The sequence below is a fragment of the Bacteroides sp. An19 genome (genome assembly GCF_002160215.1).
In the GTDB taxonomy this organism is placed as follows: Bacteria; Bacteroidota; Bacteroidia; order Bacteroidales; family Bacteroidaceae; genus Phocaeicola; species Phocaeicola intestinalis.
The window spans coordinates 1-47,272 of record NZ_NFKD01000033.1 but is presented as its reverse complement, the minus strand read 5'-3'; the positions used below and the strand labels follow the sequence as shown (position 1 = coordinate 47,272).

Annotated in this window: 42 protein-coding genes and 1 pseudogene; 12 read left to right on the top strand and 31 right to left on the bottom strand. The window is 45.1% G+C overall.

Annotated elements, in window-relative coordinates; genetic code table 11:
• Positions 1–132: 132 nt before the first annotated feature.
• Positions 133–1,350: a sugar MFS transporter gene (locus tag B5F25_RS12720; RefSeq protein WP_087249948.1), complete on the top strand. Its 1,218-nt coding sequence runs from the start codon at positions 133–135 to the stop codon at positions 1,348–1,350.
• Positions 1,351–1,558: 208 nt separating this feature from the next.
• On the opposite strand, the gene B5F25_RS12715 is transcribed toward B5F25_RS12720, so the two are convergent.
• Together B5F25_RS12715 and B5F25_RS12710 are read right to left on the bottom strand one after the other, a co-directional pair.
• Positions 1,559–1,852, bottom strand: coding sequence for a hypothetical protein (locus tag B5F25_RS12715; RefSeq protein ID WP_087249946.1), 294 nt, complete (start codon positions 1,850–1,852; stop codon positions 1,559–1,561).
• 444 nt (positions 1,853–2,296) lie between these two features.
• Positions 2,297–3,112, bottom strand: a pseudogene (locus tag B5F25_RS12710) (sialate O-acetylesterase); the annotation flags it as partial.
• A 147-nt stretch (positions 3,113–3,259) separates the two neighbouring features.
• Between B5F25_RS12710 and B5F25_RS12705 the strand changes: the two are divergent.
• From B5F25_RS12705 to B5F25_RS12685, 5 genes are all read left to right on the top strand, one after another.
• Positions 3,260–4,414, top strand: coding sequence for a serine hydrolase (locus B5F25_RS12705; protein WP_087207845.1), 1,155 nt, complete (start codon positions 3,260–3,262; stop codon positions 4,412–4,414).
• Positions 4,415–4,534: 120 nt separating this feature from the next.
• Positions 4,535–5,305 carry a DUF1295 domain-containing protein gene (locus tag B5F25_RS12700; protein ID WP_022039444.1) on the top strand — a complete coding sequence of 257 codons (771 nt, stop codon included), beginning with the start codon at positions 4,535–4,537 and terminating at the stop codon, positions 5,303–5,305.
• Positions 5,306–5,401: 96 nt separating this feature from the next.
• Entirely contained in the window at positions 5,402–6,637 is a 1,236-nt protein-coding gene (locus B5F25_RS12695; RefSeq protein ID WP_022039445.1) for an NADH:flavin oxidoreductase, read from the top strand.
• A complete protein-coding gene (locus tag B5F25_RS12690) occupies positions 6,634–7,485 on the top strand; it encodes an SDR family oxidoreductase (RefSeq protein ID WP_022039446.1) in 852 nt (283 codons plus the stop codon). Before B5F25_RS12695 ends, B5F25_RS12690 begins: the two co-directional genes overlap by 4 nt.
• A 66-nt stretch (positions 7,486–7,551) precedes the next feature.
• Positions 7,552–8,178, top strand: coding sequence for an HD domain-containing protein (locus B5F25_RS12685; protein WP_225226367.1), 627 nt, complete (start codon positions 7,552–7,554; stop codon positions 8,176–8,178).
• Between the two features lie 101 nt (positions 8,179–8,279).
• Here B5F25_RS12685 and ndk read toward each other — a convergent pair whose 3' ends face one another.
• Positions 8,280–8,747: a nucleoside-diphosphate kinase gene (gene ndk, locus B5F25_RS12680; RefSeq protein ID WP_022039448.1), complete on the bottom strand. Its 468-nt coding sequence runs from the start codon at positions 8,745–8,747 to the stop codon at positions 8,280–8,282.
• A gap of 177 nt (positions 8,748–8,924) precedes the next feature.
• On the bottom strand, positions 8,925–9,827 hold the full coding sequence (locus B5F25_RS12675; protein ID WP_022039449.1) for a PfkB family carbohydrate kinase: 903 nt from the start codon (positions 9,825–9,827) through the stop codon (positions 8,925–8,927).
• Between the two features lie 274 nt (positions 9,828–10,101).
• On the opposite strand from B5F25_RS12675, the gene B5F25_RS12670 reads away from it, so the two are divergent.
• A complete protein-coding gene (locus B5F25_RS12670) occupies positions 10,102–11,409 on the top strand; it encodes an inositol-3-phosphate synthase (protein WP_087249944.1) in 1,308 nt (435 codons plus the stop codon).
• A gap of 571 nt (positions 11,410–11,980) precedes the next feature.
• Here the strand turns inward: B5F25_RS12670 and B5F25_RS12665 are convergent.
• From B5F25_RS12665 to B5F25_RS12635, 7 genes are all read right to left on the bottom strand, one after another.
• Entirely contained in the window at positions 11,981–12,553 is a 573-nt protein-coding gene (locus B5F25_RS12665; RefSeq protein WP_022039451.1) for an AraC family transcriptional regulator, read from the bottom strand.
• 6 nt (positions 12,554–12,559) lie between these two features.
• Positions 12,560–13,702: an AMP-binding protein gene (locus tag B5F25_RS12660; RefSeq protein ID WP_087207818.1), complete on the bottom strand. Its 1,143-nt coding sequence runs from the start codon at positions 13,700–13,702 to the stop codon at positions 12,560–12,562.
• Positions 13,699–14,781 carry an o-succinylbenzoate synthase gene (locus B5F25_RS12655; RefSeq protein ID WP_087249942.1) on the bottom strand — a complete coding sequence of 361 codons (1,083 nt, stop codon included), beginning with the start codon at positions 14,779–14,781 and terminating at the stop codon, positions 13,699–13,701. The genes B5F25_RS12660 and B5F25_RS12655 overlap by 4 nt, the downstream gene beginning before the upstream one ends.
• A 19-nt stretch (positions 14,782–14,800) precedes the next feature.
• The gene (menB, locus tag B5F25_RS12650; RefSeq protein ID WP_022039454.1) at positions 14,801–15,622 is read right to left on the bottom strand and encodes a 1,4-dihydroxy-2-naphthoyl-CoA synthase; all 822 of its coding nucleotides are present in this window, start codon (positions 15,620–15,622) and stop codon (positions 14,801–14,803) included.
• Positions 15,623–15,634: 12 nt separating this feature from the next.
• The gene (gene menD, locus B5F25_RS12645; protein WP_087249940.1) at positions 15,635–17,281 is read right to left on the bottom strand and encodes a 2-succinyl-5-enolpyruvyl-6-hydroxy-3-cyclohexene-1-carboxylic-acid synthase; all 1,647 of its coding nucleotides are present in this window, start codon (positions 17,279–17,281) and stop codon (positions 15,635–15,637) included.
• 327 nt (positions 17,282–17,608) lie between these two features.
• The gene (locus B5F25_RS12640) at positions 17,609–18,748 is read right to left on the bottom strand and encodes an isochorismate synthase (RefSeq protein ID WP_087249937.1); all 1,140 of its coding nucleotides are present in this window, start codon (positions 18,746–18,748) and stop codon (positions 17,609–17,611) included.
• On the bottom strand, positions 18,745–19,170 hold the full coding sequence (locus B5F25_RS12635; protein WP_087207811.1) for a PaaI family thioesterase: 426 nt from the start codon (positions 19,168–19,170) through the stop codon (positions 18,745–18,747). The genes B5F25_RS12640 and B5F25_RS12635 overlap by 4 nt, the downstream gene beginning before the upstream one ends.
• 122 nt (positions 19,171–19,292) lie before the next feature.
• Between B5F25_RS12635 and B5F25_RS12630 the strand changes: the two genes are divergently transcribed.
• Entirely contained in the window at positions 19,293–20,243 is a 951-nt protein-coding gene (locus B5F25_RS12630) for a DMT family transporter (RefSeq protein ID WP_087249950.1), read from the top strand.
• Here the strand turns inward: B5F25_RS12630 and bla are convergent.
• The 5 genes from bla to B5F25_RS12605 all read right to left on the bottom strand — a co-directional run bounded on the left by bla (position 20,214) and on the right by B5F25_RS12605 (position 24,107).
• Positions 20,214–21,098, bottom strand: coding sequence for a class A beta-lactamase (bla, locus tag B5F25_RS12625; protein ID WP_087249935.1), 885 nt, complete (start codon positions 21,096–21,098; stop codon positions 20,214–20,216). The genes B5F25_RS12630 and bla overlap by 30 nt on opposite strands.
• Before the next feature lie 31 nt (positions 21,099–21,129).
• Complete coding sequence (locus tag B5F25_RS12620) at positions 21,130–21,678, bottom strand: hypothetical protein (RefSeq protein ID WP_087207809.1); 549 nt, start codon at positions 21,676–21,678, stop codon at positions 21,130–21,132.
• Positions 21,675–22,055, bottom strand: coding sequence for a hypothetical protein (locus B5F25_RS12615; protein ID WP_022039461.1), 381 nt, complete (start codon positions 22,053–22,055; stop codon positions 21,675–21,677). The genes B5F25_RS12620 and B5F25_RS12615 overlap by 4 nt, the downstream gene beginning before the upstream one ends.
• A gap of 10 nt (positions 22,056–22,065) precedes the next feature.
• A complete protein-coding gene (locus B5F25_RS12610) occupies positions 22,066–22,542 on the bottom strand; it encodes a GNAT family N-acetyltransferase (protein WP_022039462.1) in 477 nt (158 codons plus the stop codon).
• A gap of 188 nt (positions 22,543–22,730) precedes the next feature.
• Positions 22,731–24,107, bottom strand: a complete 1,377-nt coding sequence (locus B5F25_RS12605; RefSeq protein ID WP_022039463.1) for an NAD(P)/FAD-dependent oxidoreductase — start codon at positions 24,105–24,107, stop codon at positions 22,731–22,733.
• Positions 24,108–24,269: 162 nt separating this feature from the next.
• Between B5F25_RS12605 and B5F25_RS12600 the strand changes: the two genes are divergently transcribed.
• From B5F25_RS12600 to B5F25_RS12590, 3 genes are all read left to right on the top strand, one after another.
• On the top strand, positions 24,270–24,833 hold the full coding sequence (locus tag B5F25_RS12600; RefSeq protein WP_022039464.1) for a DapH/DapD/GlmU-related protein: 564 nt from the start codon (positions 24,270–24,272) through the stop codon (positions 24,831–24,833).
• Positions 24,834–24,929: 96 nt separating this feature from the next.
• On the top strand, positions 24,930–26,108 hold the full coding sequence (locus B5F25_RS12595; RefSeq protein WP_087249933.1) for a MalY/PatB family protein: 1,179 nt from the start codon (positions 24,930–24,932) through the stop codon (positions 26,106–26,108).
• Between the two features lie 178 nt (positions 26,109–26,286).
• On the top strand, positions 26,287–26,799 hold the full coding sequence (locus B5F25_RS12590; protein ID WP_087249930.1) for an ECF transporter S component: 513 nt from the start codon (positions 26,287–26,289) through the stop codon (positions 26,797–26,799).
• A gap of 105 nt (positions 26,800–26,904) precedes the next feature.
• Here B5F25_RS12590 and B5F25_RS12585 read toward each other — a convergent pair whose 3' ends face one another.
• From B5F25_RS12585 to B5F25_RS12520, 13 genes are all read right to left on the bottom strand, one after another.
• Positions 26,905–27,399, bottom strand: coding sequence for a GNAT family protein (locus B5F25_RS12585; RefSeq protein WP_204428223.1), 495 nt, complete (start codon positions 27,397–27,399; stop codon positions 26,905–26,907).
• A gap of 95 nt (positions 27,400–27,494) precedes the next feature.
• Entirely contained in the window at positions 27,495–27,749 is a 255-nt protein-coding gene (locus tag B5F25_RS12580; RefSeq protein WP_022039468.1) for a cyclomaltodextrinase C-terminal domain-containing protein, read from the bottom strand.
• Positions 27,750–27,979: 230 nt separating this feature from the next.
• Positions 27,980–29,140, bottom strand: coding sequence for a sodium ion-translocating decarboxylase subunit beta (locus B5F25_RS12575; RefSeq protein WP_013618830.1), 1,161 nt, complete (start codon positions 29,138–29,140; stop codon positions 27,980–27,982).
• A gap of 2 nt (positions 29,141–29,142) precedes the next feature.
• A complete protein-coding gene (locus B5F25_RS12570) occupies positions 29,143–29,571 on the bottom strand; it encodes a biotin/lipoyl-containing protein (RefSeq protein WP_022039469.1) in 429 nt (142 codons plus the stop codon).
• Positions 29,572–29,592: 21 nt separating this feature from the next.
• Positions 29,593–30,522: an OadG family transporter subunit gene (locus B5F25_RS12565; protein ID WP_022039470.1), complete on the bottom strand. Its 930-nt coding sequence runs from the start codon at positions 30,520–30,522 to the stop codon at positions 29,593–29,595.
• Positions 30,523–30,660: 138 nt separating this feature from the next.
• Entirely contained in the window at positions 30,661–32,214 is a 1,554-nt protein-coding gene (locus B5F25_RS12560) for an acyl-CoA carboxylase subunit beta (RefSeq protein WP_087207801.1), read from the bottom strand.
• A 113-nt stretch (positions 32,215–32,327) separates the two neighbouring features.
• Positions 32,328–32,732, bottom strand: coding sequence for a methylmalonyl-CoA epimerase (gene mce, locus B5F25_RS12555; protein ID WP_013618834.1), 405 nt, complete (start codon positions 32,730–32,732; stop codon positions 32,328–32,330).
• Between the two features lie 154 nt (positions 32,733–32,886).
• Positions 32,887–36,336, bottom strand: a complete 3,450-nt coding sequence (locus B5F25_RS12550) for an AAA family ATPase (protein ID WP_087249928.1) — start codon at positions 36,334–36,336, stop codon at positions 32,887–32,889.
• 93 nt (positions 36,337–36,429) lie between these two features.
• Positions 36,430–37,692: an exonuclease subunit SbcD gene (gene sbcD, locus B5F25_RS12545; RefSeq protein WP_087249925.1), complete on the bottom strand. Its 1,263-nt coding sequence runs from the start codon at positions 37,690–37,692 to the stop codon at positions 36,430–36,432.
• Between the two features lie 799 nt (positions 37,693–38,491).
• Positions 38,492–39,490, bottom strand: a complete 999-nt coding sequence (locus B5F25_RS12535; protein WP_087249924.1) for an aldo/keto reductase — start codon at positions 39,488–39,490, stop codon at positions 38,492–38,494.
• Between the two features lie 18 nt (positions 39,491–39,508).
• A complete protein-coding gene (locus tag B5F25_RS12530) occupies positions 39,509–40,483 on the bottom strand; it encodes a GNAT family N-acetyltransferase (protein WP_022039477.1) in 975 nt (324 codons plus the stop codon).
• Positions 40,484–40,565: 82 nt separating this feature from the next.
• Complete coding sequence (locus B5F25_RS12525) at positions 40,566–42,203, bottom strand: RagB/SusD family nutrient uptake outer membrane protein (RefSeq protein ID WP_087249923.1); 1,638 nt, start codon at positions 42,201–42,203, stop codon at positions 40,566–40,568.
• Positions 42,204–42,214: 11 nt separating this feature from the next.
• Positions 42,215–44,956: a SusC/RagA family TonB-linked outer membrane protein gene (locus B5F25_RS12520; protein WP_087249922.1), complete on the bottom strand. Its 2,742-nt coding sequence runs from the start codon at positions 44,954–44,956 to the stop codon at positions 42,215–42,217.
• Positions 44,957–45,236: 280 nt separating this feature from the next.
• Here B5F25_RS12520 and B5F25_RS21240 point away from each other — a divergent pair, with 280 nt between their 5' ends.
• Positions 45,237–45,449 (top strand): hypothetical protein, encoded by a 213-nt coding sequence (locus B5F25_RS21240; RefSeq protein WP_140406935.1) that lies wholly within the window; start codon positions 45,237–45,239, stop codon positions 45,447–45,449.
• A 31-nt stretch (positions 45,450–45,480) separates the two neighbouring features.
• Here the strand turns inward: B5F25_RS21240 and B5F25_RS12515 are convergent, their stop codons facing one another.
• Positions 45,481–46,281 carry an N-acetylmuramoyl-L-alanine amidase gene (locus B5F25_RS12515; RefSeq protein WP_087207787.1) on the bottom strand — a complete coding sequence of 267 codons (801 nt, stop codon included), beginning with the start codon at positions 46,279–46,281 and terminating at the stop codon, positions 45,481–45,483.
• Positions 46,278–46,820, bottom strand: a complete 543-nt coding sequence (locus B5F25_RS12510; RefSeq protein WP_087249921.1) for a TlpA disulfide reductase family protein — start codon at positions 46,818–46,820, stop codon at positions 46,278–46,280. Before B5F25_RS12510 ends, B5F25_RS12515 begins: the two co-directional genes overlap by 4 nt.
• Between the last annotated feature and the right edge of the window lie 452 nt (positions 46,821–47,272).

The following is a 47,272-nucleotide window of genomic DNA, read 5'->3' as shown; positions in this document are numbered from 1 at the left end:
GTCTGGCACAAGACCAAACAAGAAGATAAATGCTAAACTTGTCAAAGAACTCATTGATATAGCTGCCTATAGGGCAGCGTAAAAATATTTACAAATAATAATTTTATAACTAACTATTGAATAAAGATATCCATGGATAAACAACGGACTGTATTGGTCGACAAGCAGTATTTCCTGCCTTTCGTCCTATTGACTTCACTTTTTTTCTTGTGGGGATTTGCCCACGCCATATTGGACGTATTAAACAAACATTTCCAGGAGATGCTGGACATTTCGAAGACTCATTCGGCATTGATTCAGGCAATGATGTATATGGGATATTTCGTAATGGCTATCCCGGCCGGATTATTCATCAACCGGTTCGGATACCGGAGCGGGGTAGTGTTCGGCTTGCTGCTTTATGGCATAGGGTCATTGTTGTTCATTCCCGGACAATATTTTGTTTCGTTCAATGCTTTTCTCTTCGCTTTGTTCGTTATCGGTTGCGGACTGACTTTCCTGGAAACGGCAGCCAATCCTTATGTCACCGAACTGGGTGCAAAAGAAACGGCGGCGAGCCGTTTGAACTTTGCTCAGTCGTTCAACGGACTGGGGTGTATCTGTGCACCGTTGTTGGTGGGTTGGTTCCTTTTTTCCGAAACCAAAGAACATCCCAACAGCGTAGCTTTTCCTTATGCTTGCATGGGGATATTGGTGCTTTTTGTGGCAAGTATATTCTTGCGGGTAAAACTTCCCGAAATCAGGCATGAGGCAGAGGTGGACAAAGAAGGACATCGGGTGGGGCTATGGTCGCACCGGCTGTTTATCTTCGGGTTGATAGCTTTGTTCGCTTATGAGGTGGCGGAAATCTCCATCAATAGTTTCTTTATCAATTACGTGGTAGAACAGCGGTGGATGGACGCCCGTTATGCTTCGCTGGTTCTTTCTTTCGGCGGGCTGGGACTGTTTATGTTGGGGCGTTTCTCCGGAAGCTGGATTATGCAGCGTGTCAGTGCCGAACGGATGTTGTTCTGGTGTACTACGGGTACGGTACTGACAACTACGGTGGTATTGTTCGACCTTGGTATCGTTTCTCTCATCGCCCTGCTGTGTGGGTATGCGTTCGAGGCGATTATGTTCCCCACTATCTTTGCTCTTTCACTGAAAGGGCTGGGCATCCATACCAAGCGTGCCTCTTCTTTCCTGATGATGTCGCCTGTGGGAGGTGTGGTAGGTCCGTTGCTGATGGGAGTGGTGGCAGACCATACCGACTCCATGGTTTGGGCGTTCGTAGTGCCTTGGGTGGCATATGTCGTGGTGTGGTTTTATGCACGGAAAATGCTTTCACAGCGTATCACCCTCTCTAAGTAAAGATATATTCAGCAACTCCGTGATAGGGGAATGGCTATGTGAAAAAGCATGTTCTCGATGAGGGGCTGTATTGGGGACTCATAAAAAAGGCGTGAGGCCTGTCTGTAGTTCATTCAAACTGAGGCATCGCCAAACGCCTGTCCTAAAATGAACATACAGACAATGCTGTCACGCCGTTTTTTTAGTATACTCTTCCACTGCGTAGACATCATTTGAGGAGCAAAGGCAAGTCGGTTATGAAGATGGCAGACAAATAGGTGAGGGCATAAAATAAGCATACGATGATGAAACACCAGCGTGCCACGGGGTAAAGCGGATGGGGGGTTTGACCGGCTTTGGGCCGCATGCGGCTGATAAGTGCAAGTACACTGGTGATGAACAGTAGCAGGTGGATGAGGCGGTAACTCAGGTCGCCCGTCCATACGGTATTGGTTTTTGCCAGATTGACGATGCCAATGACATATATCGCTGCAAAGATAAAAAGTTTGATAACTGTCTGCATAATTCTTGTTTTAGGGGTTTGTAAAAAAATCGTGCCAAGATATAAATAAAATCATTACCCCGCAAGCCGGACAAGATATTTTATGGCTCGCGGGGGATATTTATATCTGCAGGTATTTATATCTGCATCGCTATTTTCAGATAGTTGCAACGATATATAAGTTGTTTCGTGTAAGATTATTAATCTTGCATGGAAAGGACATTATCTTCTTATCAAGGCGGTTGTACAATTTGTCTTTTGAAAGATAAGAGCTTGATAGAATATGAGAAGAAACTGTTTTGAATTTCTCCCAAAGCACACACGAAAACGGATACATCAAGCCAAGAAAAACTTTTTGGAGAAATTCAAAACAGCTTCTTAGTCTTCTTTGCGGATTAGTTTTTGTTGATTGGCATCCGGATAGGCAAAATCAAGCAAGTTTTTATCATCAGACTTGTCTATGCCCAATAGCTTCAGCATTTGGATGGCATAGCGTGTACCAAGCATCCGGTAGCCTTGTGCCGTGAAATGCAAACTATCTTTGGCGGCAGGACAACCTGCCGACGGGATGATATGTGCAGTAGGAATGGTGCGGGGCAAAGTGTCGATAATGGCATTCATCGAGGCACATTTCCCGTTTTGGTCAGCATTGACCACTTCACCAGCAAGCAAGGGAACGTTTTTCGCTTTCAGGTGAAGGTCGGAAAGCAGGTTTTCGTAAACCAGCTTTACTTTGTCTGGCCAATCGGGGTCGCCCGTGTTCGATTCTCCTTGATGCAGCAATATGCCTTTGATGACTCCGTCTTTTTGTGCCAGACGTGCCATTTCCACTAAACGCGCGTAAGGGTTGCCATCATATTCTTTTACCATGTTTTTTAACCATTCGGGTGATGAATCTACATACGATTGGTAGTTATCCTTGTCGAACAATTCGATACGACAGCCTCCGATGGCCACATGTACAATACCTATACGTATTTTTTCGGGCAGATTGTTTACTAATGTCCGACCAAAGTAATCGGCAGGAGTCAGTCCCGTATGGCATCGGCACAAAGGGGGTACGGCACGATACCAATGCCCTTTTACTCTGTTCAGTTCAGGGCAATCGACAGCAGACATCAGCAGGAAACGGTTGCTGATATTGCAAGTGTCCTGGGGCTCAAACTTAGCATTACCTTCCATATTCGACTGTCCCAGGCAGAGATAAATGTGGAAATCTTTGTCGCGTGCGGAAGCAGAAATGGCTATCAGCAACACGCTCAAAAATAAAAGCTTTTTCATCATACAATAAATAATTAAATTGTTTGTAAATACTTATACTAACCAATGGCAAAGTTATAAGTTTTTTTGGAATATATGTCTTATCGCTTACATCTTTCAAAGAAAATGTTTATCTTTCTTGCCAGAAAATTTATCGAAAGAATCCATATGACCAAGCAAAAGAAAACCATTTGCATCAGTGCCGGCATTGTTTTGGTGCTGGTCATTTCTTATTTGTCGTTGCCTTACTATGCCCGTCAGGCTCTTATTCATCTGATGCCTGTTATTGATGACTTGGAGACTTTTCACCGTCATGTCGTGCATCACGATGCAGACAGCGTATGGTTATGGCCTCAAGCAGAAGCGTATAATCAGCATCAGCTTTCGGAAAAGGATGCAGCTTATCTTGATAGTTTGCATACAGTATCCTTTCTTGTCGTCCGTCGGGACAGTATCCTTTTTGAGGATTATCGCGACGGATGGAATGACACTCTGACTTCCAATCTTTATTCGGCAACCAAAACCATCGTGGGCTTGTTGGTAGGAATAGCATTCGATGAAGGGAAAATACATAGTCTTGATGACAAGGTTTCGGACTATATACCTATATATAATAAAGGTATGCAAGCGGATGTTACGCTACGTGATTTGCTTACAATGAGTGGGGGAATGGCATGGGACGAATCATACGCTTCGCTGTTTTCGGTTACTACCCACGGTTATTATGGAAATGATTTGTACGAACTGGTTACCGGGTTGGAGGTAAAAGACCGGCCTGGTATACAATTCTCATACCGCAGTGGTGAGACGCAGCTTCTGGCGTTCGTGCTTGAAGCTGCAACGGGAGAAACGTTGAGCCGGTATGCTGAGGAAAAGTTGTGGAAGCCGATGCAAGCGGAAAAAGATGCTTATTGGTTGTTGGATAAACGTGACGGTGATGAAAAAGCATTCTGTTGTTTTCATACGACGGCACGCGATGCGGCGCGTCTCGGAAGCCTGTTGCTTCAGCAAGGTAAATGGCGTGGAAAACAGCTCGTGTCGCAAAGATATATGGACGAGATGCTGCGTCCTGCTTCTTACCTGAAAGACCAGTGGGGAAGAGATTCGCTCAGTTATTATGGCTTGCAGTTATGGTTGATACCCTATCGGGGCGAAACCATTCCTTGTATGCGGGGCATGCTGGGACAATATGTTTATGCGATACCTTCAGAAAATGCGGTAGTGGTTCGTTTGGGACGTAAACGTTGTGATGTGTACGATGGACCTTTTACGACTGATATGACACGATATCTTGACATTGCAATGCACATACTTCATCCTTGATAAGAATGTCAGATTTAATGAAAAACTTGTTTGTTTATCTGCTTTTGTAGGTTTTCTTACGTTTCTGTGTTTTATTTCACGGTTTTGACGTATCTTTACCTCGTTTTAATGATATAGTCTATGGATCAGGAAATTTTTCATCTTTTTCTGGCAGTCATGTCGGGCATTGCTTTTCTGGTATTTGTTGCCCTCTATTTTGTAAAGGCAGGATACGGAATGTTTCGCACTCCATCGTGGGGATTGTCACTGGACAATAAAATAGCGTGGATGCTGATGGAGGCACCTGTATTTGTGGTGATGTTTGTTTTGTGGATACGGAGCGGGGTAGGATTTGCATTGCCTCAGTTCTTGTTTTTTGCGTTGTTTCAGTTGCATTATTTGCAGCGTTCGTTTATCTTCCCTTTTCTGATGACAGGGAAAAGCCGTATGCCAGTAGCCATTATGGCAATGGGCATCGTATTTAATGTACTGAACGGGATGATGCAGGGAGGAGGATTGTTTTGGTTCAATGACAGTGTGCCTGTCGGCATTGGAGCCGGTTACTTGTTACAGCCGAATGCCCTGTTGGGGATAATCCTGTTCTTGGTGGGGATGGGAATTAACTTGCATTCCGATCATGTTATCCGTCATTTGCGTAAGCCGGGAGATACCCGGCATTATCTTCCGCAGAAAGGGATGTATAAGTATGTCACTTCTGCCAATTATTTCGGTGAACTGGTGGAGTGGACGGGATTTGCCGTGCTTACCGCTTCTCCAGCAGCTTGGGTGTTTGTGTGGTGGACAGCCGCCAATCTGATACCTCGTGCCAATGCTATTTATCATAAATATCGTGAAACGTTCGGTGTCGAAGCCGTAGGAAATAGAAAACGGATTATACCTTTTATATATTAGTTTTTCGGTTGACACTCAGATGCCTTGGTATATGTCATCAAGACTATCCGATAGTCTGTTAACTGATATTTTGTCAACAAAAACAAAAGAAGTAGTATGAAAGACTCTAAGTTGTTTACTCCGGTCACGATAGGACCGCTTACGTTGCGCAACCGTACTATTCGCTCAGCCGCATTCGAAAGCATGTGTCCGGGAAATAAGCCCTCGCAGATGTTGCTCGATTATCATCGGTCAGTAGCAGCCGGAGGGGTAGGTATGACAACAGTGGCATATGCCGCTGTTACCCGAAGCGGTTTGTCGTTTGACCGTCAGTTATGGATGCGCCCTGAAATAGTACCGGGCTTGCGTGAACTGACCAATGCCGTGCATAAAGAAGGTGCTGCTGCAAGTATTCAGTTGGGACATTGTGGTAATATGTCTCACAAGAGCATTTGCGGTTGTTTGCCAGTAGGGGCAAGCAGTGGATTTAATCTTTATTCGCCCACTTTCGTACGTGGGCTTCGTGCTGACGAATTGCCTGAAATGGCACGTGCTTATGGGCATGCGGTCAATCTTGCACGTGAGGCAGGTTTCGATGCGGTAGAGGTCCATGCCGGTCACGGTTATCTTATCAGTCAGTTTCTTTCGCCTTCCACCAATCACCGCAAGGATATTTACGGAGGTTCGCTTGAGAACCGGATGCGGTTTATGGATATGGTGATGGATGAAGTGATGAAGGCTGCAGGTAACGATATGGCTGTGTTGGTAAAGATGAATATGCGTGATGGTTTCAAGGGAGGTATGGAACTGAACGAGACTATTCAGGTGGCAAAACGGCTGGAACATTCGGGTGCCCATGCGCTGGTGCTGAGCGGAGGTTTTGTCAGCAAGGCGCCGATGTATGTGATGCGGGGTGAAATGCCTATCCGCAGCATGACACATTACATGACTTGCTGGTGGCTGAAGTATGGCGTACGGCTGGTAGGTAAATGGATGATTCCCAGTGTACCTTTTAAGGAAGCCTATTTCTTGGAAGACGCATTGAAGTTCCGCGAGGCAGTTCGGATGCCATTGGTCTATGTAGGTGGACTGGTGTCACGGGAAAAAATAGATGAAGTACTTGATTATGGGTTCGAGGCAGTGCAAATGGGACGTGCCTTGCTGAATGAGCCGGGATTTGTAAACCGGATGCGGGACGAAGAACAGGCACGCTGCAATTGCCGTCACAGCAATTATTGCATAGCCCGGATGTATTCCATAGAAATGGCATGTCACCAACATTTGCATGAAGCATTGCCTCCGTGTTTGAAAAAAGAGATAGAACAGATAGAAGAAAGGCAGGCTGTAAAATGAAAGCACGGAAACTGGCAGTGATTACAGGTGCCGACGGTGGAATGGGACAGGAAATAACCCGTGCCGTGGCAATGGCGGGATATCGTGTTATCATGGCATGCCTGCGGGTGGAGAAAGGAGAAGAGGTGCGTGAGGCATTGTTGCGTGAGCGTGGTGATTTGCAGGTAGAGGTACGTAGCATCGACCTGGCATCGTTTGTTTCGGTATCAGTGTTTGCAGATACTTTGGTCGCAGAAGGCGGGCAAGTCAGCTTGCTGATGAATAATGCCGGTACAATGGAAACCGCTTTTCATTGTACGGAAGATGGTTATGAACGTACGGTCCAGGTGAACTATATGGGGCACTATTTGCTGACTCGTAAGTTATTGCCATTGATGGGAGAAGGTAGTCGTATAGTCAATATGGTGTCGTGTACGTATGCCATCGGTAAATTGGATTTTCCAGATTTCTTCTACCGGGGAAGGAAAGGAGCTTTTTGGCGTATCCCGGTGTATAGTAATACCAAGCTGGCATTGATGCTTTTCACTATAGACTTGGCAGAGCGTGTGCGTGACAAAGGAATCGTGGTCAATGCAGCCGACCCGGGTATTGTCTCTACTGATATTATTACGATGCATGCATGGTTCGATCCGTTAACTGACATTTTTTTCCGTCCCTTTATCCGCACTCCACTGCAAGGTGCGTCTACTGCCATTCATTTGTTGTTGGATGAAGAAGCAGGCAAGCGGACAGGTACATTGAATGTGAGTGGGCATGCCAAGCCGTTATCAGATAAATATGTCAGACATCCGCAGATGCAAGAATTGTGGAACCGGACGGAGCAAATTGTGAACCGCTGGTTATTTTAAATTGAAGTATAAAAAGGTTTGGTGCATGAGCAGTGCATGAGACCTGTGAATGGAAAAAGCAGAAAAATGGATAGTAAGAAAAATAAGGAAGAATTTGTTGAGTTGTTGCGTTCTACGGGACGTGATGGAGTAGAGGACGTAATAACAGGGCTTGAAGAGTTGGGGTTTTTTACAGCTCCTGCCTCTGCAGGGCATCATCTCAACACTGAAGGTGGTTTGGTACTTCATTCCATCAATACGTGTAAGGCTGCTTTGGCAATATGGGAAGGGATGAAGGTTCTTGAACCGAGTTTGGAAAATGAAGTGGGAAGAGACAATGTGATTATTGCCAGCTTGCTGCACGATGTGTGCAAGAGTGACATTTATGTGCGCAGTGTGAAGAAACGCAAGAATGCGTTGGGCGTGTGGGAAGATACTGAAGGTTACAAGGTGACTTATAAAGGTTTTCCGATGGGACACGGCGAAAAATCAGTGATTCTTCTGCTTTGTAACGGACTGGAAATGAGTGATGATGAAATGCTGGCAATCCGTTGGCATATGGGGGCTTTCGGGTTGAACTTGAACAGTTATGAAGAATTGCGTAATTATGATACAGCACGTATGCTTTACCCGTTGGTAGCCATTGTGCAGGCAGCAGATAGTTTAGCCGCGAGTATTATGGAGCGTACGGGCAGCGATTTGGATGAGCTTTAAAATATAAAACGCGTAGAATCTCTCTGACTATATACACAGAGGTGCAGGGCTTTTTAATGGTTTCCTGCACCTCTGTATATACAAGTTTGATTTTCAGCTTGTTATTCTTCTCCTTCGTAATTTAGATAAGACTGTACAGGAAGGCTATAGTCGAAGATTTCTTCAGGTCTGAAGAAGCGGTTCAGCTCTACGATAGCATTCTCCGGAGAATCAGAAGTATGCACGATGTTTTCTTGTGCACTTACGCTGTAATCGCCTCGAATCGTACCGGGGGTAGCTTTACGGCCGTTGGTAGCACCTGTCATAGAGCGTACCACCTGCACTGCATCCACTCCTTCGTAGCAGCAAGCTATGACCGGCGATGCCATCATCGATTGCTTGATGCGTCCGAAGAAAGGTTTGTCTGCCAAATGGGCGTAGTGTTCGTTCAGTAAATCATCGGTGAGCTGCATCATTTTCATACCTGCAAGCCGTAGGCCTTTGCGTTCGAAACGTGTAGTAATTTCTCCGATTAACCCACGCTGTACGGCGCTGGGTTTTAAAATGACCAATGTTTTTTCTAGACTCATAGTGATAATTTTTAGGTTATTACAAATTATCACAAAGATATTAATTATCAGGGAAAAAGCAAAAGAGAGGGGATAGAAAATGTAAATTTTATCATAAAAAAGCGGAACCGGCTTTATGGGTCCCGCTCTGTTTGTATTTATGTGACTGTCTGTGCCGGATGTATATAAGCGGTTTGTTCAGCACGATAAAATTTCGGGGATTAGATGGCTTGTACATACAATATCGGCTGCTGCCTGTTCTGTGCCACAGAACGGACCTGATTTTTCGAGCTTGATGGTAGACAATGCTGCGGCAAATGTTCCAGCCTCTGCATAAGATGCTCCTTTATTACGCATATAAAGGTAACCTAACATATAAGTATCGCCGCATCCTGTAGCATCCACCACTTCTTTGGGCGGGTAGGCAGGAATACGGAATAATGTATTCTCGGCGTATATCAATGAACCTTCACTGCCTAGAGTCAATAACACTTCTTTTACTCCCCATTCATGTAAAAGACGAATAGCCTCGCCATAATCAGAAGAACCGGTAAGTACGGCTGCTTCGTGTTCATTCACTTTCAGAATGTCTATATACTTTAAGGCTTCTTTCTTTTCGCTCCAATCCACCGGATAAACGTTTTCTCCTCGCACTTCACGCAAATATCCTTGTGCATCTACTGAAAGCACTCCTTTCTGAGAGAGAAATTTGATTACATCCAAAGGAAAGTCATCAGACAGCAGACTGCCCAGGTGGAAGAAACGTGCTTCAAGATGTTGTAATTTCTCTACAGTAAAAGGGTCTGCTTTAGCCAATACACGCTGGGTACGATTATTTTGGTTCTCTCCGTATTTGTTTTCAAAATATACAGTATGTTGGCTGGGGATGATTTCCACGTCAATGCCTTTATCACGTAATTCGTTAGCTGATTTATATTCACTGGGTGCCAAAGAGGTTACCAGTTTATAGTGTTTGTAATCGTTTAAATGATAGATTCCGTGTGAAAAATAATACGAAGTGCCTCCAGGCATGTAAATTGTCTGTCTGGGAGTGACTATTTTATCCAGTGTTATATGTCCTATGCAGCAAATGTCATTCATGTTACGTTACTGTTATTCAAGTTAAAAAACGGTGGCAAAGATAGTGCTTTTTTGTGAATTAAAGAGATTTTCCGGCAGCTTTCCTATGAAAGATTATCATTTCTATGGTTGTTTTTATAGGAATAATGTTCTATTTTTGCTGAATAAGCAACAAAAAAGGCAAAAGACATTTATTTTATTGATAAAAAGTCTACCTTTACGCGGCAAATGTAAGTGAAAAGAAAATTCATTACCTTATTAATGTTAATATAAAAACCGAAAAACTTATTAGAAAATGGGAAAAGTGAATGTACAACCTGCCACTGGGAAATTAGGTGTGCTGTGTGTTGGTCTAGGAGCTGTAGCTACTACATTTATTACAGGTGTCTTGATGGTAAGAAAAGGGTTGGCAAAGCCTGTTGGTTCGATGACTCAATATGACAAGATTCGTGTAGGACGTGGGAACGATAAGAAATACCTTCATTATAATGAAATTGTCCCGATGGCAGATTTGAATGACATTGTGTTTGGCGCATGGGATGTATATCCGGCCAATGCATACGAATCTGCAATCAATTGCGAAGTGTTAAAGGAAAAGGATATTAATCCGGTGAAAGATGAGTTGGAGAAAATCGTGCCGATGAAAGCAGCTTTCGACCATAATTATGCCAAACGTCTGGACGGGAAAAACGTGAAGGATTGTGCTACGCGATGGGATATGATGGAAGCCTTGCGCAAAGACATACGTGATTTTAAGGAAGCGAACGGATGCAGCCGCATTGTGGTATTGTGGGCAGCTTCTACTGAAATTTATGTGCCGGTGAACGAATCTGTGCACGGGACATTGGCTGATTTTGAACAGGCAATGAAGAATGATGACCGTGAAAACATTGCTCCATCCATGTGTTATGCCTATGCGGCTCTTGCCGAAGGTGCACCGTTTATTATGGGAGCTCCCAATACGACAGTGGATATTCCTGCGATGTGGGAAATGGCAGAAAAGACAAAGATGCCTATTGCCGGGAAAGACTTTAAGACAGGGCAGACATTGGTGAAATCTGGTTTTGCGCCGATTATCGGTACACGTTGTCTGGGATTGTCGGGGTGGTTCTCTACAAATATTTTGGGCAATCGGGATGGACTGGTTTTGGACGAACCTGCCAATTTCCATACTAAGGAAGTAAGTAAACTCTCTACCCTGGAATCTATTCTGATGCCTGAAAATCAGCCGGATTTGTATTCGGACTATTACCATAAGGTACGTATCAATTATTATCCTCCGCGCAATGACAATAAGGAAGGATGGGATAATATTGACATCTTCGGATGGATGGGGTATCCGATGCAGATCAAGATAAATTTCTTATGCCGTGATTCTATTCTTGCAGCTCCACTTTGTCTTGACTTGGTATTGTTGAGCGATTTAGCGGCACGTGCCGGACGTTACGGCATCCAACGTTTCTTGAGTTTCTTCCTTAAGAGTCCGATGCACGACTATACACAGCATGAAGTTCCTGTCAATCATCTCTTCCAGCAATATGTGATGCTGAAGAATGCCCTTCGGGAAATGGGCGGTTATGAAGCTGACGAAGAAATCGATTAATGTTTTTAGAAGCTGTTTTGAATTTATCGTGCGATGATTTGGGATGAGTTTTTGAGGCATTTTCGCTTCTGTGATGAGGAAGATAGCGGGCTATCTGACGAAGAACAGGAGTGAAAAAGACCAAAAAATCGCCCAAAGCACACACGAAAACGGATACATCAAGCCAAGAAAAACTTTTTGGAGAAATTCAAAACAGCTTCTTAGTCGTTTGGAGAGGGATATTCCGTAAATAGTCATCTCTTGATAATTTATGAGCCTGTTTAAAAAAAGTAACAGGCTCTATATTTTAGCGAGATATTGTTGGGTAGAGCAGTATCTCGCTGTCTTTTTCAATGAGTTTCAAATTCCTGTGAAAGTTTTATGGATGTCCTGTAATTTGTCAATCCGGCTAAGTTGAAAATGCAGTAGTACTGCGTTTGCTGATGCAGTATATATCCGTAGGCGAATGCAGTATATATTCAACCGCAGTTGCAGTATATATTCAACCGCGGATGCAGTATATATTCATTTTTCAGAGGTATATATTGGCTGTTTGCGGGCATTTATTAAAAGTTTTCTTGTTTTGATGTATTCACACTTCATCCAGTGGTTTGAGCTTGGGATGTTTTAATTGCTTGAACTGGGTGGGCGAAAGTCCGGTGACGGAACGGAACTGAGAACTGAGATGGGCTGAACTGGAATAATGTAGCTTGTCTGCTATTTCGCTGATAGATAATTCATCGTACACTAAAAGCTCTTTAACACGTTCTATTTTTTGAGCAATGTAGTATTTTTCGATGGTAATGCCGTTGGTTTCGGTGAACAGCTTGCTGAGTGAGCTATAATCACGGTGGCATTGACGGCTGATGTAGTCGGACAGGTTCTGCTGTTCTGGGAGGTCATCATGGTGTACGTATTGAATGACGGCGGTGCGTACTTGTTCGATGATGCGTGTACGCTTGTCGTCAATCCATTCGAATCCGCAGTCTGTCAATTCCTTGCGAATGATGCCGGCTGTTTCCTTTGGTAGCGGCTGCGCAAGTATGACCGTACCCAGTTCGATGCTGGAAGGCTCGAAGCCGTGCTTTTGGAAAATCTGGTTCACGATGATGATGCACCGGCGGCACACCATATTTTTGATATGGATGGTAGTATGGCAGTTCATAGAAACTTATGGTGTGTTGGTGTCACTGGCTATTCTTTTGGCTTTTGCTCTGTCAGGCTTCCCTGTTTCTGTCAATGGAAGTTTGTCGGTGAGTATGATTTGCTTCGGTACCCAGTAAGCTGGTAAATATTGGAAAGCCTTGTCGAACTTTTTTTGTTCGTTGTCTGGCAGAGATGTGCCAGAGGCTTGTACAAGTAGCACGACGCGTTCGCCGAACTTGACATCGGGTACCGAGGTTACCATGAATGGTAGTGGAAGCAAAGGTTGCAGGATTGCTTCTATCTGTTCGATTTGTACTTTTACTCCTCCCGTGTTGATGGTATTGTCTTTCCTGCCGATGACACGGAATTGTCCGGATGCGTTAAATACAACAATGTCGTTGGTTGTGAGTCGTTCCGGACAGACCCAAGGAGCATCAATAACCAATGTTCCTTCGTCTGACTGGGAAAGTGTGACGTTTTCGAGTGGGGTGTACCATTCCGAAGCTCCTTTGCCGTTCAGTTTTCGTAGTGCGATATGTGAAAGGGTTTCTGTCATGCCATATGTGCTCCATATATTATTGGGAAAGGTTTGCAGGGCTTGCACGATAGTTGGGTCTATGGCTCCTCCGCCGATGATGAGTTGGTCGACAGCCTTCATCCGTTCGCATTCTTCAGGAACTTGCAATGAATTGAATACTTGCATTGGAATCAGGGCAGCAAATGTCGGGTGAATATCCAGCTGTTGGAAAGGATGTCCGCAGGGAGTGATTGGAATCAGGTCAAGACCGGCCACCAAGGCACGTACCACGACCATTTTTCCGGCAATGTATTTCAGTGGCATGCAAAGCAGGGCTGTGTCACCATGGTGGAGCCGGAGGAACGAAACCGTCAGCATTGCACTGTTCATCATGCGTCGTTTTTCCACATAGAGTTTTTTGGGGGTGCCGGTGGAGCCAGATGTGTGTACGCTGACCGTATCTTCATCGTTGAACCATTCGGTTAGAAAATCTGCCAGTGATGCCAGAAAATTGTCGCTTTCCGCAGGTTTGCGGAAAAGGATTTGCAGCCGGCTGAAGCAACCTGCTGTGGCTCGTGCATCATCGGCAGTATAAGTTTTCCCGTTGATGGTTATGGTTTGTCGGGATATTTCTGTATTGAAGTCATTCATGAATTATATATTTTTTCGTTTCCTTGCCAATTGAAGTATGCATTCCAGTCCGGCTCAGGTTGTTCGGGCAAATACCAGAGACAGTCACCTTTGATGCGAAGTGGGTAGGGAATGTTGTCTGTGAATAGCATGCCTGTGCCCAGTCCTTGCGGTATTTGAGGATGCATGGTAGCACACCATTGCGCAATACTATTCAGTCCGACATTTGATTCGAGTGCTGAAGTTACCCACGAACCGATCCCTCTTTCTTGTGCCAATCGTATCCATTCTTCCGAGCCGTTCATGCCTCCATGCAGTGACGGCTTTAGGATGATGTATTGCGGGCGGATTTGGTCAAGCAGTTCGGCCTTTTGTTCTGGAAGGTTTATACCGATTAATTCTTCATCAAGTGCTATTGGTATGGGAGTGTTCTGGCATAGCTTCGCCAGTGTGTCCCATTGTCCGGCACGGATGGGCTGTTCGATGGAATGCAAGTGGAAATGGCTGAGCTGTTCCAGTTTGGCTGGAGCTTCATCAGGCGAAAAGGCACCGTTGGCATCTACCCGCAGTTCGATTTCTTCGGGTGAGAAGTAACGGCGGATGTGAGCCAACAGTTCCAGTTCTTGTTCGAAATCAATAGCCCCGATTTTTACCTTGATGCATCGGAATCCTGCATGCATTTTTTCTTCGATACGATGATACATCTCATTGAAGTTTCCCATCCAGATGAGTCCATTGATGGGAATACCTTCTTTACCTTTAGTAAAAGGAGTGTCCCAGAACTGCAGACAGCCTGCTTGTAAGTGGCGGAATGCGGTTTCCAGTCCGAACAGCATGGACGGATAAGTGCGCAGAGCCTCGTAGTCGATGATGCCGTGCTCGGCCGTTTGCAGGCAATGGCAGGTCAGTACGTCCTCATAATCGGGTATGTCATCACAACTCAGTACTGGCAGTGGAGCACATTCTCCGATGCCGTATTTACCGGTTTCTGAATCTTTCAATATCAGGTACCAGACGTTACGGGTGCGGTACACACCGCGTGAAGTCCCGGCAGGTTGTTTGAAATGCAAAGTGCGGGGGATGATTTTTATGGTGTACATAAGCGAGGTGTTTTAATAATTATGGCAGTTTCGGGTATTTAGACCAGTCGGGTTTGCGCTTTTCCAAGAAGGCCTTTCCTCCTTCCTGCGCTTCCTCGGTCATATAGTAAAGCATTGTCGCGTCGCCGGCCAGTTCCTGAATGCCGGATTGTCCGTCGAGTTCGGCATTCAGTCCTGCTTTTATCATCCGAATGGCAAGTGGGCTGTGCTGCATGATGGTTTCTGCCCATTCCACCACCTCGTCTTCCAGACGGTCGAATGGTACGACTTTGTTGACTAATCCCATTTCCAATGCTTCTTGAGCTGAATACTGGCGGCAGAGGAACCATATTTCGCGCGCTTTCTTTTGTCCGACCACACGTGCCAGATAAGAAGAGCCGAATCCGGCATCGAAACTACCTACGCGTGGACCGGTTTGTCCGAAGATTGCGTTTTCGGAGGCAATGCTCAAGTCGCATACTACGTGGAGCACATGTCCGCCTCCAATGGCGTATCCGTTTACCATGGCAATGACAGGTTTCGGGATGGAGCGGATTTGCTTCTGTACGTCAAGGATATTCAGACGGGGTACTCCATCGCTGCCTACATAACCTCCGTGTCCTTTCACGTGCATGTCGCCACCCGAGCAAAATGCTTTATCACCAGCTCCGGTAAGTACGACTACGCGGATGTCGGAGCATTCGCGGCAGTAGACCAATGCATTACTGATTTCGTTGGTCGTATCAGGAGTAAATGCATTGCGATATCTGGGGCGATTGATAGTGATTTTTGCGATGCCGTTGTAGAAGTCGAAAAGAATATCGTTGTATTCCTTGATGGTTTTCCATTCTCTTTGTGCCATAATTCGTATGTTTTATTGTTTCAGTTTGTGATAATATGCTTTTAATAAATCTGTATCGCGGGTCTTGTCGGTAAATACTTCCAGTAACAGTGGGTGAGGAGTGGGGTTAGGCTGTGTAAATACGTCTAATGCAGTCTGCAACTCGGTATCGTTGTGGGTGCATAAGTAATCGAATCCCCTGTCTTCTGCCCATGCTTTGCCGGATGCATGGTGTGTGCCGATGACAAAGTGGTGTGTGTGCTCGTCCAAGGAAAGCCCAGGCAGGGCGTGGAAGATTTCGCCTCCTTCGTTGTTCAGCAATAAGATGCGCACGTTGTTCCGGTAGTTCGGATTCCACAAGGCATTCATATCGTAAAAGAAACTTAGGTCGCCTATCAGGATAAAGTTCAGCTGGTTTGAAACACTAGCGTATCCGATTGCCGTTGATAAAGAACCTTCGATACCGTTTACACCCCGATTCGACTGTACTTCTACGCCTGTGGGCAAATCGAACAGTTGGGCGTAACGCACTGTCGAGCTGTTGGCTAAATGGAGTGTGCAAGGGTTAGGAAGCCTGCGGATAACCTCGCCGATGGCTTTCATTTGCGAATAGGCGAAAATGGCGTGACCGAGGTTCTGTACTTTTGCTCTCCACGTCTGCGGATAATCAGAGCCGGGAAGGTTTTGTAGCTGTACCACTTGTTGCCAGAATGCGTGCGGTTCTATTTCGATAACCGTGCTGAGCGAGCCGAACAGGTCGACTATATTTCCGTCAGCACTTATGTGCCAATGCTCCATAGGCGGATGCTGACGTAAGAATTTTTTCAGACGCTTCGAGATGATATGCCCTCCATAGGTAATCAGTAATTCGGGACACATAGTTTCTTGTGCGCTGTTATCCATTGAATAGAGCAGTTGGTCGATATGTGTGATGGCCTGTTCGGGCTGGGTGGGATTGTTGATGTTTTCGACAATCCAAGCGAAATGCTTATATAATGTGGTATATTGTTCGGGGGTAAATGTTTGTCGACGGTTCATCTGTCCTGCCACCACCATACGTCTGGTGTATTGCCGGAGACGGTCGGCAAGCTGATTGTTCCAACCCTGATAGCGGGAAATGACACGCACATCAGGCAATTGGGTAACGGGAAACTGGAAGAATGGTTCGCTGACAGGCACGTTGATATGAACCGGTCCTTTGCCGTGATGGCAGGTTTCCAGTAAAGCTTCGTTGATGAGGCGGTTGCAGAACCATTCTTCTTCATCTGTCTGAATATCGGGTAGGTTGACCGATTTCTTGACCAGCGTGCCGAATACTCCAGGTTGAGGCAAGGTTTGTCCGTCCATTTGTCCAATCCAAGCAGCTGGACGATCGGCGGAGATTACCACCAAAGGTACTTGCTGGTAATAAGCTTCAGATATTGCTGGATGCAGGTTGAGCAAAGCACTTCCGGATGTGCAGCATACGGCAACGGTCGTATTGTCGTGAAGTGCCAGACCAATGGCAAAGAAGCCGGCACTTCGTTCGTCGGTCATTGGGTAACATACAAAATCGGGGATGTGGGCGAATGTTTGTACCAGCGGGATGTCTCGGCTTCCCGGGCAAAGTACAATTCTTCGGATGCCATGTGCACGAAGCAAGGCAGCTAGCTGTAATATATTTTTCTTATGAGTATACATGCTTTTTATTTTGTCAAATAGCTTTTTGTGCGCTTTCCTACAACTGTTTTTTATGCAAATTATATGTGCGGTTGCAGATTTATACGTACGTTCGTATTTATTATTAAATGCATGTCCACCAACAGCCAATACATACCCCTGAAAAATGAATATATACTGCATCCGCCTACGGATATATACTTTATCGGCAAATGCAGTATTACTGCGTTTGCAATTCAGTGGCTTGGCTAATTGCGGATATTCATTATTATTAATGTGCAGATGTGTTTAAAACCCGATTTGTTATGATATCCAATAGCCTGTTTTTATTCATCTTCTTCTCTTTTATTATAGTATACTTAGCATGGTATTTAATTTTTGTTGTGTTTCTTCCCATTCAGACTCTAGCGTGGATGAGGATAGGATACCTCCTCCGGCATATAGCGTACTTCTTTTACCTTCAATATTCATACAGCGCAGATTGACGTAAAGTGAAGTGTCTTCTTCCGGGTCAAGCCAACCGATAATTCCGGCATAATAACGTCGGTCGTATCCTTCGTTTTCGTTGATGAATTCGTATGTTTCGTTTTTAGGGAGTCCACATACTGCCGGTGTCGGATGTAGTTCGTACAAGATATTTCCTACTTGTGAGGCATCCTTCAGAATGAAATTGAAATCAGTTTTTAAATGCACCAGTTGACCAGCCCGTGCTGGATAAGGACCTTTTTCAGTGATTTTATTTCCAAACTGTTTTATGGTACGACGTATGTAGTCACTAACAAAAGCTTGTTCGCGTATATTCTTATCACTCCAGTCGGTCGGTATGACATCTCCTTGCATGGGCATAGTGCCAGCAAGGGAGACTGTATGCCATTGGGTACCATGTCCGCTAAGGATGATTTCCGGAGTACTTCCTAGCCAGGTACCAGTTTCAGGGGTATGGCAAAGGGAAATCATCATGCGTGGATAATTATTGCAAGCATTGATAAAAGAGGTGAGAGGCGAAAAGCCGTCAGGCAATTCCAGAAAAGTACGGCGTGACAATACCAGTTTTTGGAACTGCTTTTGCTGTAAGGGAGCAATGAATCGTTCGAATGCTTGACGATAATTTTCCCATTCTTTATCTGAAGCTTTCTGGGTGATGAAAGATGCTGTTTTAGAAAACGGCAATTCGGTCTGGGTAGGAATGAGGTCTGTTCGATCCTGCACCAAACGGGTTAATGTTTCGCTGATAGCTTCCCAATCATGTTCAACATGAGTTGGGCGAATCAAAACAATGGGATGTTGCTCTGTACGGCGGAAAGGAGCCAACAGAAAACCGCGTTGTCCGTTCAAATCAGTCAGGCTGTCAATGATTTGTGTGTTTCCGCTTTCTTGCAATACCAATATAGGCATATCAGTCCACGGTTGACGGTAGAGGGCAAAGTTTACCGTGCTTCGTGTCAGGTTGTCTATCAGTTTGTGTATGTAAATGGAAGGTTGGTTCATGGCCGTTTCTTTATGATAAGATTGACAACACGTGCGGTAGACACCAGTTTGCCCTCGGGAGTGATGATGTCCACGTTCCATACATGCTGTGTGCGTCCCCGGTGTACAATGTTCGCATGAGCTTCCACGTAACGTCCTTCTCCTACGGGAGTCATGCTTACATGGTTGGCGCTGACCTGTATGCCTACCGGCTCTTCGTCTTCAGCGCACAAGTGTATCGAACCATATCCGCTGACGATTTCAGCGAAAGCCAGTGATGCTCCTCCGTTCAGTATGTCGACAGGGGTGCAAGGACGTGCTGTATTGTCGTTTACGGGCATGGTTGCTTTTACATGTCCGTCTTTCATTTCCACCAGTTTGATGCCTAAGAATCTTCCTATGGATTCTTTTAGTTCGTATGGTTTGCCAGGTTCTATTTGCATATTCTTCCTGTATTTTTAATTAATAACCATGCAAAGGTACATTTATTTTGTGGTATTTTCTATCTTTCGATTCAAATTCTGATGTATTTTTGCATCCGATTTAATAAGATGTTGTTATGGAAATGCAAAAACTAAAAGGACACGGAGCGATGCTTTGTGCCAATGCCATGTGGGGGCTGATGTCGCCACTGGCAAAACTTGTTATGTTGGGTGGACTGGTTACACCGTTGGTCGTGACAGACTTGCGCGTGTTTGGCGCGATGGTATTGTTTTGGATTGTTTCATTTTTTCGCAAACCGGAGCATGTGGGACATAAGGATTTAGCAAAGCTGTTTGTGGCTTCGTTGCTTGCCATTGTGTTCAATCAAGGATGTTTCATCTTCGGGGTAGGGCTTACTTCGCCTGCCGATGCTTCCATTATCACTACCAGCATGCCGCTGTGGGCGATGGTGCTTGCTGCTATTTTCCTGAAAGAGCCGATTACAGGGAAAAAGGTGCTGGGTATTGCTTTCGGTGCTACAGGAGCGTTGTTGCTAATCATGGGCAGTTCACATGCAGGGACGTCTTCAACTGTATCGGGCGACAAGAGCATCTGGGGTGATTTGCTGGTATTGATGGCACAGTTGAGTTATGCATTATATTTGGTGCTGTTCAAGAATTTCGTAGGCAAGTATTCGGTTTTCACGCTGATGAAATGGATGTTTACGTATGCTTTCATCTGTCTGCTTCCGTTTTCGTACAATGATTTGCTTGCCGCGGGCTGGGCTGGGCTGAGCTTGATGGAAATCGGTTCGCTTGCCTTCATCGTGGTAGGGAGTACATTCTTATGTTACATCCTGGTGGTAGTGGGACAGAAGAACTTGCGTCCTACAGTGGCAGGCATGTACAATTATGTACAGCCTGTTGTAGCATGCATCGTGGCAATTTGCTGGGGAATGGATTCTTTCAACTGGGTAAAAGGAGTTTCCATCTTATTGATATTCGGCGGTGTCTATTTGGTGACAATGAGCCGTTCGCGTGCCGAGCTGGAGGCTCATGAGGCGTCAGTGAAGGGTACGGAAGACAACCGCTGATATATCGGCTATCACTCTCTCTGTAGCTTCGAAACTTAGCTTGGAATGCTTCACGAATACGACAAGGGTATATCTTTTGCCGTTGGGAAGCAGGATGAAACCGGCATCGTTGATTCCTATCCATTCGCCTTGTTCGTTTTGGTCGGAGGTGCCGGTTTTATGTCCGATACGTGTTTCGGTGCCTTGTAAAGGGAAGGGCAGACGTGCCTTTCCTGTCTGGCAGTCAAGTAAGGTTTCGCGGATAAAGTGGGTATATGAGGTATCAATCGGCAAAGTTTCGGCAGCCAATCTGTCCATCAGCCGGGCGGTAGAGAGTGGTGTGCTCCAGTTATTATAACATAGAGCCAGATTTTTGTGCATGTCGTCTTCGGTGGCTGTAACGGCGAACTGGTCGCATCCGATGGTGCGGAGATACTTGTCTGTTTCTTCCGTACCGCCTATGTAGTCGAACAGAATGTCGCAGGCATTGTTATCGCTCAACTGGAGGGTATAAGTGAGCAATTCGCTGATTGGCAAACTGATGTTCCCTTTCGGATAACGGTCGCGCAACGGGCTGTAAGTATCGGGTCGTAAGTCTTCTTTGCGGATGAAGACAGAGGTAGAAAGGGGCAGGTGGTGCTTGTCCAGGTAATGTGCCACGGCGAGTGCCTGGTGATATTTCATTACGCTCATTAGCGGATAGCGGTCATCGTTGTTTATTGTTATGGTGTCTTTTCCATCGATAATGAGTGCTACACCCACGTGTGCACCTGTGTTTGCTGTGATTTGTTGGATTTGTTCTTGCAGTGGATGAGTGGCTTGCGAGGATAATGTGCAAAAGGTATAGAGTATAATAAAAAGGAGCAGTTTCATCATTTGTAAAGTTCGAATTTGGGTGAAAATTTTGTCAGTTGCTTTCTTTTTGCAGTATCTTCAACAGGTTCTTCCGTGAAGTACGTACTCCGGCAGGTAAAAAGTCTGGTTCCATCATTTCCAGTGTCGTACGTAATTCTGTTCGTAATTCCGGAAAATGTTTACACTGTTCGTAGGTCAGTTTCATGCACAGAGATTTGATACTGATGGCTGTTTGGGGACTAAGCATCTGCGAGAAACAGAAATCAAGGAAATCAGTGCGGAGGTTTTCGGGAGGAAAGGGTTGTCGCAGCAGCAACGTCAGCAGTAGACGGCGTTTTGTATTGCTGGCAGTATGCAGTGTTTCGTTTATCAGTTCATTCTGTTTGTCATACAGCCATTCGTTATTATGTAAATCGAAGTGTGTAAATATCCATGCAGCATTTTCGGCTATCCGTTTATTGTTGTCGAACAAGAGACGGTAAAGTGTAAGTTTTGCTGCATTGCCATCTGTACCTTGGGTGGCATGGCAGATTTCCAGGATATCATTTTCATGAATTTTGCCGGAAAGCCTTTGCCGGAGGATGGTTAAGGTGTAATTCATATACTTTTTTTTATGATAACAGGTGAAAGGGCAGTACTCAGTACGACAAGTATCCATAAATTACCTGTCATCGGATTGTATGCCGATACCAATTCATGGAAAGTTTGTCCGGTACTTGTTCCGAATATAAGTTCGAAAGTGATAGTCAAGACCGTCCATAGGCAAGCAATGGCATAACGTTCTTTTTGATTCAATATGCCAACGCGAGGTAATAGTAGCCATGTCAAGAGAATGATAAGTCCGCTTAACAGAACACCGCTTACGGGCAAGGCCCATTGATGCAACAAGGGATGCAGGCAATACTGCCGTACACCACCATTGAGAATGGCGGCAGGAATGAAGCAAAGCCAAACAAGCAATGATTTTAAAATTCGCATATAGAGGTCTTTATAGTTCTTTTTTCATTACATAGTTTATCATTTCCAACCGTTTGGCACGTTTCTTTTGGCTTTTTTCCACACTATAGCCTTGTTTTTCAAAAAAAGGACGTGCCGTAATGCTGACTTCTGACGTGATTTGTGTTATACCGAAACGGCATGCATAGGCTTCTATTTCTGACAGGAGCTGGGATGCTATGCCTTTTCTTTGCCAATCCTTGTGAACAAACATTGAGTGCAGATAGCCATCAGCCCGAATAGAAGCGAAGCCAATGATACGTCCTTCACTATCTAATGCTGCAAGGAAATAGAGTGTGGATAGCAGATTTTTCCAGTGGATTGTACTGTCACCGCATGATGCCCAGTCTTCTATTTCTGCAGGTGTGTAATTCTGAATGTTTACGGCCTGTATTGTAGAGCGGAACAGATTGCGTAGTTCGTCTATGTCGTTTATCGTGACTGTTCGGGTTGGGTAAGTTGTTTTCATGCATTCAACTATATAGGATAATGTTTGAGGATGTCTGGCTGATAAAGTGTATCGGTTTCTGACTGTGTAAAGATAAATAATTATCCGAAACAGGCTCGTCGTTTCCGAGGTTTCCCTGTTTGGAAAGACAAGTCTGTTTCAAGTTTAATGGTTGGGGTATCAATATTTGATTCCTGTACCTTGGTTTATTATTTGGACTGGCTTTTTTCGTCAGTTGCGTTTTGTTGCATTTCGTCTTCTCCCCAGTGGGTCTCGGCTTCACGTTTTTCACGCTCAATGACTTCTTGAGCTTTGCGCGGATAAAGAATCAGGCGGAGTGAATGGTCATAGGTCATGTAGCTCCACATCCAGTTGAGCAGGACATTGATTTTGTTTCGTACTCCTAAGATGGAACGCAGGTGGACTACCAGCCACAAGAACCAGGCTATCCAACCTTGGGTCTTCAGGGAACTGAATTCGGCTACAGCCTTGTTGCGGCCTACGGTAGCCATGCTTCCCAGATTGCGGTAATGGAAAGGCTTCATGGCTTTTCCTTTCTGCAGGCGAATCAGGTTTTCAGCCAGTAGGCTTCCTTGTTGGATGGCTACTTGTGCAAGTTGCGGATGTCCGTAAGGATAGTCCTTGTCGCCGTTCATGATACATTGGTCGCCGATGCAGAATATGTTGTCGAAACCGTCAACTTTATTATATTGATTTACTTTGATGCGTCCTCCGCGTCCGATGGAACTGGATGGCATATTGCCGATAGCATTGGCACGTACACCACTTACCCAAATGAAAGTACGGGTAGGTATTTGTGTCCCATCTTCCAGAATAACCTTGTGGTCGCGGTAGTCCAGCACTTTTTTGTCCAGCCATACGTTGATGCCCATTTCACGCAAGAATTCTGCCGATTTTTGCGAAGATACGGGAGCCATACCCGACAGCAGGCGGCTGCCTGCCTCTATCAAATAGATTTGCAGCAGGTTTTCGTTCATGTCCGGATAGTCTTTCGGAAGCACATACCGTTTCATCTCAGCCAATGCTCCGGCTATTTCCACACCGGTAGCTCCTCCACCGACAATAACGATATTCAACAATTCTCTGCGTTCTTGTTCGGTAGCGCAAGTCACGCTTCGTTCAAAGTTGCCCAGTAGGGCATTGCGTAATCCCATTGCTTCTTGTAGAGTCTTCATCGGAATGGCCTCTTTTTCAATGTTCTGGTTCCCGAAGAAGTTGGAAGTGGTTCCAGCAGCCAGAATCAAGTAATCGTATTCTACTTTACCGATAGAAGTCTGCAGGATGTTCTTTTCAGGAAAAATCAGCCGGGCTTCCGCCATACGGTAATTTACATGAGATTTTTTCCCGAATATTTTCCGGAAAGGAAACGAGATAGAACTCGGCTCAATGCCGGCAGATGCCACCTGGTAAATGAGTGGCGGAAACTGGTGATAATTGTTTTTGTCAATCAGGATTACCTGGAAATTGGATTTAGACAACTTGTCTGCTAGTTTGAGGCCTCCAAATCCTCCTCCTACAATGACAACTCTCTTTTTACCTTTTTCTCTTTCAATGTTGAAACTCATATCATTTTGTTTTTGTGTAAAGCTGGTGCAAAGTTACAACTTTATCAGGATTTAAACATATGTTTGGCGGTAAATTAGAGAAAAATTTCTGTAATTCGTATACAATCCGGTATTTGATATTTCATTACTTTTGCATTTGTAGAACAAAATACAGGTAAACTTATGGAATTGGAAGACTTTTTGGCTTATGTAAAGACCGGTAAAGCATTGGCAACGGAAGAAATCGGCCGCTTTATGGATGAAATGAGTGACGAAGCGCGTAAAGTGACCTTTCGTCTGAATGCAGCTTATCATACGCCTGACGAAGTACGGGCATTATTATCCGAGTTGTTTGGAAAACCTGTCGATCCGACTTTACGGGTATTTCCTCCTTTTTATACTGATTTCGGGAAAAATATAACTATCGGTAAACATGTGTTTATCAATGCCTGTTGCCATTTTCAGGATCATGGTGGCGTAACGTTGGGCGATGGATGTCAGATAGGGCATAATGTGGTATTTGCTACACTGAATCATGGCATTGCTCCGACAGACAGGAAAAACACTTATCCTGCCTCTATCGTGTTGGGTAAGAATGTGTGGGTAGGTTCGAATGCCACGATTTTGCAGGGGGTGACTATCGGTGACAATGCGGTCGTGGCTGCCGGTGCAGTGGTGACCAAGGATGTACCAGCCAATACTATTGTTGGTGGAGTGCCGGCGAAAGTGATTCGCAGGATAGACTGATAAATTTATGTAAAATGGGTAGTATTATCTGTAAACAGGATACAAGGATATGGATGGAACTGCCTATCTTTGTAACTGAAAAAACAACTGAAGACAATGAAATACAATTTCGATGAATTAACCGACCGCCGTCATACCGGTTCATATAAGTGGGATTCGGCTGTTGGAGAGGATGTGCTTCCAATGTGGGTGGCTGATATGGATTTCCAGACGGTTCCAGTTATTATCGAAGCATTGCAAAAGCGGGTGGCGCACGGTATTTTCGGCTATACAAAGGTGCCTGATACATATTACGAAGCCATTATCCGTTGGTTTTCCAGGCAACATGGATGGAGCATTGACCGTGAATGGATACAATATACCATCGGGGTCGTTCCAGCATTGTCTGCCATTATCAAGGCAATGACTTGTCCGGGAGATAAAGTCGTGGTACAGACACCTGTATACAATTGTTTCTTTTCTTCCATTCGCAACAATGGGTGTGAAATCGTGACAAGTCCTTTGTTGCGTGAAGGAGATACATACCGTGTTGATTATGCCGACTTGGAAGAAAAGGTTTCCGACCCGAAGGTTAAACTTTTTCTGTTATGTAATCCGCATAATCCTGCCGGGCGGGTATGGACACCCGAAGAGTTGCGCTGTATGGGAGAGATCTGCTTCCGTCACGATGTGTTTGTCGTGGCTGACGAAATACATTGCGAACTGGTCATGCCGGGATATGTCTATACGCCTTTCGCGTCATTGGGCGAGAAATTCCTGCAACATTCGGCTACCTGCATATCTCCCAGTAAGGCATTCAATCTGGCTGGTTTGCAAATTGCCAACATTGTATTGTGGAGTGAAGAGCTTCGTAAGAAAGTAGACCGTGCTATCAATATTAATGAGGTATGTGATGTAAATCCGTTCGGAGTAGCGGCGTTGATAGCTGCCTATAGTGAAGAAGGAGCTGAATGGTTGAAACAGTTGAATGCATACATTGCAGGCAATTATCAGTATATGCAGCATTTCTGTAACGAGCGTCTTCCACAGTTCCCGTTGATAAAACTGGAAGGGACGTATTTAGCATGGATGGATTGCTCAGTGCTTGCACTGAATGCAGAAGAAATAGAAACGCAGTTGTTGGACGAGGAAAAGCTGTGGCTCAATGCCGGTACGATGTACGGAGAAGCGGGTGAAGGCTTTATGCGTTGGAACTTGGCTTGTCCGCGCAGCAGGGTAGAAGAAGGGTTGCGGCGTTTTAGCTGTTTTGTAGAAAAGAAGTTGAAGAAAGACTGAAAATGGATGTCCATATTCAGCTATACCATGCCTACAGAAAACGAAGATAACTTCATAAGCCATTTCAGATAACTGCAATGGCAAAGTAAGTATATATTCATTTGGCACATCATTATGGGAGGCTGATTACGGACATTCTAAACCTGAATATTTATTTAATTATTAAAATTAAAGTGTTATGGAATCTGTAGTAAAACTTTATTCGTTATCGTATTCGAATTCGAAGACGTATCTTGCGGCTTTGCTTTTCGTGGCAGGCAATATTGCTTTGCCTCAGCTTTTTCATTTGGCTCCACAAGGAGGAATGACGTGGTTGCCGATTTATTTCTTTACCTTGGTAGGGGCATATAAATATGGATGGAAGGTAGGTTTGCTTACCGCTATCGCTTCGCCATTGATTAATTTGGCATTGTTCGGTATGCCTGCTCTTGCGGTACTTCCTGCCATTTTGCTGAAATCTGTCTTGCTGGCTGCAGGTGCCGGATTCATGGCTCATCGTTTCCAGAAAGTATCGGTTCTGGCTCTATTGGCTGTAGTTTTATTCTATCAGGTGGTAGGTACGTTAGGCGAATGGGCATTCTTTGCCGATGGCTTTTATGCTGCCGTTCAGGATTTCCGTATAGGTATTCCGGGCATGTTGTTGCAAGTATTCGGAGGTTATGCTTTCATCCGTTATCTGATTCAGAAGTGATTTTAATAATGTGCAAATATGAAAATGTGCTAATGTAATAATGAGTTAGTGTGCTAATTCATTTTCACATTGGCACATTTTCATATTATTACATTAGCACATTAATTACCCTTTCCGTTGGTAGGCAATACGTGGTGTACCATTGGATACATAAATAATGCCACAACGAACAAAACCGTGCTTTTCCAACAGATGTTGCATCACTTTATTGTCGGCATGAGTGTCGGCACGTAGTTGGGATGCACGGGCGGTACACCAGTCAAGGCAGGCGGAAAAGATACCTTTTTCGCTGCCATCGGATGCCAGACGATGGATGACATAGTAAGGTTCGTCATTCAGCCACTTCCCGTTTTCGATATGTGCATAGTTGGGGTCCGGACTGGGAACAAAACAGAAAGTACCGACAAGGACATTCTCTTCGTTTTCACAAACATAACAATTACCTTGGTTGATTTCTTCAGCAACCAGTTCACGTTGCGGATATCCGTTTATCCATTGGTTGGGGTTTCCGGTACTCGTCATAAAGTGCCTGGCTGTATCAAATATTTTCATCAGGCGGTCTATATCGGTAAGGATGGCGGGGCGTATGGTCTGTATCATATTGTAAAGTGGCTTTAGTAAAATACAAAAAAGGTGAAACAAAACTGATGCTCCACCTTTTTTGTTGGTATGTAATAAATAAGCTTTAACGTCCTTTACTTGAACTCAATAATTAGCGATTGATTTGCTGGTATGATAAGATTTTTAGTGAAATCCACTTTTTTACCGGAAGTGAGGATTGTTCCTCCTTTAGAATCGCGAGTTAAAGCATTGTAGTGTTGGCACGGCAGAACTTGCTCTTTGTTAGTACTATTCAAGATAATCATTTCTGTTTTGCCTTCACTGGTACGGGCGTACACGTAGATTCCTTGTTCGGGAATGTGATACTTTACAGTTTTGTTTTCTGACATATTCTTGTTTAGTTTTAGTTTTGCACTCCAAAGGTAGAGTTTTCATTCTAAACAAGCGGAAAGAAAAGGGTTAAAATTACAGGTTTTATGCGGTTTTTATGATATAAATCAAGTTTTTGACAAGGTGACGAGGTCTCAGTTGACAAGGTGGACAAGGTTTTAAATAGTTTTTCGAATGAAATGTTTTCTAAAGCCTTTTCACCTTGGCAACTGATACTTCGTTACTTCATTTATATTAAGAATCCAAGCAAGATACCTGCCGCTACGGCAGAACCGATGACACCGGCTACGTTCGGACCCATGGCGTGCATCAGCAGGTAATTGGTCGGGTCGTATTCTGCGCCTACGATTTGCGAGATGCGTGCCGAGTCGGGCACGGCAGATACGCCGGCATTTCCGATAAGCGGATTAATCTTGTTGTCTTTCTTCAATACCAGGTTGAATATCTTAACGAAGAGCACTCCCGATGCGGTGGCTATCACGAAGGACAAGGCACCCAGCCCGAAAATCTTCAGTGAATCCCAGGTGATGAATTCCGAAGCCTGCGTAGAGGCACCTACGGTCAGTCCCAGCAAGATGGTGATGGTATCAATCAGCGGTCCGCGTGCAGTTTCTGCCAGACGGCGTGTCACGCCGCTTTCCTTCAGCAGGTTGCCGAAGAAGAGCATGCCCAGCAGGGGAAGACCCGAAGGCACCAGGAAGCAGGTCAGCAGCAGACCCATAATCGGGAACAGGACCTTTTCGGTATGCGACACGGCACGCGGGGCTTTCATGCGGATGAGACGCTCTTTCTTGGTGGTGAGCAGGCGCATGATGGGCGGTTGGATAACCGGCACCAGTGCCATGTAGGAGTAGGCAGACACGGCGATGGCTCCCATCAGGTTGGGCGCCAGCTTCGATGAAAGGAAGATGGCAGTGGGGCCGTCTGCGCCACCGATGATGCCGATAGCGGCTGCCTGCATGGGGTCGAATCCCCATTCGAGGGCAATCATGTAGGCACCGAAGATACCGAATTGGGCTGCCGCCCCGATAAGCATCAGCTTCGGATTGGAAATCAGTGCCGAGAAGTCGGTCATGGCGCCGATGCCGAGGAAAATGAGCGGCGGATACCAGCCCGATGTCACGCCTTGGTATAAGATGTTGAGTACCGAACCCTGTTCGTAGATGCCGACTTGCAGTCCGGCTTCCATATTGAACGGAATGTTGCCTATCAGCATACCGAATCCGATAGGAATCAGCAGCATCGGCTCGAATTCCTTTGCCACGGCAAGATAAATGAAGAATATACCGACGGCTATCATGATGAAATGCTGGTAAGTGGCATTGTAGAAGCCGGTATACGTCCAGAAATCAGCCAGGTTGCTCTGTAAGAAATTGATGAATTCTCCCATAGTTATTCGATGATTATAAGGTCTGTACCTTCAAGAATAGATTCTCCTTTGCTCACGTTGATGGCAGTCACTTTGCCGTCGCGGTCCGACTTGATGTCGTTTTCCATTTTCATGGCTTCTAGTATCAGCAGGGTCTGTCCGCGTTTCACCGTGTCGCCTTCCTTTACCTTGATATCGAGGATGACTCCGGGCAGCGGAGATTTTATGCCCGACTTGCCTTGCGACACTGTGGGGCGGGTTACGGCAGGAGGAGGAGCGGCAGGCGTGGTGGAAGCCGTGCGGATGACCGGCTTGATTTTCGGGGTTGCAGGCTTCTCCAGTTCTACGGTGTAGGGCGTACCGTTTACTTCTACGTGTACGTTGTTTTCTTCGATGTCTCCTACGGTCACTTTGTATAAGTTTCCGTTGATTTTGTATCTATATTCTTTCATGGTTATCTATTCGTTAGAGGGTTATTTCTTGTGAGGATTTTCGCGCAGTGTATAAATCTTCGAGCTCCACGGCGAGTAGCTCCGTTTCACACGGCTGATGGTCAGGATGGTTTCTTCCACGTCGTGGTCGCTTCCCTGCGCTTCATGCAGCGCCATGGCAATGGCGGCTATCACGTCGCCCGGCGCTTCGCCCAGCCGGCGTTCCTTGGCTTCCTGCTTGTCGGTGATGTTGTGTGCCTTCATGGCGTTGCGCTTGCGCAGCTTGACGGCGATTTTCCCGATAATCCGGAAGCTGACGTACAGCAGGATAAGCCCGATGAAGACTACGCTCATGGCGGTGATGGTCATGCCGAATCCTGCCGAGTCGTGCTGTTCGAACTTGTCCATCTTCGGGTTCCCTTCCAGCGTCTGGTTGTTCGTGCTGGGAGTGACGTATTTGGTTTCGCTGTCATCCTTCACTTCCCATTCGTCTGATCCGTCGCTTATCCGTGCATACGACTGGTCTGTCTTCAGGACTCCTGCCGGCACCACGATTTCGTCCAGCAGCTTTTTGCCCGAGTCGTACAGCCCTATCCAGTTGTCTTTCGTCTTGCTCAGTACGAAATTGGTATGGAAGGTGCCTCGGCGCGGTGCTCCGTCTGCCCAGAACAACGCATGCTGGCGCGGGCTGATGGCGGTCAGCACGTCGCCCTTCGGAATGAAATAAGAGAGGGTGTCGCCCGGCTCGCTGCTTACTTTCAGGTAGCATCCGGCAAGGTTGACACTGTTGTAAGAGGTGTTGAATATTTCCACCCATCCGCTATGCACGCCGTAATCGTCCTGAAAGTTTTCCTGATTGTCTACCAGCACTTCGTTGATGACGATTTTACTCTTGGCTTCCGGCGTGGTGCACGAACTGAATGCTCCCAGCAGGGCGGATGTAAAAAATATTCCGGCTATATATTTATTCATAATTAAACGCGTTTTTTTGAGTTTTTAAGTTCTTAAGTTCTTGAGCTTGTAAGTTCTTGAGTCTTTAAGTTTTTAAGTTTGTAAGTTGAGAAACTCAAGAACTCAAGAACTTAAAAGCTCAAAAACTTATAAACTCATTTACAAAGGAATGTTCCCGTGTTTCTTTGCCGGATTGGTCTGCTTCTTGGTTTGCAATTGCTGCAGGGCACGGATGATGCGGAAACGTGTGTTGCGCGGTTCGATGACATCGTCGATATACCCGTACTTCGCCGCATTGTATGGGTTGGCAAACAACTTGGTATATTCGGCTTCCTTCTCTGCCATAAAGGCTTTCGGGTCGGCAGCTTCCTTGGCTTCCTTGGCATAGAGCACTTCTACGGCTCCTGCGCCTCCCATGACGGCGATTTCGGCAGTAGGCCATGCGTAGTTCATGTCGCCGCGCAGCTGCTTGCAGCTCATCACGATGTGCGAGCCTCCGTACGACTTGCGGAGAGTGACGGTCACCTTAGGCACCGTAGCCTCGCCGTATGCATACAGCAGTTTGGCTCCGTGCAGGATGACGGCGTTGTATTCTTGTCCGGTACCCGGCAGGAAGCCCGGCACGTCGACCAGTGACACGATGGGGATGTTGAACGCGTCGCAGAAGCGGACGAAGCGTGCGCCCTTGCGTGAGGAGTTGCAGTCGAGCACGCCTGCAAGGAATTTGGGTTGGTTGGCTACGATGCCCACCGACTGTCCGTTGAAGCGGGCGAAACCGATGATGATGTTTTTGGCGAAGTCGCGTTGCACTTCCAGAAACTCGCCGTTGTCGACAATGGCTCCGATTACCTCATACATATCGTAAGGCTTGTTGGGGCTGTCGGGGACGATTTCATTTAATGAGTCTTCCAACCGGTCTATCGGGTCGGTACAGTCCACGTAAGGCGGTTCTTCAAGGTTGTTTTGGGGAATGTAGCTCAGAAGCTTGCGTATAAGGGCCAATCCTTCTTCTTCAGTGGCGGCGGTAAAGTGTGTTACGCCCGAGCGGGTAGAGTGCACGCTGGCGCCTCCTAAGTTTTCCTGAGTCACGTCTTCGCCGGTAACGGTCTTCACTACTTTCGGCCCGGTGAGGAACATGTACGACGTTCCTTCCATCATCAGGGTGAAGTCGGTCAGGGCAGGAGAGTAAACGGCTCCTCCCGCGCAGGGACCGAAGATGCCGGAGATTTGCGGCACCACGCCCGATGCCAGAATGTTGCGCTGGAATATCTCGGCATATCCTGCCAGCGCGTTAATGCCTTCCTGGATGCGTGCGCCTCCCGAGTCGTTCAGCCCGATGACGGGTGCGCCCATCTTCATCGCCATATCCATCACCTTGCAAATCTTTTGCGACATGGTTTCCGACAGCGAGCCTGCCGATACGGTAAAGTCTTGTGCAAAGACATACACCAGCCGTCCCTCGATGGTTCCGTATCCGGTTACTACGCCGTCGCCCAAGTATTGTTTCTTGTCCATGCCGAAGTTGGTGCAACGGTGTTTCACGAACATGTCCATTTCTTCGAAACTGCCTTCGTCGAGCAGCATGGAAATGCGTTCGCGTGCTGTATATTTCCCTTTTGCGTGTTGTTTCTCAATCGCTTTCTCGCCGCCTCCCAGACGGGCTTGGGCACGCAGCTCGATCAGTTCTTTTACTTTTTCAAGTTGGTTACTCATGGCATTAAGTTTTAGTGTTTGATTTTAGTTGTCTAGGAGCTAGGTTTTAAATTGTTTTACTGATGTATTCAGAACCTAGTCGCCTAGTACCTAGTCAACTAGTACCTATAATATTATTTTTCACACAATTCAGTCAGTACACCCATCGTCGATTTCGGATGCAGGAAAGCAATCTGCAGGTTTTCCGCCCCTTTGCGAGGTGCCTTGTCAATCAGTCGTATGCCCGCTCCTTCGGCTTCTGCCAAGGCGTTGGCCACTCCGTCTTCGATGGCGAATGCAAGGTGATGGATGCCCATGCCTCGCTTTTCAATAAAACTGGCGATGGTACTGTCGGGACTAGTCGGTTCCAACAATTCGATTTTGGTGTCTCCACATTTCAAGAAAGCGGTCTTTACTTTTTGGTCTTCTACAGTCTCTATGTTGTAGCAGGTCAGTCCGAGAACTTTTTCGTAATACGGAAGGGCTTCTTCGATGCTTTTTACAGCAATGCCCAAGTGTTCGATGTGAGAAATTTTCATAAATGTTGTTTTTTATAAAGTATTAAATTCTTTAATTTATTCGCATTGATTGCACAAAGAAAAGAAAAATGTGCTGAAAAACGAAATCTTTCTTCGATTTATTTTCAGAAAAGATGCATGTCTGGTTTTTTTTACGGCATACAGATGGTGATATTTACTTGACAGGCATTGTTCCTTTCAATTCGATGCGGCTGCGTCCTTCTCCTTTTTTTATGACACGGATTTGTACATTGATTCTTTCGTCTAACTCTTCACGATGCGATATGATGCCGACACGTCGCCCGTTTTGTCCTGCAATTTCCTGTAGTCGTTCAAGGGTAGACATGACAGAGTCTAAACTTTTTTCATCAAGTGTGCCGAAGCCCTCATCAATAAACAGAATGTCTATATTCATGTCCGGACGGTTCAACGACGAGAGTGCTAGCGATAATGCCAATGAAATCATGAAGCGTTCGCCTCCCGAAAGCACTGTTACGCTGCGCACTTGGTTTTTGTTGTAACAGTCTAAGACTAAAATGGAAAGCTGTTCGTTTTCTTCGCTGCATGTCAGCTTGTAACGATCGGTAATCTGTGCGAGATAGATGTTTGCATTGTTGAGTAACGGCCGCAGGATATAGGATTGTACGAGTGTGCGGAAACGAGTTCCTCCAAAGCGGGAATTTAGCCGGTCCCATTTTGTAAAATTCTTTTTTACAGCTTCCAGTCTTGCTGTTATCTTTTTGAAGTTATCTTCGTTGCGTTTGTCTTCTTCCAGTTTACTGCAGATAGTTGCCTGTTCACTTACAAGCTGGTCACGGGTAAGTGCAAGTATGTTTTTTTCTTCCTGTAGCAGTGTAAGGTCTGGGATATCTTGTCCTTCACAGATACCTAGCTTTTCCATAGCTTCAGTCTGTTGCCTTTGCATTGTGGCAATGGCATCACGTCGTGAGGTGATACTTGCCTGGAGGTCATTGAGACGTTGGCGTGCCTCTGGTATTTCTTTTTCTTTTCCAACGAGGGCAATAAGATCAGATTCGGCTGTGCCTGATGTCTTGTAATATATACCCAGTGTGGTTTCGCAAGCTGTGATAATGGCAGTACACTCACACGTGTCTTTGGCTATTGTATTAATTTCAATATAAAGCCTGGTCCATTCATCATTGATGTCACTGCATGGATAAGTGGCAGGAGAGGCTGAAGTGTCCCATCCGGCATGTAAATGGAGGATTTTGTCTCTTGTGTTTCCGATGGAGACTGCTGTAGCCTTTGCTGTTTGTAATTGTTGTGCAGCTGTATCAAACTTTTTTTTCATATCTGCGTATTCGTTAGCATCACGGCAAAGAATATTTTTGGTGCTGTAGGTGTCTTGTTGCCAACTGGGCATCCAGTTTGCCAATATTGCGTTCAAGTCAGTGAAGAGGTTGATTGCGGTCCGTTCTCCAGCTTTCTTTTGTTCGTGTAATTGATGTATATGTTGCTCGTTGGCATAAAAATCTTTGTCTGCCTGGACTTTGGCTTTATCGGCTGTTGTTTTTTGGATTTCAAGCTTCTTCTTCTCATTCAGCAACAGATTAATCTTGTTTTGTAATTCTTCGGCATCTTTTTGTTGCAGTTTGAGTTGGTGGAGGATCTGTCCGATTTCGTTTATGGCTATGTTGACCTGTTGTGCTATGGGTTTCGTTATATCCAGACCCGATTGTTTTGCCACGGTCAGTGCCTGTTTTTTGGTAGCATCGGCTTTATTCTTTTGCTCAGCCAGTATGTGTCTTTGGGTTTCGAGCATGCCAGATGCTGTGTTGTATCTTTTTTTTGCTTCATCATATGCTGTGGTAGCTTTCAACAGGTTTTCCTCTGTAATGTTTTTCTCTTTTTCAAGAGGGGTAAGCACGGCTTTGAAGTCTTCGTCAAGATATATGTGATTGATGTGTTGTCCACACAAGGGACAGATGTCTGCCTGCTCAGCAATGAGACGTTTGCGTAACGTGACAAGGTGTTCTTCCAGACTGGTTTGCATGGTGTGGAGCAGGTTATTGGCTTTTTCGTCTTTTTCTTTAGCAGCCAGATAGGCTTCTTCGGCTTTTTGGACTGCTTGATGGAAAATGGTCAGTTTTTCGGTTTGTCCTTTAATTTCTTTATCAAGTTTTTCCAGATTGTTTGTATCAGTCTCCATGTTCTGTAGGGTTTGCTGAAGCTGTTTCAACCTGGTATTTCTCATGTTTGCCTGTTCAAGGTTTTGGTTTATCAAAACCGGGTTCAGCATTTCACGCTGTTTGCTTAAGGTCTCTATGTTTTTTTGTATGTCAGCTATTGCGTTATCTGTATTTGCTGCTGCCTGTGCGGTCTTTTCTACAATGTTTTTTAAGGTCGTTGTCCGGGCGGTTTCAGTTTCTATCTGTCTGGCGATGGTTTGTATTTCTTTGTTGGTGTCTTCATATTGTCGTATCTTTTGAATGATTTCTCCGGTTTTGCTATACACTTCTTCTTGACTTTGATGTGCCGTTATCCATTGGTGTAACTTTTCGGTTTTGTCGGATAGTAGGGACATGTCATGGTTGCGTTGGGCAAAATCGGCGGAAAGTCGGTTGAACATTTGTTGGCACATGGGTTCTTGGGAAAACGATTGTTCCCTTTTGACTTTTGCTTCTTGCATTTTGACGAGTGTCTGGCGTTGGGCAGTGGTGTTGTCCCAGTTTTTGACCAGTTTCATGTCTGCTTTGTATTCTTCCCCTTGTAAGCGTTTTTGCAGTTGTTCCAGTTCTTCTTGAGCTAACGTTTGGTTTTTGCGGCATTGATTGATGGTATTGACTAAAGTGAGTTGCTGTTCGTTTAGTCGGATTTTTGTTTCCAGTGTCTGTTTTTGAGTGTTTATATTGGATTGTTCGGCAAGCAGTTTTTCTTTTTCTTCTTTGTCTAAAATATGTGTTTTTTCTGTTTCATATTCAGTTTGAGTTTGCTTGTAGATAGCCTGGGCTTTGTCGAAGAGGTTTTTGATAGCGGCACCGTATTTTGAGAAACGTTCGGTATTTGTCAGTTGTTCCAAGATGGCTTCACGTTCGGATTTGTTACCGGTAAGGAATGTTGCGAATTGTCCTTGTGCCAGCATGGCCATGCGTCCGAATTGTTCGAAGGTAAGTCCTACTGCCTGTAAGATGGTGTTGGCTACTTCTGTATTGCCGGATATCCAGTCGTTGTCTCCTTTTTTAACTTCCCATTTAGGCTGTCGATGCTTCAGCTGTTTACGGCTTCGCTGCATGCCAAGGGAAAGCCGTGCATGGTAGTTCATTCCATCGTTTCCTTCGAATATCACTTCGCTGTAACATTCTTCACGTTCGGATATTCCTAAGCGGGTATATTGCTCGATGCTGGCTACCCGCAGGGTTTCTCCTTCGGCATTGACATAATCATTTCTCATAGCGTTGGCCACTCCGTCTATGCGGGGAGTTTTCTTGTATAAAGCCATTGAGATACAATCCAGTATTACAGTTTTTCCGGCACCGGTATCTCCGCTGATAAGAAAAAGCGGGGCGGTTTCGCCACTTATGGCATCACGTAACCCGTTTTCAAAATCAATGTCACCTTTCTCTATGGAAGCAATGTTCCTGATATGTAGTTCTTTTATTTTCATGATTATTTGATTATCAAGTTTTTAGTCTTGTATGGGGTATGCATTTGCTGGCAATGAATGATTTACAGACTTCGGAATCTGCTGTTTATGCGGTTAATTCTGTATTGTTTTTTTGCGCGAAGCATTGCTTTCTTCTGCCATACGTTTTACTTCCGCTTCTATTTCGACAAATGCCTGACGTACTTCATCCATGTCGAGTTCTGGATATTGTTGTTTGGTTTTTTCTATAAAGAGAACCGGATTTGTCATCTGTTGTATTTCGGCTACTTCAAATTTGGGTTTGGTTGCCTCGACAGTGTTGTTTTCTGAAGTTCCTGTCCATTTTATTTTCGGATTGTAGCGCAATTCACCGTTATAAGCATCGGTGATGGTGTAGACCATTTGATTGAAATCTGAAGGTAACGATGTTGCATAATCCATTTGCAAGCGGATATATCCTCTTCCACCTTTTTCGGCAAATTGTTTGATACCGTTCAGTGCTTCTTCGGCACTGGCAAATGCAGTTTCATTGGCAGGTAAAAGATAGAAATGACGTAATTCGTTGATGCGTAATTGCCGTATACGTACCTTGCCTCCATGACTTTTTATTTCTATGACACTGACGGTGTGAGGATAGTTTTCATCGCTACTTACGTGCAGGGCACTGCCTGCATAGCGTATGACAGGGGCAGGGTAGGTTACGTCTGTCTGCTGGTTGTCATCTCTGTGTCCGATGGTTTGCGGTCTATGTATGTGTCCAAGTGCCAGGTAGTCGTATCCTGTGCCTAAGCTGGCAATTTCTTGGGTACGTATGTACCCGATATCGAAGTCGTGTCCTGTCATATCACTTCCTTTGACAGTAAGATGTCCTGTCATGATAACTGGCTTCCCTTCAGTATTTTCCGCTTTTACATAGTCCAGCAGTGACTGAATCATGGAGGTACGTTCGCCAGTCATATAAGGTAATGCAATAATGTACCCGTTCGGCAGACTGATTATGAAATTTTTTTGCCATTCGTCTGCCGATGTAAAATCGGCAGGTGGCGGTGTTCCTATAAGGTGTGTATTAGCCAGCTTCCATATCTCATGATTAGATTGGATGCGGGAGGCTGAATCGTGATTGCCTGCGACGATGACCAGATGCATGGTAGGGGAGGCTTGGTGTAAGCGTACAAAACGGTCGGTAAATGATTTCCAGACGGCAGCCGAAGGTTGTTGGATATCGAATACATCCCCACTTACGATTAAGGCGTCGGGCTGTTCTTCTTGGCACCATCGTTCCAATTGTGAGAAAAAGCAATCGTGCTCATCGTTCCGTTCATAATTTTGATAAATGATTTGTCCCAAGTGCAAATCGGCAGTATGAAGTATTTTCATGCTTGTAATTATAGGTTTCTAAAGGCAAGTTATCAAAAATAGTTGGAATATGCAAGAAAAAACGAGAATATGCAATTGGGGGGCTTTTAATTTCCCAAGCACCTGCTTCTGCTTTCTAAGAAGCTGTTTTGAATTTCTCCAAAAAGTTTTTCTTGGCTTGATGTATCCGTTTTCGTGTGTGCTTTGGGCGATTTTTTGGTCCTTTTCGCTCCTGTTCTTCGTCAGATAGCCCGCTATCTTCCTCATCACAGAAGCGAAAAATGCCTCAAAAACTCATCCCAAATCATCGCACGATAAATCCAAAACAGCTTCTAAACTATATTCTTTCTCAGCAGCAGATAACTTCATCTGATAAGATTAAGAATCTTACAGCGGATGGACTATATGTTTGTCTTAAAATGCATGTCCGACAACAACCAATATATACCCCTGAAAAATGAATATATACTGCATCCGCGATTGAATATATACTGCATTCGCGATTGAATATATACTGCATTCGCGATTGAATATATACTGCATTCGCCTACGGATATATACTTCATCGGCAAATGCAGTACTACTGCGTTTCCGACTCGGACGGATTGGCTAATGGCGGCCATTCATATTTCCTTAGAAGAAGCTGTTTTGAATTTCTTCAAAAAGTTTTTCTATTCATTTTCGTGTGTGCTTTGGGTGATTTTTTGATCCTTCCCGTTTCTGTTCTTCGTCAGATAGCCCGCTATCTTCCTCATCGCAGAAGCAGAAATGCTTCAAAAACTCATTCCAAATCATCGCACGATAAATTCAAAACGGTTTCTTAAAGTATTTGTTCTATTTGCTTGAGTTCTTCGGAACTGAATGCTGTATTCTTCAAGCACATTAGATTGTCTTGCAATTGCTGTACGGAACTGGCACCGATAATGACCGAAGTAACCAGGTCATCTTTCAGTAACCAGGCTAGTGCCATTTCAGCCAGTGTTTGTCCACGTGAAGCTGCGATTTTGTCTAAAGCTTTTATTTTGCCGATTGTTTCAGGGGTAAGGGACTCTTTCTTTAAGAAACCGCCTCGTGCGATGCGTGAGTCGGTGGGGATACCATTCAGGTAGCGGTTTGTCAACAGTCCTTGAGCAAGTGGTGAGAAAGCGATAAATCCGCTGCCAGCCTGTCGTGCTTGGTCGAGTATGCCTTCTTGTTCTACTTTACGGTCGAACATATTGTATCTTCCTTGATATAACAGGCAGTGTATGTGCTGCGATTGTAGGTAGTTGTAGGCTTCTTCTGCCTTGTCTTTCGGGTATTTAGAGATACCTACGTAGAGTGCTTTGCCTTGGTGTATGATGTCTACCAATGTTTGTAAGGTCTCTTCCAAAGGTGTTTCCGGGTCATAGCGGTGGCTGTAGAAAATATCTACATATTCCAGATGCATCCGTTTTAAGCTTTGGTCGAGGCTGGCTATAAGATGTTTGCGTGAGTTCCAGGTTCCGTAAGGACCTTGCCACATGTCGTGTCCGGCTTTTGTTGAGATAAACAGTTCATCGCGGTAAGGTGCCATTGATTTTTGCATGATTTGCCCGAATGTTTCTTCTGCCGAGCCTGCTGAGGGACCGTAGTTGTTTGCTAGGTCGAAATGTGTGATTCCATGGTCGAAAGCATAATGGACGATGTTTTTACAAGTCGAAAAGATATCTATGTCTCCGAAGTTGTGCCACATTCCCAGTGATATTTCCGGCAGGAGAATGCCACTTTTTCCTGCACGCCGGTATTTCATGCCACATTCATAACGGTTTTTGTCTGCTGCGTAAACATAATTATTCATAGAGTCGTTTTTTTAAGATTATATGTAAAAATGAATGAGTATCCGATTCAGCCATTTCCATCTGATTCTGAACCATCGGCGTGTGCTGATTTGCCTGCCACCGAAGCGGAGAATGAAGTCACGGTATGTATATTTTTTGAAAGGAATGCCAGCTTCGATGAATTCGAAATGTCTGTATCCGTGTTGGCGTGAATAAGTCATGGCTTTCCATACAGCCAAGATGCCAGGATAGAGTAGGGGATAGCTTTTCCGCATTCCGGCAGAGAATAGTAAGTAAGCAGTGTCTTGCGAAAAAAGGCAGACAGAGCCGCCGATGATTTTGTTTTTGTAGCGAATGACGAATATTTGTCCCAGTTTATCTCGGGTAGGATGTTCTAGCAGGGAAATAAAGAAACGGAGGTCGGGTAGGAAACGGTGAATTTTCGAAGCATAGTATTTTCTCAGCATGGCAAAGAACTCTTCAAGGTCTTTGCGGTTGTTTACTACATCCATTTGGGCTCCGTTTTTCAGTCCGCGTGCGATCTGGCGCTTGCGGGACGGGCTGGCCCATTTGTCTAATGCAGTGTGATGAATGGAATTGCGTACCCGCAACCAGCGTACAGGGAAATATCCGTTCTGGCGGAAGTATTTGTAACCGAAAAGCGATTGTTCCAAATTACGGAATTCCAGAAAGAACGAATCGTCTTGAAAACGTACCGTAAGGTAAGAAAGAAATTTGCCGAAAATGGTCTCGTCTTTCACAGCCGAGTGGAAATATTCGCCTGTCCCGTAAGCATACGTTTTGTTGCATAGTCCGGTAATCCGTGCGTTACGCCGGGTAATGCAGAGTAGTTTGCCTACTGCTTTATTACCTTCCCAAGCTACTAGCAGTACCGGACGGTAACCGGGAGTTTGTTCTAATATCTGGAACAACTCGGTAGAATGAAAAACATTGGTTCCTGGAAGGTCCGGGATGTCTTTCGACTGTTCGTATATATTCACTTGGATAGCCATGATATTGCAAAGATAAACTTTTTTTAGGTAACAACAGGCTTCGGGGCAAAGGATTTTGCTTCTGTGATATCAAGCCAACCTGTTATTCGTATCCCGGATTCTGTTTCATGGCTTTGTTCATACCAAGTATTTTTTGTGGAATGGGGAATACGGTGGTAAAACCGCTTGTTTCGTTTTCTACCTGGGGGCGAAAACTGTAAGGACGGGTGAAAGTACCGAAACGGATCATGTCTTGACGGCGCCAGCCTTCCCATGCCAATTCCAATTGTCTTTCAGCCAGCAGGTTCTCAAGGGTAGCAGTTCGTGGCGATGCACCTGCCCGGTTACGTATTTCATTCAGTTCGGCATTGCCGTCTTCTCCGTTGCGTACTTTGGCTTCGCTTTGCATCAGCAACACGTCGGCATAGCGGAACAGGACAATGTCGTTGTTGATTAGTTTTCCGTCCTTTAGCGCGGTTTTGTCTACTTCGTATTTTTTCATCCTGGCTCCGGCGGTTTGTTCGTATGCGGTTCCAGACAGGTCAAGACTGACTTGCCAAGGTTCGTAGACCAAAGGTGTCTGCTCGTCATCCAGCAATATCGGATTCCCGTCAAGGTCTTTTACCGGACCGGCAAAATAGCAGAAATCGAAGCGGGGATCTGTATCAGGGGTATCGTATCCGAATGTTTCCAATACTTCGAGGGTAGCACTCGAACCGTTTTCGCCACCTAAGCCATACGCTTTGGCATGGTTGTAATGGCGTGAGCGGAACAGATAGATGAACTGGTTGGTATATAGTGTCTTGTCCATCGGTATGACAAAAATGTTTTCTTGCGATGATTCGTTGAAAATAGCGAAGTTGAGTGTGTAGTCTGCTTCCAGTCTGTATCCGGCCGAGGTAATCTGCCTGCAATAATATTGTACGGTTTCCCATGCGTTCAGCCGGTTGCCATCTATGTCGAAGAATAATTGTTTGCCGTCTGGCTTGTCGGAGTCTGTCCAGAGGTCATCGGCATAGATTTCTGCATTCAATGCCAGTTTTGCCAGCAAGAAGTATGCTACTGGCTGTGTGATTCTTCCGTAATAGATGCCTGGTTGGTTACTGCGTTCTTTACTTAAGAAAGGAACTGCATCTTGCAGTTCATCGAAGATGAAACGGAATGTTTGACTTCGCTTTTGTTGTTCGATGTCGCTGACATGTAGGTCGGAAGATAAGAGCAGGGGAATATTACCGAACAGGTCCATGGTATAATAATAGAACATGGCTCTCAGTGCCCGTACTTCTGCAGCATAGATACGGGTGTCTTCATCTGGATGTTTTTCTGCGTACGATTGGATTTTCTTCAGCGACTTGTTGCACAAAATGATGACTCCGTACAAGTATTCCCATGTGTCGTGTATCGCATCGTTGTTCACTCCCCACCGGTGCAGGTAAAGTCCTTGCCAGAATCCTCCATCGAACCAGTCGGCACCCCGTGTGGGCATAATGGCTTCATCGGTTGTGAAAGTATTCAGGTCGTATACGCCACGTCCGGTTCCTTGCAGTCCCTGACTGTCGTTGTATCCGCCGATATGGTTATAGAGCGACAAGACGCCGTTTTGGAATAACTCTTGTAACGTTTCGTAAGCGGTGTCTTCGTCAAGGCTATCGCGTGGGTCTTCTTCCAGAAACTTGCTGCACGAAGGCATTCCCAACAAGAGGGAAAACAACAAAAAAATAAAGGTATACTGTCTTTTCATAAGGCTCGTAATTAGAAGTTAAGACTAAGACTGATTGTGTATGTGCGCGAAAGCGGATAGGTACGTTTGTCGTCTACCCCTAGCGTGTTGTCTGCTAAACTGGAGTTAATTAATGGAGTCAGTCCCGAATAGCTGCTGATGGTTCCCAAATTGTTGACAGTGCCTGCCAGGCGTACTCCTTTCAGGAAACGGGTATGTTTCAGAGGGATGGTCCATCCGATAGTCAGGTAATCGAAGTTGACATAATCGCCTTTTTCCAACCAGTAATCGGTAGCGGTCTGGTCTTTTATCATTTGTTTGGGGGCTTTTTCCAGCACATTGTAATCAGGCAGGCTGTTCATGTTCATATACGAGAGGGATGTCCCGTTGTATATTTTATGTCCGAATGCTCCGTTTATCTGTAAGGAAATGTCTATATTTTTGTAGCGGAAACTGATGTTCGAACCCAATAGCGTTTTCGGAATGGCTTGTCCGGCTATGTAGCGGTCTTCGCCATCTTCCAGGTTTACCCCGCCACCGTTCAGGTCGGCAATCTGATAAGTATATCCTCCTTTTCCGTCTGCTGCAAGTCCTTCGCAATGTGGTAAGTAAAATACGCCCAAAGGTTGTCCTACAATCTGATACACGATGTTGTTGTATCCTCCGTGTGTACCAGCACCGTTTAATCCGGCGATGGCGGTGTATTCGGAAGCCGAGACGTATTCTCCGTTATACATGCCGCTTAACGAGAGGAGTTTATTTTGTTGGAAAGTAATGTTTGCGTTGATGTTCAGTTCCATGTCTTGTGTTTTCAGTGGTGTGATGCCTATGGATATTTCTGTTCCGCTGTTCCGCATGGAACCCAGATTTGCCAGTAAGGTGTTGTTGGCAAAGGGAGGTACGCTTACATTATAGGAATAAAGCATGTCTGTGGTTTTCGAGTTGTAGTAATTGACCGAAAGCAGGAGCCGATTGCCGTATAATCCCACATCGAATCCTGCATTGAACGTGCGTTTCACTTCCCATTTTAAGTTAGGGTTGATGTTCCGGAGGTTTTCGTATGTAACCAATGGGGCATTGCCAGTAGGTGTTATTCCGTTAGGACGGACTAATGCCATGGTGGTATACGAATCGATACCTGCCTGATTGCCTGCAAGCCCGTATCCCATACGTATTTTCAGGTTGTCTATGTAGCGGAAACGTTTCATGAATGCTTCTTCCGAAATGTTCCATGCAATGGATGCCGAAGGGAAAAATCCCCATTTATGGTTTTTACCGAATTTGGATGAAGCGTCTGTACGTGCATTCAGGGTCAGTACGTAACGGTTGTCGAATGTATAGTTCACGCGTCCCAAGAATGAAACCAGATGCGGTTCTTCGAAATATGAACCGGTGCCTTCCCATGGCCGGAGTGCTCCGCCTTGCAGGTTATCGAATCCGGTTTCATCGGAAGAAAAGTTAGTCACGGTTGTATAAAATCCTTTATAAATATCTTTCTCCAGTTCGCCCAGTGCCAGTGCGTCAAAGAAATGCACTCCTTTGTGTTTGCGGTAGGTAAGCATCAGATTTCCCAAAAGTGATTCAGACTTTCGGTCGCCTCGGTAGGCCTGCCCATGTGCCCATACACTGGTAGGAAGATATTGCGAGTCTTCGCTGTCACTGTATGTGTACGAACCGAACAGAACCAGCTTCAGGTCTTTCAACAGGTGGAAGGTCAGGCGGGCGTGGGCACTAAAATATGATGTGGCATTCTGGTTGTTCACTTCCATCCACGCCAAGGGGTTTGTTATCTGGCTGGCTGTGGTTATCTGGTCCCATCCTCCTGTCTCAGGATTTTTGTGGTTGGGGTAGGTAGGGTTGAACGTTGCTGCCGAGTAGAATGTCTTTTGATAATCGAACAAGGTGCGGTTACGCTTTACTGAGCCGAACAGTCCCAGTTCGCAATCAATGAAGCCATCCAATAATTTCTGGTTCATATTCATGTTCGAGGTGAATAGTTTCATATTTTCGTGTCGGACAACTCCTTCACGGTTCTGGAAGCCTAGTGAGACACGATAGTTCGATGTTTCACCTCCTCCATAAAATGCAATGTTATGATTTTGTTGCAATCCGGTTTGTTCTATTTCCTTTTGGAAGTCTGTGTCATAACCTTTGTCCAGGAAGTGCAGACCGTTTTCGGTTGCCACTCTTCGATATTCTGTTCCTGAAAGCATGTCCAAGTGGCGGTAGACGTGGGCTATGCCGAAGCTTCCGCTGTAATTTATCCGTGTTTTCCCTGCCGTCCCTTTTTTAGTGACAATATTGATGACTCCCGAAGCTCCCCGAGAACCATATTGGGCAGTTTCTGATGCATCTTTCAGGATGGTGAAACTTTCGATGTCGGCTGGGTAAATGGATGTCAGCATCGTTAAGTCACCCAGTACACCGTCGACAATGATTAGCGGGTCGTTTCCGCTAGTCAGTGAAGTGGTACCCCGCATACGTACAGATTCCAGTGCAGCCATACCGTTGCTGCTTTTCAGAATGGTAAGTCCTGCCACTCGTCCTTGGATGGCTTCTAAAGGGTTGGTGATTTGTTCTTTATTCATCTGTTGTTCGGTAATCCGTTCTACCGAACCTGAAAGGTTTATCAGGCTGCCTTGTGCATATCCGATGTTCAATACAGAATCGGGAATCGATTCCGTATGTTGTTTTTTTTCTTGTGCCGACAAGGGTTGCAGGCAAAAAGAAGAGACGATAATACATGTTGTCAAAAAGTGTTTTTCTTTTTTCATAAGCGTCTAAGGAACATGGTTTATGCAAATATATGTAATATTATCGACAATTCCTATTATTATGGATACAGATTATAAGTTTTCGGATATTGTCCCAAATTGTCCCAAATATGTGCTTGAGCCAGGACATAGACGATTTATATGCTGGTTGTGTTGGTTTTTAGAAAGAGCTGTTTCTCATAAGGGTATTTCAATAAAAAGAGGGTGTGCCGGAATTTGATACACCCTCTTTTTTCACAAACCAATTTTGTCTTAGAAGCTGTTTTGAATTTATCGTGCGATGATTTGGGATGAGTTTTTGAGGCATTTTCGCTTCTGTGATGAGGAAGATAGCGGGCTATCTGACGAAGAACAGAAGCGAAAATGCCTCAAAAACTCATCCCAAAGCACACACGAAAACGAACACATCAAGCCAAGAAAAACTTTTTGGAGAAATTCAAAACAGCTTCTTACTATAACTTCTAACCGGAGTGCTGGCTCTTGTGAAACATAATTGCTTGCAACTCCTGATTAGCGCCTGCTGATTATTTCTTATAATCTTTTACAATAGCATCGGTAATCCAGTTTGCTAAAGCTTGACGGTTATCGGGAATAACCAGACGTTTTTGGTCTTGTGCGTTTTGGATATTTCCCAATTCCAGAAAGACAGCGTAAGGAATAGTATTACGCAATACAAACAAATCACGTGCACTTACCGTCCCCTCAAAGCCACGATTGGGTTGATGACGATCGTATTTTGCCTTGAACGTTTTGTGCAACTGAGTAGCAAGTCGTTTTCCATATTTACTTTGGGGGGCATGATAAAAATATACATCGGTCTGCTTGCCACGGCTCCTGCTGTCAACATGAATGAATATCGCTCGTTTGTATTTGCTTTTATCCTTGCGGTAAAGTCGGTTGATGGCGTCGCAACGTTGTTGTAACCGTGCTACCTGCTTTAGTGGAATGGGTCTTCCCATACATGTTTCACGCTTGCTATTTTTCAGGATCGTTGTGTTGCGGATGCCGTCTTTGGCATCCTGGATGATGAAATGCACTTTTGCGCCCCGTTTTAGTAATTCGCGTCCCAGCCGTAAAATGATGTCATAAGCATACTCGTCTTCATGCAGTTCCTTGCCTTGATACTTACCGATGCATCCCGGATCAGGTCCTCCGTGTCCGCTTACCAAATAAAAGGTAGCTCCCTTCAAACTGTTGGACGTAACTTGATAAGTGGCATTAGCTTTTCCGAACAAGGGCTCGCGCCGGGTATTTTTCTTTTGGGCATAAGCAGGTGCGAGCAACAGCAGGCACAATGCTACAAGTGTCAGTCGCAAACGGTTCATTTCAGCAATTCATCTATTTTATTGCACAATGACGCAAACTCGTCTTCGTTGTAGAGGCGGGTCATCAACACAATCTTGCCCGTCTGGTCAATCAGCACGTTACGGGTAATGCCAGCACTACGCTCTGCGTAAAGCGCAAAAATATTGGCATCCGGATCAAGCCCCATTGGATAAGTTACTTGGGTCTGTTCCACGAAAGCTTTCACTTTATCTAGCGGTTCGTCTCGGTCAATGCCATACAGTGCGAATGTGTCGTTGTCCTTGTGCTTCTGCCAGATGTCACGCTCAATGAAAGGCATTTCCTTGCGGCATACGCCGCACCAACTTGCAGTGAACTGAAGCATCACCACTTTGCCGCGTAAATCAGAAAGTTTTACTCGGCTGCCGTCAGTGAGCATCATTTCAAAATCGGGTGCTACATCTCCTACCTTTACTATGTATCCATTGGAATCGGGCATAGGTTGCTGCGCGTGTAAAGCTGGAACTATTCTCAGCATAAGGATACAGCCTAAAAGCATCGATAAAAACAGTTTTTTCATACACATCATCTTTAGTCACTAGGCAAAGATAATGCAAAAAAGCGAGACACCGAGCAAATCAGGGAAATATAATGAAGAATAATCACGGTTTTTTTCTCTTTTGTAACCAAGTAATGCAAGTAATGAACTTTGTTTGGGATTGTTAGTATTAGCTTGGTTCGTCTCATATCGTGTGCACATCGTGTCACAATGGATACAACGGCATCTTCTATATCTATCGAAAAGGACTCCGAGAATGATGGTTATCTCGTTGAATTTGTTCGTCAGACAGCCTGCTATCTTTTTCATAAAATCAGAAAAACGTCCACGAAAATAATTCTCAATACATGATTGAGAAGCTGTTTTGAATTTATCGTGCGATGATTTGGGATGAGTTTTTGAGGCATTTTCGCTTCTGTGATGAGGAAGATAGCGGGCTATCTGACGAAGAACAGGAGCGGAAAGGACCAAAA

Coding starts and splice junctions, on each gene's coding strand:
- B5F25_RS12685 (WP_225226367.1), top strand. CDS start 7,552: ATGGATAGTAAGAAAAATAAGGAAGAATTTGTTGAGTTGTTGCGTTCT.
- B5F25_RS12720 (WP_087249948.1), top strand. CDS start 133: ATGGATAAACAACGGACTGTATTGGTCGACAAGCAGTATTTCCTGCCT.
- B5F25_RS12565 (WP_022039470.1), bottom strand. CDS start 30,522: ATGAATAAATATATAGCCGGAATATTTTTTACATCCGCCCTGCTGGGA.
- mce (WP_013618834.1), bottom strand. CDS start 32,732: ATGAAAATTTCTCACATCGAACACTTGGGCATTGCTGTAAAAAGCATC.
- B5F25_RS12675 (WP_022039449.1), bottom strand. CDS start 9,827: ATGAATGACATTTGCTGCATAGGACATATAACACTGGATAAAATAGTC.
- ndk (WP_022039448.1), bottom strand. CDS start 8,747: ATGAGTCTAGAAAAAACATTGGTCATTTTAAAACCCAGCGCCGTACAG.
- B5F25_RS12660 (WP_087207818.1), bottom strand. CDS start 13,702: ATGAATGACTTCAATACAGAAATATCCCGACAAACCATAACCATCAAC.
- B5F25_RS21240 (WP_140406935.1), top strand. CDS start 45,237: ATGATTTGGGATGAGTTTTTGAGGCATTTTCGCTTCTGTGATGAGGAA.
- bla (WP_087249935.1), bottom strand. CDS start 21,098: ATGATGAAACTGCTCCTTTTTATTATACTCTATACCTTTTGCACATTA.
- B5F25_RS12595 (WP_087249933.1), top strand. CDS start 24,930: ATGAAATACAATTTCGATGAATTAACCGACCGCCGTCATACCGGTTCA.
- B5F25_RS12575 (WP_013618830.1), bottom strand. CDS start 29,140: ATGGGAGAATTCATCAATTTCTTACAGAGCAACCTGGCTGATTTCTGG.
- menD (WP_087249940.1), bottom strand. CDS start 17,281: ATGTATACTCATAAGAAAAATATATTACAGCTAGCTGCCTTGCTTCGT.
- B5F25_RS12510 (WP_087249921.1), bottom strand. CDS start 46,820: ATGAAAAAACTGTTTTTATCGATGCTTTTAGGCTGTATCCTTATGCTG.
- B5F25_RS12570 (WP_022039469.1), bottom strand. CDS start 29,571: ATGAAAGAATATAGATACAAAATCAACGGAAACTTATACAAAGTGACC.
- B5F25_RS12610 (WP_022039462.1), bottom strand. CDS start 22,542: ATGAAAACAACTTACCCAACCCGAACAGTCACGATAAACGACATAGAC.
- B5F25_RS12690 (WP_022039446.1), top strand. CDS start 6,634: ATGAAAGCACGGAAACTGGCAGTGATTACAGGTGCCGACGGTGGAATG.
- B5F25_RS12695 (WP_022039445.1), top strand. CDS start 5,402: ATGAAAGACTCTAAGTTGTTTACTCCGGTCACGATAGGACCGCTTACG.
- B5F25_RS12635 (WP_087207811.1), bottom strand. CDS start 19,170: ATGCAAATAGAACCTGGCAAACCATACGAACTAAAAGAATCCATAGGA.
- B5F25_RS12530 (WP_022039477.1), bottom strand. CDS start 40,483: ATGGCTATCCAAGTGAATATATACGAACAGTCGAAAGACATCCCGGAC.
- B5F25_RS12630 (WP_087249950.1), top strand. CDS start 19,293: ATGCAAAAACTAAAAGGACACGGAGCGATGCTTTGTGCCAATGCCATG.
- B5F25_RS12670 (WP_087249944.1), top strand. CDS start 10,102: ATGGGAAAAGTGAATGTACAACCTGCCACTGGGAAATTAGGTGTGCTG.
- menB (WP_022039454.1), bottom strand. CDS start 15,622: ATGGCACAAAGAGAATGGAAAACCATCAAGGAATACAACGATATTCTT.
- B5F25_RS12580 (WP_022039468.1), bottom strand. CDS start 27,749: ATGTCAGAAAACAAAACTGTAAAGTATCACATTCCCGAACAAGGAATC.
- sbcD (WP_087249925.1), bottom strand. CDS start 37,692: ATGAAAATACTTCATACTGCCGATTTGCACTTGGGACAAATCATTTAT.
- B5F25_RS12520 (WP_087249922.1), bottom strand. CDS start 44,956: ATGAAAAAAGAAAAACACTTTTTGACAACATGTATTATCGTCTCTTCT.
- B5F25_RS12585 (WP_204428223.1), bottom strand. CDS start 27,399: ATGATACAGACCATACGCCCCGCCATCCTTACCGATATAGACCGCCTG.
- B5F25_RS12515 (WP_087207787.1), bottom strand. CDS start 46,281: ATGAACCGTTTGCGACTGACACTTGTAGCATTGTGCCTGCTGTTGCTC.
- B5F25_RS12560 (WP_087207801.1), bottom strand. CDS start 32,214: ATGAGTAACCAACTTGAAAAAGTAAAAGAACTGATCGAGCTGCGTGCC.
- B5F25_RS12705 (WP_087207845.1), top strand. CDS start 3,260: ATGACCAAGCAAAAGAAAACCATTTGCATCAGTGCCGGCATTGTTTTG.
- B5F25_RS12535 (WP_087249924.1), bottom strand. CDS start 39,490: ATGAATAATTATGTTTACGCAGCAGACAAAAACCGTTATGAATGTGGC.
- B5F25_RS12615 (WP_022039461.1), bottom strand. CDS start 22,055: ATGCGAATTTTAAAATCATTGCTTGTTTGGCTTTGCTTCATTCCTGCC.
- B5F25_RS12715 (WP_087249946.1), bottom strand. CDS start 1,852: ATGCAGACAGTTATCAAACTTTTTATCTTTGCAGCGATATATGTCATT.
- B5F25_RS12620 (WP_087207809.1), bottom strand. CDS start 21,678: ATGAATTACACCTTAACCATCCTCCGGCAAAGGCTTTCCGGCAAAATT.
- B5F25_RS12605 (WP_022039463.1), bottom strand. CDS start 24,107: ATGAGTTTCAACATTGAAAGAGAAAAAGGTAAAAAGAGAGTTGTCATT.
- B5F25_RS12550 (WP_087249928.1), bottom strand. CDS start 36,336: ATGAAAATAAAAGAACTACATATCAGGAACATTGCTTCCATAGAGAAA.
- B5F25_RS12700 (WP_022039444.1), top strand. CDS start 4,535: ATGGATCAGGAAATTTTTCATCTTTTTCTGGCAGTCATGTCGGGCATT.
- B5F25_RS12525 (WP_087249923.1), bottom strand. CDS start 42,203: ATGAAAAGACAGTATACCTTTATTTTTTTGTTGTTTTCCCTCTTGTTG.
- B5F25_RS12590 (WP_087249930.1), top strand. CDS start 26,287: ATGGAATCTGTAGTAAAACTTTATTCGTTATCGTATTCGAATTCGAAG.
- B5F25_RS12600 (WP_022039464.1), top strand. CDS start 24,270: ATGGAATTGGAAGACTTTTTGGCTTATGTAAAGACCGGTAAAGCATTG.
- B5F25_RS12665 (WP_022039451.1), bottom strand. CDS start 12,553: ATGAACTGCCATACTACCATCCATATCAAAAATATGGTGTGCCGCCGG.
- B5F25_RS12655 (WP_087249942.1), bottom strand. CDS start 14,781: ATGTACACCATAAAAATCATCCCCCGCACTTTGCATTTCAAACAACCT.
- B5F25_RS12640 (WP_087249937.1), bottom strand. CDS start 18,748: ATGAACCAACCTTCCATTTACATACACAAACTGATAGACAACCTGACA.